A 57,671-nucleotide genomic window follows, 5' to 3' on the forward strand; every position below is an offset into this window, starting at 1 on the left:
GAGCGCGACACTCCTACGACCGCCGACAGCGGGCCGCACCGCCGTACAGTCGAAAGCCGGACCGGCCGAGCAGCCACCCCTGCCCGCGCTCGAGCACCGGACCTTCAACGACAGCGAACCTTCGAAACAACGACAGGAGACGACGTGGGGACCGTAACGATCGGCGTGTCGATCGCGGTCCCGGAGCCTCACGGCAGCCTGCTCCAGGAGCGGCGCGCGGGCTTCGGCGACCCCGCGGCTTCCGGCATCCCCACGCACGTCACGCTGCTGCCGCCGACGGAGGTCGACGACTCGGCGCTGCCCGCGATCGAGGCGCATCTCGTCGAGGTCGCGGGCACCGGGCGCCCCTTCCCGATGCGGCTGTCCGGCACGGGCACCTTCCGTCCCGTGTCGCCCGTCGTCTACATGCGTGTCGTCGAGGGCGCCGAGGCCTGCACCTGGCTGCAGAAGCAGGTCCGGGACGCCTCGGGGCCGGTCGCGCGCGAGCTCCAGTTCCCGTACCACCCGCACGTCACTGTGGCGCACGGCATCGACGACGAGTCGATGGACCGGGCCTACGAGGCGCTGTCCGGGTACGAGGCCGAGTGGCCCTGCACCGGGTTCGCGCTCTACGAACAGGGCGCGGACGGCGTCTGGCGCAAGCTGCGCGAGTTCACCTTCGGCAGCCCGGTGGTGCCCCCTCAGGCGGGCGCTCCGGAGCGGGACAGCACACTGCCGGCCCGTTAGAGCGATCCGCCGACAGGATCGTCCTGTGCGACCGGCAGCACGCTCCGCCGGTAGGACCCGTGGGTGGGGGCGTGATCGGCGTCCCACCTCACACCGGTCCCGGATCGTCAGATCGGCAGCCGCCGGAACACCGCTCGCGGTGCGTGCCGCAGCGCCGCCATCACCAGGCGCAGGGCGCCAGGCACCCACACCGTCTCCGACCGGCGTCGCAGCCCCGTCTCCACAGCCGTCGCGACCGCCTCCGGAGTGGTGGCCAGGGGCGCCTGCGGCAGGCCCGCGGTCATCCTCGTACGGACGAACCCGGGGCGTACGACCATCACGTGCACGCCCGTGCCGTGCAGCGCGTCGCCCAGGCCCTGCGCGAAGGCGTCCAGGCCCGCCTTGCTGGAGCCGTAGATGAAGTTGGAGCGCCGGGCGCGCTCGCCGGCGACCGAGGAGAGCACCACCAGGGAGCCGTGCCCCTGCGTCTGGAGGGCCCGCGCGCACACCAGACCGGCCGACACCGCGCCCGTGTAGTTGGTCTGCGCCACGCGTACCGCCGACAGGGGCTCGTTCTCGTCCCGTGCCTGGTCGCCGAGCACGCCGAACGCCAGCAGCACCATGTCGACGTCGCCCTCCGCGAAGACCTTGCCGAGCACGGTCTCGTGGGACTCGGAGTCGAGGGCGTCGAAGGCCACGGTACGGACGTCCGCGCCCATCCCGCGCAGCTGCTCGGCGGCTTGCTCCAGGGCGGGCGACGGGCGACCCGCGAGCCACACCGTGCGAGTGCGCCGGACGATCAGACGGCGCGCGGTGGCCAGCGCGATCTCGGACGTGCCGCCGAGGATCAGCAGGGACTGGGGGATACCGAAGGCGTCCTTCATGACAGCTCCTAGGGGCTGGGGCGAGCGAAGACTTGGGAGAGAGGAGAGCGGGGCCTGCGAGCGCGGAGATCGGAGACCGAGGGGACTGGAGACCGAGGGGACCGGGGACCGAGGGGACTGGAGACCGAGGGGACTAGAGACCGAGGGGACCGGGGACCGAGGGGACTGGAGACCGAGGGGACTGGAGACCGAGGGGACTGGAGACCGAGGGGACCGGGGACCGAGAGGACTGGAGACCGAGGGGACCGGGGACCGAGGGGACCGGGGACCGAGGGGACTAGAGACCGAGGCGGCGGGACAGGTCCGAGGTGAAGACGCCTCGGGGGTCCAACTCCCGCCGCAGGGACTGGAATTCACCGAGCCGCGGATACATCTCGGCCAGCAGCTCGGGCCGCAGGCGTGCGTCCTTGGCCAGGTACACCCGCCCGTCGGCCGCGGCCACCTCCTCGTCCAGCTCGTCGAGGAAGGTGCCGAGCCCCGGCAGGTTCGCGGGGATGTCCAGGGCGAGGGTCCAGCCCGGCATCGGGAAGGACAGCCAGCCCGGATCGCCCTCTCCGAAGCGCTTCAGGACGGCGAGGAAGGACGGGCACCGGCGTACGGAGATGCGCTGCACGATCCGGCGCAGGGCCTCCTCCTGTCCGTATCCGACGACGAACTGGTACTGCACGAAGCCGCCCCGCCCGTAGACGCGGTTCCAGTGCGGCACCCCGTCGAGAGGGTGGAAGAACGTCGAGATCTTCTGCAGTTCACCGGCGCGCGCGCGTGGCGCCTTCCGGTACCAGAGCTCATTGAAGAGGCCCACCGTCGTGCGCCCCAGGAGTCCCTCCGGCAGGAAGGCGGGCGCGGAGGGGAACTGCCCGGGCCGGAACGCCAGGGGGTGTCTGCGCGCGCGTGCGGGCAGGGCGTCCAGCGGTGCGTGATCGCCGCGGGTCAGCACCGAGCGCCCCATCGACGTCCCGCGCGCGAGCAGGTCGATCCAGGCCACCGAGTACCGGTAGCGGTGGTCCGTGGCGGTGAGGCGGGCCATCAAGTCGTCGAGGTCCGCCGCGCGTTCCGTGTCGACGGACATCAGCGAGGTCGCGACGGGCTGGAGCCGGACGGTCGCCGTGAGGATCACGCCGGTCAGTCCCATGCCGCCCGCCGTGGCGTCGAAGAGGGGCGTGCCCCGGCCGACCGTACGGATCCCGCCGTCCGCGGTCAGCAGCTCGAAGGAGAGGACGTGCCGGGCGAACGAGCCGGACACATGGTGGTTCTTGCCGTGGATGTCCGCGCCGATCGCGCCGCCGACGGTCACATAGCGGGTCCCGGGCGTGACCGGCACGAACCAGCCGAGGGGGAGCAGGACTTCCATGAGCCGGTGCAGGGAAACCCCCGCGTCGCACAGGACGGTGCCGCCGTCCACGTCGATCGCGTGGATCCGGTCCAGGCCGGTCATGTCGAGCACGGCTCCGCCCGCGTTCTGCGCGGCGTCCCCGTAGGCCCGTCCGAGGCCCCGGGGGATGCCTCCGCGCGTTCCCCACCCCCGGACGGCGGCCGCCGCCTCCTCGTAGGTGCACGGGTGGACCAGACGGGCGGTGGTCGGGGCGGTGCGGCCCCAACCCGTGACGGACACGGTGTCGGCAGGCATGACCGTGACCGTAGCGTCGGTAAGGGTGCATAACACCTCAATCTCCCCAGCCCCCATGGCTCCTCACCGAAATGGGTGATTAATGGGATGTCGTCCTAGATTGCCGTAATTCTGCGGCCGCTCCCTAGAAGAGTGAGATCACATGGACGACCTTGACGACCACGACTACATGGACCGCCGACTCGACGGCACGGACCGCGGGTTCGACGGCATGGATCGCCGACTGCTGTCGGCAGTCCATGAGTGCGGTGGGGATCCGCGCGTTGCGGCTGTCGCGCGTGCCCTGTCCTGGAGCGGAGAGCACGGCGCGCTGTGGCTCGCGGCGGGGCTGGCCGGGGCGGCCGTCGACCGTGAACGGCGGGGCGCCTGGTTGCGCGCGACAGCGCTCACCGCCACCGCGCACCTCGCCAGCATGGGGGTGAAGCGCATCGTGCGCCGCCCGCGCCCCGCGCACGTGGTGCCGTTGGTGCGCACAGCCGGACGGCACTCCTTCCCGAGCTCCCACGCCACGTCCGCGGCGGCCGCGGCGGTCGCCTACGGCGCCCTCGGCGCGCACGTGGTTCCCCCACTCGCCGCCGCGATGTGCGTCTCGCGGATGGTCGTCGGTGTCCACTACCCCTCGGACGTCGCCGCGGGCGCCGCCCTGGGGGCCCTGACGGCCCGTCTGGGCGCCCGCTGGGTCGGGGTCGGTCATGACTGAGCGCACGGCGCTCCTGGAGCGCACACCGGCCGCTGCGGCATCCGCGACGAGCCCCACCGGCATCGTCCGGGGCCTGCTCAGGACCACCCGCCCCCGTCAGTGGGTGAAGAACCTGCTGGTGGTGGCCGCGCCGGCCGCCGCGGGCCAGCTCTTCTCCCGGCAAGCGATGATCCAACTCGCGCTTGTCTTCGCGCTGTTCACGGCCTGTGCCGCCGCCGTGTACCTGATCAACGACGCACGGGACGCCGCCGCCGACCGCGCCCACCCGGTCAAGCGTCACCGCCCGGTCGCCGCGGGACAAGTCCCCGTCCCGGCCGCGTACGCCGTCGGGTGCACGCTCGCGCTCCTCGCGACGAGCGCCGCCGCCTGGCTCTGTTCCCCGGCCGTCGCCGCACTGCTGACGGCGTACATCGGCATGCAACTGGCGTACTGCGTCAGCCTGAAGCACGTCCTGGTGGTGGACCTCGTCGTCGTCACGACAGGGTTCCTCATGCGCGCGATGATCGGCGGTCTCGCCCTCGGCATCCCGCTCTCGCGCTGGTTTCTGATCACCACCGGCTTCGGGGCGCTGTTCATGGTGTCGGCGAAGCGTTACTCCGAGGCCGTGCAGATGGCCGGGAAAGCGGGCGCCACGCGCGCGTTGCTCACCGAATACACCACCGGCTACCTGCGCTTCGTCTGGCAGCTGGCCGCAGGAGTCTCCGTCCTCGGCTACTGCCTGTGGGCCCTGGAGGAGGGTGGCGTGCCCAGCGCCGGCCTGCTGCCCTGGCGGCAGTTGTCCATGGTCGCCTTCATCCTGGCCATCCTGCGGTACGCCGTCTTCGCCGACCGGGGCACGGCGGGTGAGCCCGAGGACGTCGTCCTGCACGATCGCGCGCTCGCGCTGATCGGGCTGGTGTGGCTGGCGATGTACGGCCTCGCCGTGGCGAACTGGTGAGCGTCGCCCAGGAGCCGGTCGCCGAGGGGCCGACCGCGGGGGAGCCGGTGTCAGGGAAACCGGTCGCCGAGGGGCCGACCGCGGGGGAGCCGGTGTCAGGGAAACCGGTCGCCCAAGGGTCGGTCCCGCCGAAACCGGCTCCCCCGGAGTCGGTCGTCCCCGAACCGGCTGCTCGCGAGCCCGTCCCCCGGAGGCGACTCGCGCGGGAACTCCTCGGCTTCGCCACCGCGGGAATCCTCGCCTACGTCGCTGACCTCGGCCTCTTCGTCTGGCTGCGGGGCCCCGTGGGCCTCGACCCGCTGACCGCCAAGGCACTGAGCTTCGTCGCGGGTTGCTCGGTGGCGTACGCGGGCAACGCGCTCGGCACCTACCGGCACACGACCGTGCGGGGCCCGCGCCAGTACGTGATCTTCTTCGCGGTGAACGTCGCGGGCGCCCTCGTCCAGCTGCTGTCCATCGCCGTCAGCCACTACGGCCTCGGATTCACCTCACAGCGCGCGGACACCGTCTCGGGCGCCGGAATCGGCATGGCGCTCGCCACTGTTCTGCGTTTCTGGGGTACCCGGACATTGGTTTTCCAGGGCGTTCGAGGTGCGCGAGGCGAGGGCAGAGTCGGATCATGGACTGGCTGAAGAAGCTTCCCGGCGTGGGGCCCTTGCTCACCCGCCTGATGGCCACGCACGCGTGGCGGTCGTACGAGCGCCTCGACCGGGTGAAGTGGACGCGGCTCGCCGCGGCGATGACCTTCATCAGTTTCGTGGCGCTCTTCCCGCTGCTGACCGTCGCCGCCGCGATCGCCGCCGCCACGCTCAGCACCAGCCAGCAGAAGGACCTCCAGGACAAGCTCGCCGAGCAGGTTCCCGGTATCTCCGACCAGCTGGACATCGAAGGCCTCGTCCAGAACGCCGGCACGATCGGCCTCATCGCGGGCGCCGTCCTGCTGTTCACCGGCATCGGCTGGGTCGGCTCGATGCGGGACTGCCTGCGCGCGGTCTGGGAGCTGCCCGACAGCGAGGGGAACCCCTTCCTGCGCAAGCTCAAGGACGGCGGCGTGCTCGTCGGGCTCGGCGGCGCCGTGCTCGTCACCGTCGCCGCCTCCACCGTGGCGTCCACGACGGTGGGGTGGACGGCCCGGCAGCTCGACATCGACGAGCACGGCTGGGGGAGCGTGCTGCTGCAGGTCGCCGCGTTCACCGTCGCCGTGCTCGCCGACTTCCTGCTCCTGCTGTACGTCCTCACGCTGCTGCCCGGCGTCCAGCCGCCGCGGCGTCGGCTGATCGTCGCCGCGCTGATCGGAGCCGCCGGGTTCGAGCTGCTCAAGCTGCTGCTCAGCGGCTATATGAGGGGTGTCGCGTCGAAGAGCATGTACGGCGCGTTCGGGGTGCCGATCGCGCTGCTGCTGTGGATCAACTTCACCGCGAAACTGCTGCTGTTCTGCGCCGCCTGGACGGCGACGCAGAGCGATGAGTCCCCGCAGGACCCGGGGGAGCCGGCGGACCGGGCGGACCCGGAGGAGCCGGCGGCCCCGGCGGTCAGCGGCGACGGCGCATCAGATCCGGCAGCGGCCAGCGGCGGTTGACGAGGAAGACACCCGCCACGAGCAGGACGAGGAAGCCGCCCGTGATGGCCAGCGCGACGCCGACGCCGCTCGAACCGCCCTTCGCGGCGGAGGAGGCCGCCACCGGCTTCGTGGACGCGTTGTCCGAGTCGCCCGCACTGGTGCCGGAGGCGCTCGCGCCCGGCTGCGCGGTGGTGTCGAGGCCCCTCGGCGGCACCAGCTCACCCACCGGCTGGACCTTGCCCGTGGCCTGGAAGCCCCAGTCGAAGAGCCGCGCGGTCTCCTTGTAGACCTCGTTGTGCTCGTTCTTCTCCGGGTTCATGACCGTGACGAGCAGCACCTTGCCGTCGCGCTCGGCGACACCGGTGAAGGTGGCGCCCGCGTTGGTGGTGTTGCCGTTCTTCACGCCGGCGATGCCCTGGTACGTGGAGATGTCGCCGTCGCCGGTCAGGAGACGGTTGGTGTTCTGGATCTCGAAGGATTCGCGGGTCGTTTTGCCCTTTTCGTTCTTTGTGGTCTCGCCGGGGAACTTGGCCCGCACCGTCGAGCAGTACTCCCGGAAGTCCTTCTTCTGGAGCCCGGAGCGCGCGAACAGCGTCAGGTCGTACGCCGACGACACCTGGCCCTTCGCGTCGTAGCCGTCCGGGCTGATGACATGAGTATCGAGGGCCTGGAGCTCCTCGGCGTGCGCCTGCATGTCCTTGACCGTCTGGTCGATGCCCTGATTCATCTGGGACAGCACGTGCACGGCGTCGTTGCCGGAGCGCAGGAAGACGCCGAGCCACAGGTCGTGGACCGTATAGGTCTCGTCCTCCTTTATCCCGACCATGCTCGAGCCCGAGCCGATGCCCGCCAGGTCGGAGGTGACCACCTTGTGCTTCATCGTCTTCGGGAACTTCGGCAGCACCGTGTCGGCGAACAGCATCTTCAGGGTGCTCGCCGGGGGCAGCCGCCAGTGCGCGTTGTGGGCGGCCAGGATGTCGCCGGACTCGGCGTCGGCGACGATCCAGGAGCGCGCGGTGAGGTCCTTGGGCAGGACGGGGGCGCCTGTGCCGAGATTCACCTGCGTGCCGGACTGGCCCAGCCGTTCGCCGCCGACGGTGGACATGTTCGCCGGGGGAGTGGCCGACGGGGTCGTCGTCGGACTCGCTGTCGGGCTCTCGTCCGCGAACGCGGGCGCGGCGAGCGAAAGGGACAACAGGGTGGCGGAAGTGACCAACAAGGATCGCTTGGCGGTCTTATTCGTGACGGGCACGGTCGAGAAAGTACAGGGCGTGGGGCGGGAAGTCCCATCGCTCTCCCCACCCCGGCGCAGGGTCCCGGCCGACGACGGTGATACTGGACCCATGAAGCTCAGCCGCCCCGTCTCCTGGTTCCTGCTCGCCTTCGGGGTATGGAGCTGGGTCATCTGGATCACTTTCGTCAAGAACCTGTGGAAGGACGGCAGCGGGCTCGCGTTCAACGACGCGGGGGATCCGACGGCGTACTTCTGGGTGCACCTGACGCTCGCCGTCCTCTCCTTTGTCTTGGGGACGGTCGTCGGCGTGATCGGGTTGCGCGGGGTGCGCGCTTTGCGCCAGACGACATAACGCGGATACGGCAACCGGGGGATACGGCGTCATGGTCATCGTCTTCGTACTGGTGGGCGTGGTCGCGCTGGCCGTGCTCGGCGCCCTGCACTGGTACGCGTGGCGGCGCCTGGTGCGCGACACCACGTCCGGACCGGGGGTGGCCCGTCGGGTGGGCGCGGCCGTTTTCGTCGCCGGGCCCCTCCTGATGTTCGGCGCCGTCGCGAGTGAGCGGGCCGGGGCGCCGTTCTGGCTTCAGCGGGTGCTGGCCTGGCCCGGGTTCCTGTGGATGGCGCTGGTGATCTATCTGGTGCTCGCGCTGGTGGTGGGGGAGTTCGTACGGCCGCTGGTGCGGCGAGTTGTCGAGCGGCGGGCGGTCGTCTCGTCCGCGCGCACCGACTCGTCCGCGCGCACCGACTCGTCCGAACGAGCCTCTTCGTCCGAGCACGCCGACTCGTCTGTGCCTGCCGTCGCGTCCGACCGCGCGCCTGCCCCGTCTGGCTCCGCCGTCTCGTCCGACTCCGCCGTCTCGTCTGCGTCTGGCGATGCCTCTACGGCTGCCGTCTCGTCCGCGCCTGCCGTCTCATCCGCGCCTGCCATCGAGGGCGAGTCGGGGCCGCGCCGGAGCGTCGCGTCCCTTTCGGTCGGATCGACGGGCGCGGGTCGTCCCCCACTGAGCGTCGATGCTCCCTCACGGCGGCTCTTCGTCTCCCGGGTGGTGGGTGGGGCTGCCGCGGCTGCCGCTGTGGGGACGGTCGGGTACGGGACGTACGGCGTTCTGCGGGGGCCCAGGGTGAAGCGGGTCACGGTGCCGCTGGCCAAGCTGCCGCGGTCCGCTCATGGGTTTCGGATCGCTGTCGTCAGTGACATTCATCTGGGGCCGGTGCTCGGGCGCGGCTTCGCGCAGACGGTCGTCGACACCATCAATGCGACCCAGCCCGATCTCATCGCCGTCGTCGGCGACCTGGTCGACGGCAGTGTGAAGGACCTTGGTCCGGCGGCTGCGCCTCTGGCCCGGTTGAGGGCACGTCATGGGAGCTTCTTCGTCACGGGCAATCATGAGTACTTCTCCGGGGCCGGGCAGTGGGTCCGGGAAGTGCGGGAGCTGGGGATCCATCCTCTGGAGAACGCGCGTACCGAGTTGGCCGGATTCGATCTCGCGGGCGTGAACGACGTGCAGGGGGAGAGCGAGGGGCAGGGGCCCGACTTCGGCAAGGCGCTCGGGGACCGGGACACATCGCGGGCGTGTGTGCTGCTCGCGCATCAGCCGGTGCAGATTCATGAGGCCGTGCGGCACGGGGTCGATCTTCAGCTGTCCGGGCACACGCATGGCGGGCAGTTGTGGCCGGGGAATTTCATCGCCGACGCCGCCAATCCGACGCTCGCCGGGCTGGAGCGGTACGGGGACACGCAGTTGTACGTGTCCCGGGGTGCGGGGGCCTGGGGGCCGCCGACCCGGGTGGGTGCTCCCTCGGACATCACGGTCGTTGAGCTGGCCTCTCGGGAAGCCTGAGAGTTCGCTGTGAAACAGGCCTGAAATGATCGTTTGAGTCGCTCTGGTAAGACCCGCAACCTCGTCCTCGACGTCCGCGCGAACGCGCCGCTGCGCGACCGGCGGGTGCGGCAGGCCATCGCCGGGTGTGGAGCCGGGGCGCTACGGGAAGACGGTGTGGGCGCTGGTGGCCGCGTCCACGTGACGCACGGCCTGGGCCACGTGACTCACGGCCTGGGCGTGGAGCCGTACACCGTCAGGAAGCGGTCGCGGAACGCGCTCATCTTCCAGACCGGCGCGTCGTGCTGGGGCTGCAGGCCGTCCGTCCAGCCCCAGTCGGCGATCTTGTCGAGCACCTTCGGGTCCTTGGCGACGATCGAGACGGGCACGTCGCGGCTGGCGTTGTTGCCGCTGACCCGGGCGATGGGCTGGTGGTCGCCGAGGAAGACGAGCACGGTGTCCTTGTTGCCGTATTTCACCAGGTAGTCGATGAGGCTGGTCACCGAGTACTGGATGGACTTGCCGTACTCCTGCCTGGACTTGGTCGAGTCGGTGATGATGTCCGCGGGCTTCTTGCCGGCCTTCTGGATGGCGTCGTAGATCGACCCGTCGCCGACCTGGTCCTGGGGGACCGTCTTGGGGATCGGTGCCCAGGGCTGGTGGCTGGAGGTCAGAATGATCGTCGACATCAGCGGCTTGTCGTGCTTCTTGCCGTGCACCAGTCGCTCGAACGCGGTCAGCGCGTACTGGTCGGGCATGGTCGACCAGCTGAACTTCGGTCCCTTGTATCCGAGGTCGCGGGAGTCGTAGAGCTTGTCGATGTCGTAGAACTTCTGTTCCGGCCAGGCCTTCTGGACGCCCGGCATGACACCGACCGTGTCCCAGGCACCCGTCTTCTTGAAGGCGCCGGGGAGGGTCAGGTGGCTGCCCGCGGTGACGGTGCGGTAGCGCTGCTGGTTGTTGATCCACAGGCCGGACAGGAACGTGGAGTGGCCCAGCCAGCTGCTTCCGCCGTACGTCGCCGAGGTGAGCCAGCCGCTCTTCGCCGCGAACCCGGCCTTGGTCAGCTTCTCGTTCTCGGCGGTGAGCGTCGCGTCGACGCCCGGCGCCATGACCGGGTCCTCGATCGCGCTGCGGCCGTAACTCTCGATGAACGTGATCATCATGTCCTTGCCGCGCAGCCCGGTCAGCAGCTGATCCGGCGGGGTGTTGGCGAAGGCGTCCTTCTTGGCGATCTTCGCGAACGCCGCCTCGTCCCGGATCGTGTTCCGCACCCGCTCCGCACGGTCCTGGACGACCAGCGTGGTGTGTTCGGAGGCGATCGGCACGCCGGTGAACTGCACGCCGAGCGCCGCACAGGTGACCCAGACGATGGCCATCACCAGTGTCGTACGGGTCGCCGTCTCGGTGTGCCGGGCCAGCAGGTTGCCCAGCCGCACGACCGACAGTGTCATGAGGCAGAGCACGGCGAGCACGATCAGTACGACCACGACGACGATGCCGAGGGCGCCCTTCTTGCCCATCGTGTCCTGGAGGTACGCCTGTGCGTCGCTGAACAGCGTCCAGTCGAGGACGACGTTGAATCCTCGCCCGAGGTATTCGTTGAAGCCGATGTCGAGGAAGTTCAGGACGGTCAGCGCGCCGAGGCTCAGCCCGGCGAGCGCCGCCACGGCGATCCGCGGCTTGCGCGGCAGGACGATCAGTACGGCCGCGCCGAAGATCGCCTCCACCGGGATACGGACGAACTCGGCGGGCCGGAAGTCGTCGATCTTGCTCGGCATGAGCAGCGCGAACAGCACGAGCGCGGCGGCCAGGCCGGTGGTGGTCCACGCCAGGGTGCGGGCCGCGACGGGGTACTTCTCACGCCAGCCGCGCCAGCGCAGCCGGCCGCGGGCAGGGGTGGCGGCGGGGACGGGAGTGGCGCCGGGGGCGGCTTCGTCCGGGGCTTCAGAGGTGTCCGACGCGGGGGCTGGGGCTTCCGCGTCGCCGGGGGTGGTTTCCGGCGCTGCTTCCGGCGCGGCTTCGGTGCCGCCGGAAGTTGCGTCGAGCGGGGTCTTGGTGTCCCTGGAGGTCGTTTCGACCGGGGTTTCGGTGTCACCGGGGGTGGCTTCGACCGGGGTTCGGGCGACACCAGGAGTGGCTGCGGCCGGGGCTTCAGGCTCACCGGAAGTGGCCTCGGGCGCGGCTTCACGGTCACGCGAGGTGGCCTCGACCGTGGTCTCACCGTCACCCGGAGCGGGCTCCGCGGGCGGCTCCGGCACAGGCCTCGCCTCCGGGGACTCCTCGTCCGTGTTCGGCAGCTGTCGAGAGCTCGTGTTGAACGACAACCCGGCGGTCCTTCCGTGCGTAGCCCGGTGGTGGCGCGGCGGACCAGGCTGGGGACGTCGGGGCCGCCTTCATCTGTACCTGAATCTGTGTACGGCGCCGTGGCGGCCCGTGTTCAATCATCCAGGTCAGCTTCTCCCCAAGTCGGTTCCAGCAGGTCACCGCGCCGGGGGAGTCACCGTCGCCGCGTCAAAAGCCTGGCGGCGCCGTGCCGAAAGCCTGGCGGCACCGCGCAGGGAGTGCAACCGTCATCGCGCCGGAAGCGAGAGCGTCACCGCGCCGTAAGCCTGAGCGCCCCCGCACCGAGGGGGCGACCCGCAGCGCACCGGAAAGCGCGGGCGTCACCGCACCGGAAAGCGCGGGCGTCACCGTGCCGGGAGCGTCACGGTCACCGTGCCGGGAGTGTCACCGTCACCGCCAACCCCTCGCCCGGTGCCGTCCGTACCGCCACCTCGCCCCCGTGCGCCGCCACCACGCCGTGCACGATCGCCATGCCGAGCCCGCTGCCCGCGCCACCGCCCGCCCTGAAGAACCGGTCGAAGATGCGCGCCGCGTCCTCCTCCCGGAGCCCCGGACCCTCGTCCGTGACACACAGCCGTACGACACCGTCCGCGCGCTCGAGACCGAGCCGCACCGGCGCTTCGGCGGGGGTGTGGGTGCGTACGTTGCCCACGAGGTTGCCGAGTACCTGGCGCAGCCCCGACTCGTCGGCCTTCACCAGCAGCGTGCCGTCGGCGCCCACGCTCACCGGGCGACCCGGCTGCTGGGCCCGCAGATCCTCGGCCGCGTCCCGCACCAGGCGGCTCAAGTCGACGTTCTTGAAGCGGAGTTCGGGCCGTTGGTCCAGGCGGGCCAGGATGAGCAGCTCGTCGACGAGCCGGCCCATGCGGTCGGCCTCCGCGTTCATCCGGTCCCAGGCCCTCTTGCGCTCGGCCGGATCGGTCAGCATCCCCTTCTCGTACAGCTGGAGATAGCCACGTATCGCCGACAGCGGTGTGCGCAGCTCGTGCGAGGCGTCGCCGACGAACCGGCGCAGCTGGGCGGCGCTGCGCTCGCGCGTCCGGTACGCCGACTCGACCTGGTGGAGCATCGAGTTGAGGGCGAGCCGAAGCTGCTCGACCTCCTGGGTCGGATGGTGGCTGGAGGGCACGCGCCGGGTCAGATCCCCCTCGGCGATCGCCGACGAGGTCTCCACCATGTCCTCCAGCGGCCGCATCCGGCGCCGCACGCTGAACATTGTCAGGCAGCCGAGCAGCGCCAACAGCAGTGTCCCGATGGTGACATCGAGCTTGAGCGCCTTCGCGATGCCCTTGTGCAGCGCGTCGGTCGAGGTGGCGAGCAGCAGGTATGTGCCGTCGGCGAGCCGTGCCCCGGTCGCCCGGTAGGCGGCGCCGTGCACCGTGACGTCGTGCGGGTCGCTGTCGGCGGCGAGGGCGCGCGGGTCGTGCACGGCGGCGGCCAGAGCGTGCTGGGTGCCGGTCGGCTTGAAGCCGGCTATGGCAACGGCCGTCCCGTTTCTGTCGACCGCCGTGAAGATCGAGTCCGGTTTCGGTGACCCGTCCGTGGGGGACAGCATGCGGTCGCGTACGAATGCCAGCGCACTCAGCGAGTCGATCTGCCGCATGGTGAGCTGCGAACTGCTGAGCGACTCCCGCGTCTTGGCGAGCTCGGCGTCGACCTGGTCGATCAGGTAGTGCCGCATGCCCATCAGGCTCACGGCGGTCGCCACGACGATGCCCAGGGCCAGCAGCCCCACGTTCGCGAGCGTCAGCTGGCCGCGGAGAGAATGGATACCGTGCCGGCAGAGCGGGCGCCGGGGCCTCACGCGCGCCGGGATCTCCCAGCGCGCCGGAATCCAGTCGCGCGCCGGGCTCTTCATGCGAGGCAGGCTCTTCATGCGAGCCCGTATCCGACGCCCCGTCGCGTCTGGATCACCGGCGGCCCCAGTGGTTCGAGCTTGCGCCGCAGATAGCTGATGTACGTCTCCACGACGGTTGACTCGGCCGAGTGCTCGTACTGCCACACGTGGCGCAGGAGTTGCTCCTTGGGCACGATCCGCCCGCCGTTGCGGACCAGGAAGCGCAACAGCGCGTACTCGGTCGGCGTGAGCTCCACCGTACGGCCCGCGCGATGGACGCTGTACGTCGTCTCGTCCAGTTCCAGGTCGCCGTACCGCAGGGGCGGGCGCTGCGGCAGGACGTCGTCGGGGCGCGTGCGGCGCAGTACGGCGGTGATCCGGGCGACGACCTCGTCGATGTTGAACGGCTTGGTGATGTAGTCGTCGCCGAAGCCGAGCGCGCCCACGATCTCGGCGGGCGCGTCCCGTGCGGTGAGGAAGACGATGGCCAGGTCCGGCTGCCGTACCCGCAGTTCACGGCCGAGCGCCCGGCCGTCGCCGTCCGGCAGCATCACGTCGAGCAGCGCCGCGTCGGGTCGGGTGCGCTCCGCGAGCGTGAGCGCCTGGCGGACCGTGCCCGCCGTCATCACCTCGAAACGGTGATAGCGCAGGGCGATGGCCAGGACGTCCGCGATGCTCGGCTCGTCCTCTACGACGAGCACGGTGGCTCCCTCGTGACCGGTCATGTCCCCAGTATCCGCACCGGCACCGACAGCGCGGGGCGTCCGCTCCTTGGAGTTCCTTGAGAGTCATGGCGAGTCCGTGTCCACGCGCGCGTGCCCCCGGAAATCCTGTTGTCCAGGACCTGGGGGACCAACCGACCGACTAAGGAGCGTTGAGCGTGGCGACATTGGCACGGTGGTGCTATCGGCACCGGCTGGTGGTCCTGTTGCTGTGGGTGGCGGCATTGTTCGGACTGGGCTTCGCGGCGTCCACCGCGGGCACGGATTACGCGAATGTCTTCTCCCTTCCGAATACGGACTCCAAGCGCGCGTACGACCTGATGGAGAAGGCGTTCCCGGACAGCGCGGGCGACACCGACACAGTGGTGTGGAAGGTCGACGAGGGGACGGTCAGGGACCAGTCCGTACGGTCCCGGATCCAGCCCGCGCTCGACGAGATCGGGAAGATGAAGGGCGTCGGTGACGTCGCCGGCCCGTACTCGGGCGAGCGAGGCGCGGCGCAGATCAGCGAGAACGGCAAGATCGCGTACGCCCAGATCACCTTCGCGGAGCAGGCGAACGCCGTACCCAAGGAACTGGTGCAGGACGTCGTCGACACCGCACAGAACGCCGAACGCGGCGGTCTGCACGTCGAACTGGGCGGTCAGGCGATCCAGCGGGTGCAGGAACCGCCCACCGGACTCGCCGAAATGGTCGGCATCGTGGCCGCGGCCGTCGTCCTGTTCCTCGCCTTCGGCTCGCTGTTCGCGATGCTGCTGCCGATCGCCATCGCCCTCTTCGGGGTCGGCACCGGCCTGTTCTCCACCCAGCTGCTCAGCCACGCCACCGACATCCCCGACCTGGCCCCGCTGCTCGCCACCCTCATCGGGCTCGGCGTGGGCATCGACTACGCGCTCTTCATCGTGACCCGGCACCGGCGCGGCATCCTGCGCGGCATGAAACCGGAGGATTCGGCGGTCACCGCCCTCAACACCTCCGGCCGTGCGGTGCTGTTCGCGGGCGGCACGGTGTGCATCGCGCTCGCCGGGATGCTGGTGACGAACCTGCGGTTCCTGGACGGTGTGGTCATCGGCACCTCGCTCACCGTCGTCTTCAGCGTGCTCGCGGCGGTCACCCTGCTGCCGGCGCTGCTCGGCGTGCTCGGCACCCGGGTGCTCAGCCGCCGCCAGCGGCGCAAGCTGGAGGCTGGGGGCACCGCCCGGTCGAGCGAAGCCGAGAGTGGGGAAGGGCCCGAGCCGGAGCGGGCGAGCGGTGCAGCGGCGCGCTGGTCCGCGAACGTCCAGCGGCGCCCTCGTACGATCGCCACCCTGGCCGTGGTGGTCATGGCCGTCCTCGCGCTGCCCGTGCTGTCACTGCGCCTGGGCGCCACCGACCAGGGCAACGACGATGCCTCGACGACGACCAGGAAGGCGTACGACCTGCTCGCCGAGGGATTCGGGCCCGGTTTCAACGGCCCCTTGCAGGTGGTCGTGTCGAGCGGCGACACGGGCGCCCTGGTGAAGGACATCGGCGACACCGCCGGAGTCGCCCGGGTCGCCGCGCTGCCGCCCGCACAGGGCGTGACGGTGATCCAGGTCGTGCCCACGACCTCACCGCAGTCGGAGAAGACCGACCAGCTCATCGACACGCTACGGGACCGGGTGATCCCCGACACGGGGGCTCAGGCCCACGTCGGTGGCGTGACGGCCGTCTCCAAGGACTTCGCCTCCATCACCGGTGACCGGCTGCCCCTCTTCATCGCCACGATCATCGGTCTCGGCTTCCTGCTCCTGCTGGTCGCCTTCCGCTCCCTCGTGGTGCCGCTGACGGCCGCGCTGATGAACCTGATCGCCGCGGCTGCCTCCTTCGGCGTCCTCACCGCGATCTTCCAGTGGGGCTGGGGCCTCGACCTGCTCGGCCTCGGCAAGGAGGGACCGATCAACGCCTTCCTGCCCGTCATCATGCTGTCCCTTCTCTTCGGCCTCTCCATGGACTACCAGGTGTTCCTGGTGAGCCGGATGCACGAGGAATGGGTGCACACGAAGGACAACGCGCGCGCGGTGCGGGTCGGGCTGGCCGAGACGAGCCGCGTCATCAACAGCGCGGCGCTCATCATGGTCTGCGTCTTCCTGGCCTTCGTCCTGAGCGGCGACTCGGGGGCCGCGATGGCGGGCGTGGGCCTCGCGGCGGCCGTCGCCCTCGACGCCTTCATTCTCCGTACGGCCCTGGTGCCGGCCGCGATGCATCTGCTCGGCAAGGCCAACTGGTGGCTGCCGGCAGGGCTGGAGAAGCGGCTGCCGCATCTGGCGGTGGAGCCGGCGGAGGAGTCTCTGGAGGAGCCTTCCGCGGAGGGCGGAGCCTCGGTGGTCCACGGTTTCATCCGCACGGCCGACGGCGACCCGGTCGACGGTGCGGTGGTGACCCTCCTGTCGAAGGGCGGGCGCCAACTGGACCGTGTCATCTCGCTGGCGGACGGCTCGTACATCGTGTCGGTGCCCGCGTCGGGTACGTACCTCCTGGCGGCAACGGCCGCGTCGTACGGGGCCCGCGCACGGCACGTGGTCGTGGACGACGGGCCGCTGGTGTACGACGTGGAGTTGGCGGAGGGGGAGGTCGACGCGGTGAACTGACGCGCTCACCGTCGCTCGTCGTCCACTGAGGCTCGGCGCTCACCGAGTCTCCCAGGGGGCCCGTTTCCTGAACGGGCCCCTACGACGAGCCCTTCTTGGCCGGATCGGGCAGGACCTTGGTCATCCCCGGCAGGAAGTCCGTGAACAGCTCGTGCACCTCGTGGACGAGGGGCCGCAGAACGCGGAAGCGGGCCAGCACCACGCCTCGCGCGGTCAGCCGGGCCCCGCGCTCGGCGAGCCGGTAGCTGCGCTCGCGCCCCTCGGTCCGGTCGAACACCCAGTACAGGACGAGCCCCATCTGGGAGAGCCACATCAATTCGGGCAACGCGTCCCGGAGTTCCTCCGGCACCTTGGTCTTCGCCCCGGCCAGCACCTCCCGGTGGACGCTGATGGCCTCCACGCGCGCGTGCTCCGACTCGGGGGAGAAGGGGCTGAGCGGGCTGTCCGGGTCGGCGGCGTTCTTGAAGAACTGCACCGCGAACTCGTGGTACGGGGTGGCGATGTCCAGCCACGCCTTCAGCACCCCGCCGAGCCGGGCCTCCAGATCCGTCTCGCGGTCCAGCACCTCTCGCACCGCCACCTGGTGCTCGGTGGCGATCCGGTCGTAGAAGCCCTGGATCAGGTGCTCCTTGCCGGCGAAGTAGTAGTACGCGTTGCCGACGGAGACCCCGGCCTCCTTGGCGATGGCCCGCATGGTCGTCTTGTCGTACCCCCGCTCCTGGAACAGCCGCATCGCCGTCTCCAGGATCAAGGCACGGGTCTGCTCGCTCTTGGCGGGCGTCTTTCCGGGACCTTGTTCGGGGGCCTCGTCGGAGCCGGAGCTGTCCTGACCGGGGCTGTCTGTTGGTGCTGGCACGGGGACGAGCCTAACGAGTGGAACCGGTGGAGCAGTTGCCGCTGTCGCAGGGGGGAGCTTCGTACGTCCATCCCGCGCTCGGGTCGTAACGCCACCCATCTCCCCACTGGTAGGAGCCGCCACCCCACTGGTCGGTGGCGTGGGCCTGCCGCCACTTGGCGGCGGCGAGCGTCGCGCCCTTCGCGAGACGGGCACCCGCCGGGGTGCTCAGCCGATGGGCGAGTGGCCGGTGCTCGCGCAACGCCCACAGGGTGACGACCCAGGCGGCGGCGCCCTGGTAGACCTGCCCGCCGTCCCCCACGACGGTGATCTCGCCGAGGGTGGCCCGGTGATCGAGCCCCGGGAAGCGGCGCCGGGCCTCGTCGGATCCGGCCGGCACGAGCCGGAGCGGCACCAACTGCCGCTGCTTGCCCAGCCAGTCGCTCAGGAAGGTGCACAGCGAGCACTGCGCGTCGTACAGAACGGTGAGCCCGAGAACCGGGACGCGGTCGGCGTCCCGGTCCCGTGCGGCCGCGAAGCCGGGCATCGAGGTCACGCCCCGGCCGTCGGCGCGATCCAGTCCGTCGGCGCGAGGGGCGGCACCTGCTCCCGCTCCATCACTCCCCGCCGCCGGATCTTGTTGAGCACGTACACGTTCCCCAGGTGCATGACCCCGAGTACGAGCAGCACCACCCCGAGCTTGGTCGACAGGGCCTCGAAGATCCCGCGGGCGTTTTCGATCTCGGTGTCCTGGTTCAGATAGAGCGCGACGAAGCCCAGGTTGACGAGGTAGAAGCCCACCACCAGCAGGTGGTTGACGGCGTCGGCGAGCTTCTCGTTGCCGTGCAGCACATCGGCCAGGAAGATCCGCCCGTTGTGGCTCAGCGTGCGCGCCACCCAGATGGTCAGCGCGATGCTGACCACGAGATAGATGACGTACGCGACGACTGTGAGGTCCATGTCCCCACCCCTTCTTGAACGCGTTCAAAACGCTGTCGAGAAAGAATGTAGACCTGTTTTTGAACATGTTCAAGTCGAGGCTGCGGTCACCGCTGACGGCCGAGTTCGGGCCGCTTGCAGTAGTCCGTGAGGCCGATGACGTTGCCCCAGGGGTCGGCGATCTCGACGGTCCATCCGGTGGCCACCGGGAAGGGGGCGTCGAGCGGCTGAATGCCGACCGACGCGAGGGCGACCGCCGCGGCCCGGGCGTCCCGCACCTCCAGCCACACCCGCGGCGAGGCCCATACCGGCGGCCGGTGCCTCAACTCCCCGTCCAGTTGCAAGAGCACGCCGGGCGTCTCCTTGCCCACACTCAGCAGCGCGATCCCGGCCTCGTCGAGCCGAAACGCGACCGGGAACCCGGCCCGCTCGTAGAACGCCAGGGCCTCGCCGAGGTCCCCGACGGGCAGCAGAACGTTGTCGAATCCGAGCAGCTCGTATGACACGTCATCTGACATGCCATCAGATTAGGTGCGTCCCGGGATGGGGCGAGGCGGGACTGACCGCAGGCCGAACACGTGATCACCCGTTGAGGTGAAGCGCCTGCGTCTGCTGGAGAGCAGCTTTCTGGAGCAGGCCCCGGACCATCTCGACGGCATGCGGGAATTGACGATCAAACCGGACGCCAAGAACCGGCCTGAGCCGGATGTGCCGGTCTTCCGGGTGGGGGCGAACACAGGCCCCGACCAGACCTGGTACGAGCCCGAGGGCATCGTCCTGGGCGCCGGTTCACAGCCATCCGCGGCGTGCCGCCTGCCAGGCGAGTTGCATACGGGTCGTCGCGCCGGCGTGCTCCATCATGCTCTGGATACGGCGCTGGACGGTCCGTCGGCTCAGCCCCATCTGTGAGGCGATCGCTTTGTCGGCGACTCCCGCCACCAGCAGGGACAGCAGCTTGTGGTCGGTGGGGGAGAGGGAGTTGGCCCCACCGATGCCGTCGGTGCCCGAGACCGCGCCGGCGTCGTCGACGTGCAGGGGGACGGCGTCCTCCCAGTAGCGCTCGAACAGGGCGATCAGGGCGGCGAGCAGATTGCTGTCCCTGACCAGCGCGGTGGTGGGCTCCTCCGGGCTGCCGTGGGGTCCGCCGGCCACGAGGGGGAAAATGGCGACGGAACGGTCGGCGATCGCCAGGCGCAGCGGCAAGTGCGGTACGGCGCGGGCGACCTCGCCCGCCCGGACGCCCGCAACGACGTTGTCCACGGCACCCTCGTCGTCGAAGAACGCCTTCTCGTACAGCACCCGGTACCGGACGCCCCGGGTCAGTGCCTGGAACTCCTCGGCGTTGCTGCCCGACGGCATGGCCACGTATTGGGCCTTGCAGAACCACAGCATCTCGTCCTGTGTGCTGGTCTGGATCTGCCGGAGGTGCTGGCGCAGGGCTTCGGCCCCGGTGATGACCTCCAGCAACTGGCCGGCGTCGTGCCGGCGCATCGTCTCCCGGTAGGACTCGACCAGCCGAGTGGCCTCGACCCGGGCCAGGTCCAGTGCGTCGGCGCTGCGCCTCAGCCGGGGCAGCAGCGCCACGTCCGGGGGAACCGCCCGGAACACCCGGGGGGTCGCGTCTGTATGGCTGGCGAGGCCCTTGGACGTCAGTGACGTCAGGATCCGCTCGGCCTCCAGCTCCGTCAGACCGGCCCGTTCGACGAGGTCCGCCGTCGTCGCGCGGCCGGACGCCACGAGCAGCCCATAGACGGACTCCTCCTCGGGAGAGACTCCCGCGGCCTCCAGCATCACGAATGTCCCTCCTCGACCCCTGGATTCAATGATTGAACTTGACGGTTGAATACCGTACTACACCAGGGGGAGGAGCCGGGGGGCGTACGGCGAGCCGTACGCCCCCCGGCGGGGCGCTACGGGTGCAGAGCGTAGGCGCGCTGCACGGTCTGCCGGACCGAGTTGCCGGCCGCGTCACGAGCCGTGACGCGGAGGGTCACCCAGGAGTCGGGTCGGCTCCGCGACGGTCCGTCGATCCCGGCGCGGAAGGCGTTGTGACCGCGGTCGGTCACCTCCGCCCGGTGCCAGGTGCGACCGTCGTCGTAGGAGGCCTCGACGCGGACCGTCACCCCGCGTGGAACGGACAGCCCGTCCTGGAGGCGGACCCGGACACCGATGGTGTGTGCACGCCCGGCGCGTATCGCGTTGCGCGCGTCGACCGGTACGTCGTAGTCGAGCTGAAGCAGCGACAACGGCGTGGCGGTGTCCGTTCGGCCCGAGGGGAAGGACCAGGAGGTGCTGGTGGCGACGCCCGACTTCCAGTCCTGCGTATTCCGCGAGGTCGTCAGATCCAGCCGGTACTGGGCCCGGTCGGCGGGAACCTCCACGTCCGACCAGGCGCCGTCCATCTCCTCGATCTTCTGGCCGTCGCGATACAGGACGGCGCCCGTGGCGTCACCGGCGGGGACCACGGCGGACGTGCCGACACCGCCGCCGCCGTCGCCGGGCACGGCCCGCGACCAGTGCCCGGCCTGCGAGTCCGTGAACTCCGGGATGCGCAGTCGCAGCACGTTGCCGTCGCGCACCGTCGCGGTGGCGGTGCCGGCCGGAATCGACGGCCGTACGACAGCGCCCTGCCAGGTCTCGTGCGGCTGCGCACCGGGTCGGTAGGTCCGCGGGTTGTCGCGCATGCCGACGGTGAGCGGCATGTCGACGTCGAACGTCGTGGTGTGGTGCACCAGGTGCTGCCACATGGTGTCACCGGCACTGACGTACTCGGTCCGGGCGAAACCGGTCGGCACGAACCGGGTGTACTGGAGCCAGGCCGTGTCCTGGTACGGCCGCCAGCCGAAGCGCTGCTCGCTCGCCCAGCCGGTGCCACCGTTGTCGGCGTACGTGCTCGGGACGACCGCGCTGTTGCGGTCGGACACGGTGTGCACGACATGCCGGGGGATCTGCTGTGCGGACACCTGCATCACGTCGTACAGGTACGGGCTGCGGGCGGTGCCGGAGAACTTCACCGTGGTGGTGCGGCCGGCGAGGCGTGCCAGCAGTTCGGCTCCGGCCTGGGCGCCGATCCTCACGGTCGGCACGGCCCAGCGCTCACCCTGCGGGCTCCAGCGGGTCCATGCGATGTCGCCGAAGTGGACGAGCATGACGGCGCGCACGCCTGCCGCGGCCGCCCGTGCGGCGAGGTCCTTCTCGTCGGCGCCGGTCGGGTCGTTGACGACCGCGAGCCGGCCGCGGGCGTGCCGGAAGTCGGGGGCGGCGGCATCACCGGCGTCGACCGCGGTCAGGGTGGCCCCGCGGTCCCCGAAGAGCGGTGAGTCGGGCATGTAGTAGGCGTTGAGATCCAGGTCGGCGCCGGGCACCCGGGTTTGCAGGAGCGGGGCCACGAGCTGCCAGCGCGAGGCGAACTCGAAGGATCCCTCGGTGACCTTGGCCGTGGGACTCACCAACAGACGCTTGGCGACGTCGAAGTACATGGTGCCCTGGAGCAGGCTGTGGCCGTCGAGCTTCCGGTACATCTGGTAGTTGAGGACACCGCGCTGTTCCGCGGGCCGGGGCGTGCGGATGTCCACCGGGACCGTCTTGCGGGCGTCGAGGGTGACGGTCGTGTCCTTGGTGACCTTCACCTCGGGCAGCACCACCTCGCGCAGTTCCTGCCCGTCGCCGACCGTGTCCAGCCAGCTGGTGTTCACCTGGTAGACGCCCTCCTCGACCTCGGCGACGGCCGGTTCGGTGCTCGTGTAGCCCACGAACCCGTCGGCTCCCCAGATGGTCGGCAGGGCCGGGACCGGATTGCCGTCCTTGTCGATCGTCTTCACCGTGATCCGGTGGGTCGGCCCGTGCACCACGAGGCTGAGCGTGGTGTGCACACTGGTCTTCCCGTCCACCGACGCGGCCGTCACATAGCCGTAGAACTTGCCCCTCCCGGCACGGGCCGGGTCGACGGTCACCGGGACCTCCGCCGTCGCTCCGGCCGGGACGCGCACCGACCCGGAGCCGAGGCGCACCGTGCCGTCGGCGGGCGTCTTGCCGCCCGCGGTGGCCAGCTTGACGGTGAGCGCGAGGGTGAGGTCCTGGTCGGAGGTGTTCGTGTACCGCAGCTTCGACGTGCCGTCGGTATCTGCACCGGCACCGGTCGAGAACGGGCCGAGGGCGAGGGTGCCGGTGGCGGTGACCGTCCCCAGGGCCGCGGCGCGCACGTCGATCCGGCCGCCACCCTGCTCGGTGACCTCCTGACCCGGAACCGTACGTGCCGTGCTGACCAGTGCGTCCTTCAACTGCGCGGCGGACCAGTCGGGGTGGCGCTGGGCGAGCAGAGCGGCGGCACCCGCCACATGCGGGGTCGCCATGGACGTGCCGGAGGCGGCGACGTAGTGCTCGTCCACCGGATCGCCCATCGTGGTCCCGGCCGCGCGGGCCGCCACGATACCGACACCGGGTGCCGTCACATCGGGCTTGACCGCATCGTCGCCGAGGCGTGGTCCGCGGCTGGAGAACGGGGCGAGCGAGTCGTCCCGGTCGACGGCTCCGACCGTGAGCGCGGCGTCCGCCGCCCCCGGCGAGCCGACCGTGCTCGCACCCTGCTGCCCGCTGTTGCCCGCCGCCACGACGAACAGGGTGCCGGTGGTCCGGCTCAGGTCGTTCAGCGCCTCGCTCATGGGATCGGTGCCGTCGGAGGGTTCCTCGGAACCCAGGCTCATGTTGACCACCTTGGCTCCCTGCGAGGCCGCCCACTCCATGCCGGCGATCACCTGCGAGGCGCTGCCGTAGCCGTCGTCGCCGAGGACCTTGCCGACGAGCAGCTCCGCGGCGGGTGCGACTCCCTTGCGGCTGCCGCCGGACGCGGCGCCGCTGCCACCGACGATGGAGGAGACGTGGGTTCCGTGCCCGAAGACGTCCCCGGTACCGGAACTGTTGGAGAAGTCCCTGGCCTCGGCGACCCGCCCGGCCAGGTCGGGGTGGGTCTGGTCCACGCCGGTGTCCAGAACGGCGACCTTCACCCCGTCGCCCCGGTATCCGGCCTGCCACACGTCCGGGGCACCGATCTGTGCCGTGCTGCGGTCGAGGGACGCGCCTACCCGGCCGTCCAGCCACACCCGCGGGGTGGCGGCGACCTCGGTCGCCCTCAACTGCCCGTCGGAGGGGACCAGTTCCTTCCAGAACCGGCCGAGGTCGGTGTCGGACACGCGCATCGCCCGTGCGTCGATGCTGGCGAGCCTGCGGACGGGGGACTCCTTCGCCGCCAGAGCGGTGAGGTCCTTGACGGCAGCTGCCGCCACCCCGTCCGCCCGGCCCACGATGAGCGGCAGCGCATCGGTGTGGTCCTCGTCGTACTTCTGCGCGACGAGCGCCGTCACGTCGAACAACTGCCGGTCGAGGCGGCCGGACGCGACCAGGGCTCCGGCGTCGGACGGAAGCACCGTCAGATGCCCGTCCTGCTCTTGGGTCCGGAAGAGGACACCCCGTCGCCCGTCGCCAGGGGTGACGGAGGCGATCTGCCGGCCGTTCGCGGCCCTGGTGACCGTCACGCTGTCACCGGTGATCAGTCGCACCGTCGCCGTGGCGTCGGCCGCAGTGCTCGCAACGGCGCCTCCACGCGGGCCACTTGCGCCCGCGGACACAGGCGCCACCGCTCCGGCAGCCAGCGCCAAGCCTGTCGATATCGCCGCCACTAGGCGGATCCGTCTCATCAGTCCTGTGCCTTCCCTCGGCCCGCAGTGTGGTGTGCATGCGCTGGAAAGAATCAGCTGGAGGCGGACGAGGTGTCACTCGATTCCGGTGGCACAGGTGGGACATGTCGCAACGGTGACACCGCTCGGTGCCAGGAGGCCGGGAGGCGTCCACGGCAACCTCAGGCCGGCTCCGGCCGGGATTTCGCGAGCCGTACCACGGAACGCCCTGCTCGGCCATGAGGAACGTCGGCCGCCGCCACCGTGGCCCGGCCGATGCCGACGTGCACCGGAACAACACGGTGTGAATGCCGCCGGGCGGGGCCGCCGATCGCAGCCCCGCCCGGTTCGTGCTCCTCGGCGACGTCAGCGCAGGCCGAACGCCCGGTTGATCGTCTGGGAGACAGCGTTGCCGGCGTTGTCCCGGGCGGTCACCCGGAGGGTGGCGAAGTCCGCCGACTTCGGGGCGCGCAGGCTCGTCCGCCATCCGTCGCCGGCGCGGGTCAGGTCGCCCCGGAGCCAGGTCTTGCCGTCGTCGTACGAGACCTCGAAGGAGGGCTTGGCGATGGCTGCGGTGGTACCCGGCAGGTGCGAGGCGGTCACCGTCAGGTCGGCATGTCGATCGGCCCGGCCGGCCTTGTCGGTGTCGACGCCGTAGTCGAGTTGGATCAGCGGGAGGGACTGCGTCGACTCGGTCCCGGTGGCCGTGGAGGTGAAGTCCCACTCGGTCAGCGTGTGTGTCGAGTACGGGTTGGCCCAGGCACCTCGGTCGTTGTCGAGGACCAGCCGGTAGGGCAGCCGCTCCGCGGGGAGCGCGGGAACCTGCAGCCACTCGGCGTTGCCCCAGTCGAGCTGTTGGTCGCCCTGGTACAGCGACATCCAGTCCTTGACGTCGAAGTTGGCCCCGGCTTCACCCACATGGCCGGCGCCGGAGTCACCCCAGCCGGGCGCGGTGATGTACATCGTGTCGAGGTAGCGCACCGGCTGGTAGCCCATCGGGCCCATCCGGGGCCGCTGGATCGGCCCGAACCAGCTGACCTTGCCGGTCTTCCGTGCCGGGTAGCGGAGGACGCCGATCGAGTGCTGCCCGGTCTCGCCCTGGATGAAGGCGTCGTCCAGCCAGGTGGCGGCGGAGGTGACCCAGTCGGTCCGCTCACCCTGGGCGGGAGTGGTGAGCTGGTTGCCGACGGCCCAGCCGCGCCAGACGTCGGGGCGGAACTCCATCGCCTTGCCCTGCCGGTAGTTGCGGAACGAGACGTCCACCCTGCCCAGGTCCTTCGGCTCCTCCCGCCAGGTGGGATCCGCCGGGACGGCGCCGGACCAGTGATGCACCACGTCGTAGACGTAGTCGGTGGTGGGGCGCGAGGTGACCTTCAGCTTGACCGCTCCGTGCCGGAGCGCTCCGATCAGGTCGGCGCCCTGGTCGGTGTTGAGGGTTGCCACCGTCAGCGGGGCCGGGCTCTCCGGGCTCCAGGGAGTCTCGTCCCAGGGCTCCAGCCGGCCGTCGCCGTCGTTGACGACCACGAGCACCTGCGCGCCCGCGGCCGTGGCGGCCTCCGCCTGTGCCTTGATCCCGGCCGGGTCGCTGCCCCGGACCACGACGGCCTTGCCGCGCACGTTCTGCCGCGCGAACTCCTCGGCCGTGCCCTCGCCGGCGTAGACCGCCGTGAGCGTCCGGGTGCCGGCCGGCAGCGGCTCGGCCGCGCGCTTGACCAGCGGGTCGGCGTAGGTCTTCGAGGTCGTGCCCAGGGTCAGCGCCGGCTGCTCCAGGCGGAAGCGGGCGCCGAACTCGAACTCGCCGTCGGTGACCTTCTTGCCGGTCGGGAGCGCCCAGATGCTGTCGTAGGACGGGTTGGGCAGCATGGACGACTCGACCAGGCTGTCGGTGAACGACCGGTGGACGTCCAGGCGCGGTGCGACAGGGGTGGTCTGCTTCGGTACACGTGCCAGGATCTGCCGGGTCTTGCGGCCGTCCAGGGTGACGGTACGGTCCTGGTCCAGCTGCACGTCGTTGAAGGCGAGCAGTGCCATGCCCCGCGAGTGCGGCCCGTTGGCACCCCGCACGTCGGCGGTGAGCCAGCCACTGTAGCTGCCGACGGGCAGCCGTATCGTGCCGGTGCCGGACTCGTCGAGGTCGATCACCGTGAAGAGGTGCTCGGCGGTGAGGAGGACCCTGCCCGCCAGCGGATTGCCCGACCGGTCCTTCGCCACGACAGTCAGGTTCTGGCGCTGCCCCTCGCGGGCGCCGCCGATGAGGGTGCGGGCCCGTACCGTGCCGGCCTCGTCGGTCCCGGTGATCATGGCGCTGATCGGGTGGTCGGCCGTCAGCCGCTCCAGTTGCGTGGTCAGGTCGACCGAGGCGGTGCCGTGTGCGGGGACGGTGATCCGGTCGTCGGAGAGAGTGAACAGCCCTGCCGGGACGGTGCCGTCGACCGCCAGGCCGAGGCTGACCGGGGCGTCGCCGACATTGGTGTACGTCACCTTCCGGACATCGGTCTCGCCCGGCTTCGGTGGCCAGGTGTGGAAACCGGAGTAGGCGCTCGCGGTCGCGAAGACCGAGGCGTGCACCGCCGCCAGCGCGTCGAGCCGACCGGCGCCCGCCTGGTACGGCGTGTACGACGGAGTCGCCTTGGTACTGCTGACCAGCGCCTCCTTCAGCTGCGAACCCGTCCAGTCGGGGTGCTCGGAGGCGAGCAGCGCTGCGGCGCCGGCGACGTGCGGCGTCGCCATCGACGTGCCGCTCATCGTGGTGTAGTAGGCGGACCCCCGCTTGTAGTGCGAGCGCGCCGCGACGATGTCGACGCCGGGTGCGGTGAGTTCGGGCTTCAGCCCGGCATCGCCGTCACGCGGGCCCTGGCTGGAGAAGTCGGCCAGCTGGTCCGCGGAGTCGACGGCGCCGACGGTCAGCGCTGCGTCCGCGGCACCGGGGCTGCTGATGGCGTGCGGGCCGCCGTTGCCGGCCGCGACGACGAACAGCGCGCCGGTCTCCCGGCTGAGCGTGTCGACGGTCTGGCTCATCGGGTCGGTGGCGTCGCCGCCACCGCCCAGGCTCATGCTGATGATCCTGGCCCGCTGGTCCCGGGCGGCCCACTCCATGCCCGCGATGATCCAGGACTCCTGGCCCCTGCCCTCGGAGTCCAGCACCTTGCCGATGGCCAGCCGGGCACCGGAGGCGACGCCCCGCTCCTTGCCGTCCGAGGCGTCGCCGGTGCCGGCGATGGTCGAGGCGACGTGGGTGCCGTGACCGTTGTAGTCGGCGGTGTCCTCCTCGTAGGGGACGAAACTGGTGCTGGCGTCGACCTGGCCGGTCAGGTCCGGGTGTTCGGCGTCCACGCCGCTGTCGAGCACCGCGACCTTCACGCCCTTGCCGGAGTTCCCCTCCGCCCAGACCTGCTGCGCGCCGATCTGAGCGGTCGAGTCGGCCAGGTCGGCCTTCACCTTGCCGTCGAGCCAGACCTTGGCGATGCCTCCGGCGAAGGCCGGTTTCGCCGTCCGGGCCGCCGTGCCGGGACCGCCGGTGAGCGCGGACCAGAACGCCGGGGCCTGCTTACGGTTCTGTGCGAGGGCGGCACCCTGGATGCCGGCCAGCCGGCGGACGACGCTCGAACCGGCCACCTTCGGCAGGGTCCGGGACCTGGTGGCGGCGTCGGTGTAGCTCACGATGAGCGGCAACCGGGAGGCGTGAGCGTCGTCGTAGCCGTCGGCTATCAGCCGGGTCACGTTGAACAGCTGCTTGTCCAGCTTCCCGGCACCGACGTACGGCAGGACGGCGTCGGGATACACGTACGTCGCCCCGTCGATGACGGCACGGTGGAAGCCCGCAGTGGCTCCGTTCGCGGCTTCGAAGGACCGGACGACCGTGCCGTCGGCGGCGGTGCCGATCGTGACCTTGTCACCGGTGATCAGGGTGACGGTGTGTGTGCCGCTGTTGCCGGGTGACCGCTGTGCGGATCCGGCAGGCACGGGGGTGACCGGGTTCGCGGACGCAGCGGCGGTGGCCGGTACGACTCCGAGCACCAGGGCGGCGACCGCGCCGAGCGCGATCAACCTGGGTCTGGGAACGGGTATGTCGGGCAAGGAGGGCCTCCGGGGAAACCAGGAACGGGAGTTGACCTGGATCATGGAGGCGTCCTCGGCCTCCGGCAATGGATTCCCTCTGGCGCGGCTGCGTCATGGCACAACTGCGCTACCGCCGGGGCGGAGGCGGGACATGGCACTCGCGGCGTGCGTGCACAAGGATCAGTGCGGCACTTCTGGCGCGTCGAGCAGGACGACGACAAGGCCCCGGGACTCCGGCTTCCGCGCCGGGGTGACGCGGTGACCGATTGTCAGTGCCGGCTCGTACTGTCGTGGCATGGGAATGGTGACGTTCGTCGACGAGACGACCAGTGGGGACCGGGGCGCGGGCTGGGGGATCGAGATCGCCGAGGAGCGGCTCGCGTTGCGTGAGTTGATCCGGCGTCGGGTCTTCCAGGAGGTCGCCGAGTACAACGCGCGTACGCCGGGGGTGTTCCAGGGACTCGTGCAGCCCGAGGACACCGAGCGCGTACTGAACGGGTACGCATTGCGGACGCCGCGGCGGATAGATCCGGAGGTCCAGACCGAGCTGGCACTCAAGGCCTTCGCGGGGAATGGGTTCTTGGTGCTCGTGGGGGACCGTCAGGTGACGGACCTCGATGAGGAGATCGAGCTGGCGCTCGGCACCGAGGTCACCTTCCTGAAGCTCGTCGCGCTGGTGGGTGGCTGATGAACACGACCCCGAAATCACACACGCAGAAGGTCCGGAACCATGTCGCCGCGGGTGACATGGGGAAGCTCGCCGACCAAGTATTGAAGACCGCCGTCGCCAACCGTGGCTACTGGGGCGGCGGTTGGGTCGAGATCCTCGACACGCTGCGCGGCATGCCCACGGAGGAGCGCACGCGCCTGGCGGGCGCCCTCGCCGAGCGGTTCCACTCGGTCGGTGAGGACTCCGACGCCCGACGCAACGCGCTGACCCTGCTCGGCATCATCTCCCGCGATCTCCCCGACGACGTGCTCTCGGTGGAGCGGCTCAAGGAACTCGAGGGTCTCGGTCGCCGGCACTCCTTCTGGTACGCTGCGCGGCTCGACGTCCTGGCGGAGGCCGAGCTGACCGCCGGCCGTCCCCTCGCCCCCGCCGTGGTCGCCGTCTTCCGCCGCACCGCCATGGACGCCTACCGCGCCGACCCCCTCGCCGAGCTGGTGAAGAAGCTCACCGACCCCGTCCTCAACGTCGGCGAGGAGTGGGCCGAGCGCGCCATGGAGCAGATCACCGAGCCCGACGACCCGTGGCACGCCCTGCTCGCCCACGTCCTCACGGCCACCGCCTCCAAGCCCACCGCCAAGTGGGACAAGCAGGCCCGCGCTCTCATCGACACCCTCGGCGCCGACCGTGTCCGCGGGACCGTGCTCCCCTGGCTCGCCCTCGTCGGCCGTCCCCGGACCTTCCCGCTGGAGCGCCAGACGTACGAGCCGGACATCAACAACGCCTACGACCCCTACAACGCCAACGCCCTGCGCGGCCTCGCCTGGCTGCTCTCCCTCCTGCCGCCCCACCCCGACACGGCCCGAGCCCTTGGCGCACTCGTCGAAACCTCCCTCAAGAAGGTCGCCGGACTCGGCCCACGCAACCCCAAGGTGGCCAACGCCGGTGTGATCGCGCTCTCCCGCATCGACAGCGAGTCCGCTCTCGCCGAACTGGCCCGGCTGGCCACCCGGGTGACGTACAAGAACACGGCGAAGCTGCTCGACGGCGCGCTGGAGGCGCGGGCCACCGCGCTGGGACTCAGCCGCGAGGAGATCGAGGAGCTGGCCGTTCCCGCGTACGGTCTCACCGAGGTCGGCCGGGCCGCACACCGATACGGGGAGATCACCGCTCTGATCGACGTCCAGGGCCCCCGCGCGGTGATCGGCTGGCGCACCGCCGCCGGCAAGGCCGTCAAGAGCGTGCCCACCGCCGTGAAGCGGGACCACGCCGACGAGCTCAAGGAGCTGAAGGCGGCGGTCAAGGACATCGACAAGATGTTGTCGGCGCAGACGGAGCGGCTCGACCGGCAGTTCCTCGCCCGGCGCACCTGGGCATACGGCGCCTGGCGCGAGCGCTACCTCGACCACCCGCTGGTGGGCACCCTCGCCCGCCGCCTGCTCTGGGCCGTCGACGGCACGCCCGTCGGCTTCGCGGACGGCGAGCTGCGCACTCTCACCGACGAGCCCGTGACCGGAGGCTCCGAAGTCGCACTCTGGCACCCCGTCGGCCGCGAGCCCGCCGAGGTCGTCGCCTGGCGGGACTGGCTGGAGCGGCACGCGATCACCCAGCCCTTCAAGCAGGCCCACCGCGAGGTGTACCTGCTCACGGACGCCGAGCGCACCACGGGCACGTACTCGAACCGTTTCGCGGCGCACATCCTGCGCCAGCACCAGTTCAACTCCCTGGCGGCGATCAGGGGGTGGCGCAACAAGCTCCGCCTCTGCGTCGATGACGAGGCCCCACCGGCCACCCGCGAGCTGCCCCAGTGGGGCCTGCGTGCCGAGTACTGGATCGAGGGCGACGGCGAGGAGTACGGCGAGGACACCACCGAGTCCGGCAGCTACCTGCGGCTGCGCACCGACCAGGTCCGCTTCTATCCGATCGACGCCCCGGAGAACTCGGCGCACTGCTGCGGCGGCGAGTACCGCATGTGGCTGCGCGACGGCGAGGGTCCGGTCGAGCCTCTGCCCCTCACCGACATCCCGCCCCTCGTCCTCTCCGAAGTCCTGCGCGACGTCGACCTCTTCGTGGGCGTCGCGAGCGTCGGCAACGACCCCACCTGGCAGGACGGCGGCCCCGGCGGCCGCTTCCAGGAGTACTGGAGGTCGTACGGCTTCGGCGAACTGAACCAGAGCGCGGAGACCCGCCGCGTTCTGCTGGAGCGCTTGATCCCGCGCCTGGCGATAGCCGACCGCTGCACCCTCGAAGCCCGCTTCCTCCACGTCAAGGGCGACCGCCACACGTACAAGATCCACCTGGGCTCGGGCAACATCCTGATGAGCCCTAACGACCAGTACCTGTGCATCGTCCCGAAGGCGAGCGACACAGCCTCGGGGACGGGCTATCTGCCCTTCGAGGGCGACCGGACGCTGGCGGTGATCCTGAGCAAGGCGATGATGCTGGCGGACGACCTGAGGATCACGGATCCTACGATCCTGAGCCAGTTGTGACCCACGGGGTTTCGTGGGCTGCCCGCCGACGGACCTGTCGTGAAGGTTTCCACTCCAGGGCGCGCACAGCATGTACGCGACGAGGGCCCCGCTCCCGGGAGTTCCGGCAGCGGGGCCCTCGTGAGGGACCGTCAGGTCAGAAGCGGCGCGTGATCAGCGCCCGCTTCACCTCCTGGATCGCCTTCGTGACCTCGATGCCGCGCGGGCAGGCGTCCGTGCAGTTGAAGGTCGTGCGGCAGCGCCACACGCCGTCCTTGTCGTTGAGGATCTCGAGGCGCTGCTCGCCCGCTTCGTCACGCGAATCGAAGATGAAGCGGTGGGCGTTGACGATGGCGGCCGGGCCGAAGTACTGGCCGTCGTTCCAGAAGACCGGGCACGAGGACGTGCAGGCCGCGCAGAGGATGCACTTCGTCGTGTCGTCGAAGCGCTCGCGGTCCTCGGCCGACTGGAGGCGTTCCCGCGTGGGCTCGTTCGTGTCCTTCGTGATGAGGAAGGGCATCACGTCGCGGTACGCCTGGAAGAACGGCTCCATGTCGACGACCAGGTCCTTGAGGACCGTCAGGCCCTTGATGGGCTCGACCGTGATCGGCTTCTCGGGGCTGAGGTCCTTGATCAGCGTCTTGCAGGCCAGACGGTTCTTGCCGTTGATCCGCATGGCGTCCGAGCCGCAGATGCCGTGCGCGCAGGAGCGGCGGAAGGTCAGGGTGCCGTCCTGGTCCCACTTGATCTTGTGGAGGGCGTCGAGGACACGCTCCTTGGGGTCGATCTCCAGCTGGAAGTCTTCCCAGGCCGCCTCCGCCGAGACTTCGGAGTTGAAGCGGCGGATGCGGAAGGTGACCGTGATGTAGGGGGAGTCGGCGAAACCGGGCTCCGGCTGGCCGGCCGCCTCCGCCTTGTCCATAACAGGGGTAGCCATCAGTACTTACGCTCCATCGGCTGGTAGCGGGTCTGGACGACCGGCTTGTAGTCGAGACGGATGGACTCGGTGCCGTCGTCGCCGACCTCGCGGTACGCCATGGTGTGGCGCATGAAGTTGACGTCGTCCCGGTTCGGGTAGTCCTCGCGGTAGTGACCGCCGCGCGACTCCTTGCGGGCCAGCGCGGAGACGGCCATGACCTCGGCCAGGTCGAGCAGGTTGCCCAGCTCGATGGCCTCCAGCAGGTCGGTGTTGAACCGCTTGCCCTTGTCCTGGATCGAGACGTTCCTGTAGCGCTCGCGGAGTTCCGCGATCTTCTCCACGGCCGTCTTGATCGTCTGCTCGGTGCGGAACACCATCACGTTGGCGTCCATGCACTCCTGCAGTTCCCGACGGATGTCGGCGACCCGCTCGGTGCCCGTGGAGCTGCGCAGCCGCTCGACCTGCGACACGACCTGGGAGGCCGGGTCCTCGGGCAGCTCGACGTACTCGGCCTTCGCCGAGTACTCGGCGGCCGCGATGCCCGCACGACGTCCGAAGACGTTGATGTCCAGGAGGGAGTTCGTGCCCAGGCGGTTGGCGCCGTGGACCGACACGCAGGCGACCTCACCGGCGGCGTACAGGCCCGGGACGACGGTGGTGTTGTCCGACAGGACCTCACCCTCGACGTTCGTCGGGATGCCGCCCATCGCGTAGTGCGCGGTGGGCTGGATCGGGATCGGGTCCGTGTAGGGCTCGATGCCGAGGTAGGTGCGCGCGAACTCCGTGATGTCGGGCAGCTTGGCGTCCAGCTGCTCCGGCGGGAGGTGCGTGAGGTCGAGGTAGACGTGGTCGCCCTCGGGACCGCAGCCCCGGCCCTCGCGGATCTCCGTGTAGATGGAGCGCGAGACGACGTCACGGGACGCGAGGTCCTTCATGACCGGCGCGTACTTCTCCATGAAGCGCTCGCCGTCCTTGTTGCGGAGGATGCCGCCCTCACCACGGGCGCCCTCCGTCAGCAGGATGCCCATGCGCCAGATGCCGGTCGGGTGGAACTGGAAGAACTCCATGTCCTCCAGCGGCAGCCCGCGACGGTAGACCGCCGCCTGGCCGTCACCCGTCAGCGTGTGCGCGTTGGACGTCACCTTGAAGAACTTGCCGGTGCCGCCGGACGCGTAGATCACGGCCTTCGCCTGGAAGACGTGGATCTCGCCGGTCGCGAGCTCGTAGGCGACGACGCCCGCCGAGCGCTTGACGCCGTCGACCTCGGTGATCAGCTGGTCGAGGACGTAGAACTCGTTGAAGAACTCCACACCCTCCTTGACGCAGTTCTGGTACAGCGTCTGGAGGATCATGTGGCCGGTGCGGTCCGCGGCGTAGCAGGACCGGCGGACCGGGGCCTCGCCGTGGTTGCGGGAGTGACCGCCGAAGCGGCGCTGGTCGATCGTCCCGTCGGGCGTCCGGTTGAAGGGCAGGCCCATCTTCTCCAGGTCGAGGACCGAGTCGATGGCCTCCTTCGCGAGGATCTCGGCGGCGTCCTGGTCGACCAGGTAGTCACCGCCCTTGACGGTGTCGAAGGTGTGCCACTCCCAGTTGTCCTCCTCCACGTTGGCCAGCGCGGCGGCCATGCCGCCCTGCGCGGCGCCCGTGTGGGAGCGGGTGGGGTAGAGCTTCGTCAGCACGGCGGTGCGGCTGCGCTTCGTCGCCTCGATGGCGGCGCGCATGCCGGCGCCACCGGCGCCGACGATGACGGTGTCGTACTTGTGGATCTTCATGAGTGGTTGCCTCAGCCCCGTGCCTAGCGGATGTTCGGGTCGAAGGTGAAGATCACCAGCGTGCCCAGCAGAATCGTGAACACCGTGGCGGTGTACAGCAGGCCCTTCAGCCACAGGCGCGTGTCGGCGCGCTCCGCGTAGTCGTTGATGACGGTACGCAGGCCGTTGGCGCCGTGCAGCATGGCGAGCCACAGCATGGCCAGGTCCCAGACCTGCCACCAGGGGTTCGCCCAGCGGCCGGCCACGAAGGCGAAGCCGATCTTGGAGACGCCGCCGTCGAGGACGAGCTGGATGAGCAGGTGCCCGATGACCAGGACGACCAGGACGATGCCGGACAGGCGCATGAACAGCCAGCCGTACATCTCGAAGTTGCCGCGGGTCGACTTCGGGGTCTTCTTGGTGCGCTTGCGCGGGGCCTCGATGAGGGGCGCCGGGTTGTCGACGCTGTACGCCGAGAACGCGTCCGCGCCCTCGACGGGGCCGATGCCGGAAGCGGCGGTTTCAGTGGTGGACATCTGCGTCAGCTCCCGAAGACTTCGCGGAATGCGTGACCGAGGACGGGGTACAGGGCCCCGGCCATCAGCACGACCCAGATACCGACGACGGACCAGAGCATCTGCTTCTGGTAGCGCGGGCCCTTCGACCAGAAGTCGACGGCGATGACTCGCAGGCCGTTGAGCGCGTGGAAGAGGATGGCGGCGACGAGGCCGTACTCCAGCAGCGCGACGATCGGCGTCTTGTACGTGGACACGACCCTGTCGTAGTCCTCGGGGGAGACACGGACGAGAGCGGTGTCCAGCACGTGTACGAACAGGAAGAAGAAGATGAGGACGCCGGTGACTCGGTGAGCCACCCAGGACCACATTCCTTCCCGGCCGCGGTACAGCGTTCCAGCCGGCACGGAAGAACCCTCCGGGAGCGGGGATTGGGGCCTGCCGGCTTCTGTGTCGGTCGGCCCGGCCGGGTACGGTCCACCGGCCCTGGCCATCGTAGCGACGTGTTGTCGGAACGCTTACAGCGGCCCTGTCTATGTGATCAAACTGGCAATCAATCAGGCACGTTCGGGCTATTAACGGGTGAGGTGGGTGAGCTGGGGGCTGTCTGTCGGGTGCGGGTTGTTCGTGGTAGCTCCCGTCCGCGTGGCGGAGCCGCACAGGGCGCAGCAGCCCTGTACCCCTAAAAGGGGCGCTCGGGTACAGATGGCCCGATAGAGTGCCGTACCAGGCGGCTCAGACGGCCCTTCGCCAGGCGGCGCAGCTCGTCCGCCGTGATGACCCGTTCCTCCTCCGGATCGTTTGTCAACCGTGATCGGATGGCGGCGAGTACCTGGTCGAGGGCCTCCTCGGGGGTCGCGTCGTCCAGACAGATCACGAACACATGTCCGAAGCGACTCTCGTACGCGGCCTGCGCGGCGCTCAGTGCGGTGTGGGCGGCGGAGTATGTGCCGTCCGGGAGCAGCGTGAGCGACTCGCCGGCCAGCGCCTCGGCGATGTCGGCGGGCGTCAGGTCGTACGCCGCCTCGTCGGCCGCGGCGAGCAGCGCGTCCAGGTTCGGGTAGGGCCGGTGGTCGGCCAGGCGGTGGGCCCAGCGCAGGCTGCGGCAGCAGGTCAGGAGGGCGTGCTCGACCGCGTCGACGGGCGCGGAGTTGAACCGCTCCAGGCGGGCCGGGGACGGCGCCGCGCTCTTCTGCTCGGGGAGGGCGACCTGGCCGGGGAGGCGTGGGGGACGGTGCGAAGGCAGCGTGGGTCCTCGGCGGTGGGATGGAAGTGGGGCGACATTGGATCCGGAGATCCGGCGCTCCGGAGATCCGCATCCCATGACGCCCGTGGACGTCACGTGTGTGTCGGCAGGGGAAGAAGTGAGATTTGTTCCGCTCACGCTATCGAGAAGTGTCAGCAGCTGTCCGATGGATGCCTGAAATTTCACCCGTACGGGAGAGTTTCGAAACACGGGGTGGACTGCGGCCGCTGGGGAGTGGGTGGGGGCTTAGGTTCACTTAAGAGGTGTACGACGTCTACGACGGGGAGTGGACCTTGGCGGCCGAAGCGAAGGGCGTGATGCGGTGAGCACGGGCAGGCGGCGGGCGCCGGCGCGGAGCAGGAAGCGGCCGACGCTGATCGCGGCGGGCGTGGTGGCGGCCGGTGCCGTCGCGGCGACCGTCGCGCTGTGGCCCTCCGGCAGCGACGGTGTGCCCACCGGGGCGAGCGTGCCGTCGGCCGCCGGGTCCGCGGCTTCGCCCACGACCCCGGCCAGGGCCACGCCCTCTCCCTCGCCGACCCGGACGTACCCGCTGTCCCGGACTCCGCGCACCATCCCGGCCGTACGCGAGCACACGCCGGCCCGCGGCCCCGGCTGGCGCCCCGCCACCGGGGCCCGCGTCGTAGTGGGCGACGCCGGGCTCGCCGACGAGGGAAAGCTGCTCGCGGGGGAGCTCAAGCTGACGTACGCGGGGAAGTCGGGTGCCAGGGACGGCGATGTCGAGCTGGGTCTGGACAAGGGGTCCGCGGGCCCGGAGTCGTACACCCTGACCGTCAAGGACCGGCGGGTCACCATCACCGCCCCCACCGACACCGGCGTCTTCTACGGCACGCGCACTCTCAAGCAGGAGGTGCACGGCGGCGGTACGGCGTCCGAGGGTGTCGTACGCGACCGGCCCGCGAAGCCGCAGCGCGGGTTCATGCTCGACATCGCGCGCAAGCACTTCACGGCGGCCTGGATCGAGGACCGGGTCCGGGAGCTGGGCGACCTGAAGTTCAACCAGCTCGGGCTGCACTTCTCCGACGACCAGGGCTTCCGCATCCAGTCGGACACGCACCCCGAGATCGTGTCGAAGGAGCACCTCAGCAAGAAGGAGGTGCGCAGCATCATCGACCTGGCGGCGAGTCGGCACATCACCGTCGTCCCCGAGATCGACTCACCCGGCCATCTGGGCGCCGTCCTCGACGCGCATCCCGACCTTCAGCTGCGCAACATCAACGGGGTCCCCACGCGGGGTGCCGTCGACATCTCCAAGCCCGCCGCGGCGGCCCTGATCGACGAACTGCTGAATGAGTACGCGGGTCTCTTCCCCGGCGCGTACTGGCATATCGGCGGCGACGAGTACCAGGCGCTGACCGTGTCGAACCCGGCGGCGTCGTACCCGCAGTTGGCCGCCGCTGCCACGAAGGCGTACGGCCCCGGGGCGAGCGTCGCCGACCTGGCGACCGGTTGGCTGAACGACCGGGCCCGCGTCGTGCTCGGGCACAACCGGACCCCGCGGGCCTGGAACGACGGGTTCTTCCGCGGAGGCACGGTCCAGGTGAACGGTGACGTGCAGGTGGCGTACTGGACCGGCAAGGAGATCGGGGCGCGGCCGCCGCTCGAATACCTGAGCGCGGGGCGCAAGCTCATCAACTACAACGACGAGTTCCTCTATTACGTGCTCGGCCAGCCGCAGACCTTCGTCTACCCGACCGGGCAGCGCATCTACGAGCAGTGGACCCCGCTCGTGGTGCGGGGCACGACGGCGGTGCCCGCCAAGTACGACGGGCAGATCCTCGGCGGCGTCTTCGCGGTGTGGTGCGATCGCTCGGCCGCGCAGACCCAGGACCAGGTGGCGGCGGGAATCAGGATGCCGCTGCGCGCGATGGTTCAGAAACTGTGGGATCCGCGCACACCGACGCTGTCCTGGGCCGACTTCAAGGCGCTGGCGGACCGTCTGGGCTGACTTCGGGAGGTCGGCGGACCGTCCGGGCGCGGCGCGCTCGGCGCCGCGCCCGCGTCCAAGAGGCCCGGCGGACCGTCCGGGCTCGCGCGGTTGGACGTACGGCGCGGGCGGTTGGACGTACAGGCGCGGGCGGTTGGACGTACGGGCGCGGTGAACCGTATCTTCCGCGTATTCGTGTGCCGGGCGTGCCCCTGGGGAGGGGGGCGCCCGGCTTCCTGTGCCGGCACGGCTGGACGCGCCGGTGAATTCGGGGGGAACCCATGATCTGCCAGCGCTGTCAGCAGTTCGCCGCGTCGACGCCCGAGGGACTGTGCTCCCTTTGCGTCAACGCGCCCGCGCCCGCGCCCGCGCCCACTCCGGCGGGCACCATGACGCCCCCGCACGGCCCCGCGTGGCTGCGCTCACCGGTCGGCCTCGGCAAGGCCGCCGCCGTGCTGCTCGGGGTGGTCGTCGCCACCGACCTCTTCGCGGTCTGGGCCGACATCACGATGTACGACGTGACGGGCTCCCTCGCGGACGGCGAGGTCGGCGATGCCGTCCAGCGGCGGGCCGACCACGCGGACTCGCTCTACTCGGCGGCCGGGATCGCGCAGTCGACCGCCCTGCTCGCGACCATCGTCGTCTACCTCATCTGGTTCCACCGGGTGCGGATCAACGCGGAGGTGTTCAACCCGTTCGGGCACAGCAAGGGGCGCGGCTGGACGGGCTGGGGCTGGTTCGTGCCGGTCGTGAACCTGTGGTTCCCGCGCCGGATCATGCTCGACATCTGGGACGCGAGCAGCCCCTTGGGCCGCGCCCGGCACGGGCTGGTCGACGCCTGGTGGACGCTGTGGGTCATCGCGCTGCTCGCCAACCGGGCCGGGTTCATGGCATACCGCAAGGCCGAGACGGCCGGGGAGATTCAGCACGCCACCGGCCAGGTGATGCTCGCGGATGTCATCCACATCGCGGCCGCGGTGCTCGCGATCCTCGTGGTGCTGCGGCTGACCCGTATGCAGAACGAGAAGGCGCACCAGGGGCCGGTTCCCGTCGGCGTCTGAGGCGGTCGGGGCACGACCCGGACCCGACCGGGACGGGCGTGGAGCCGACCGGGACGGGCGTGGACCCGACGTGGATCCCACGGGGGACCCGACACGGATCCGACCGGGGCCCGACGGGGACTCGACCGAATCGTCCGTTTCGCTGGCCAACTCCCGTTTCCTGTGGTGTATTCGGCCCGAGCTGAACTGCCAGCCGAACCGAGAGCCGACGAGACACCGGGGGGAACCGGCATGGGCTACTGGGGCTACTACGTCGTGGGGAGAAGCGAGCGCCCGCTCGCGGAGCTGGAGGCGCTCGCGGGGGCGCGGGGCATGGTGCTGCGGACCGCGGCGCCCGACGGCTGGCAGGTGTGGGAGTACCCGAGCGGCGACGGCGACATCGGGAACATGAAGGCGCTCGCCCGGGAGAGCGGCGCGCCCGCGCTCTTCGGGTACGTCATGGACAGTGACTGCGTGGCCGTCGAGGCGGCCGCGCCGGACAGCGGCGTGTGGACGGCGTGTCTGGCACGGGAGGCGATGGCCGGCTACGTCGGCGGCGAGGACGAACTCGGCGTCGACGACTACTTCCTGGAGCCGGCCGACGCCGCCGCCCGGGCCGTCTCCTGGGCCGCCGAAGCCGGGCATACCATCCCCGCCGAGCCCCTCGTCGAGGTGCTGACCGCGGACCCCGGCCCCTTGGCCGAAAACCTCTTCTTCCGGTTCCTCGACCGGCTCGGTGTGGTGCCGCTGTGACACTCCTGGTCCGTCGCACGCAGTAAGGGGAGGTGCGGGCTCCGTTAGAAAACAGGCGCCCTGTCGAGGGATTCGAGGGAGGCGCGATGAGCCTGGTGGAACTGATCGCTCAGGCCGACGAGCGAGGTCTGGCGGCGAGCGGTCTGGCTTGTTTGGATCGGTGCGTGCCTCTGCTGGGCGGTGATGACGACATCCTGCGGCCCTTGTGGGCGAGCCTGGCGGAACCGGACGCGTGGGGCGCGTGGAGCGAATCCGTGGAGCAGGCGCGCGCCAAGCTGGACGCGGACGCCCCCGAGCCGGCCGTCACCGACGAGGACGAGGCCGCCGTACTCGTCCGCCGGATGCTCGGCGCCGTCCCCACGGAGCCGTCGGCGACCGAACTGCGCTCCTGGGCCGACGCCTGTTCCGTGGCGGCCCTGCAGATCCACCGGCTGCTCGACGCCGCCGACGACGCCGAGTCCTGTGTGACGGCCCGCCGCGAGGGCCGCACGGACGGCATGTCGCCCCTCGTCGCCGCCGAACTGCGCCGCCAGGTCACCATCCTGGAACTGCTCGCGGGCCGTGGCACGGGCGGACTCCGGCCGGCGCTGGACGTGTCGACCGAGGGGCGGCGGGTGCTGCGGGCGGTGGTGTCGCGCCGGGCGCGGGGAAGGGCGTGACGCGGCCTGCCGCGCCTGCGCGTAAACGTTTTTCCCTGCGAGATTCCTGTGACCGTCCTGCGGTGGTGATGGCGGTCCTGAGCCGGTGTCGCGAATACCGCCGGTACGGGTGACGAATTTCGCCCGCAGGGCGCTTTTCCCGATGTGAACGCAACTCAGGAAACCAGGCCCTCAGCTGCGGCGAAGCCGATGCGCTGGGCGGCGGACACGGTCGCGACGATGCGCGAGGGCGCCCGGCTGCGCCTCGACTACTCGGCACAGAGCCTGTGGCGCGTCGACCGGCTGATCGAGGAGATACGCCGGGACGGGGCGCCGTACGCCGCCGTGGAGACCGTGTTGCGCGGTTTCGGCGCGTACGCCGGTGAGGTCGTCGCCCGGCACACGGGCGCGGAGTGGTGGGAGACGGGCGGCGACCATTGGCTGCGCACCCCGGACGGGCGGCTGTGGGCCCCGATCGAGGAGGCCCGGCGCTGCTACGAGGGCGACGGTTCGCTGCGGCTGCTGTGCCGGGAGGCCACGCGGTAGCCGGGGGCCCGGCCGGAGCCCGGTGAGATTGCCCGCTCTTAAGGTACGCGGCCGTTCCCAAACGGCTGGCTCCGGAGTGAACATGGGGGCAATCGCCGGACTGGGGAGGCCTCATGGCCGACAACCGCCGTTGGTGGGCGCTGGTCGTCATCGCGCTCGCGCAGTTGATGGTCATCCTCGACATGACCATCGTGAACATCGCCCTGCCGTCCGCCCAGACCGACCTGCACATGTCGGACGGGAACCGGCAGTGGGTGATCACCGCGTACACGCTCGCCTTCGGCGGGCTGCTGCTGCTCGGCGGCCGGGTCGCCGACCTCGCCGGGCGCAAACTCACCTTCATGATCGGCCTGTTGGGCTTCGCGGCGGCATCCGCGCTGGGCGGTGCGGCGACGGGTTCCGGGATGCTCTTCGGGGCGCGCGCCCTGCAGGGCGTGTTCGCGGCGCTGCTCGCCCCCTCCGCGCTGTCGCTGCTCACCACGACGTTCACCGACCCCAAGGAGCGCGGCAAGGCCTTCGGCGTGTTCGGCGCGATCGTCGGTGCGGGCGCGGCGATCGGGTTGCTGGCCGGCGGCCTGCTGACGCAGTACCTGGACTGGCGTTGGTGCCTGTACGTCAATGTCCCCATCGCGTTCGTCGCGTTCGCCGGCGCGTGGGCGCTGCTCGACAGCGGCGGCCGGCACGAGGACGCCCGCCTCGACATGCCCGGCGCGCTGCTCGGATCCGCCGGGATGCTCTCGCTGGTGTACGGCTTCTCCGAGGCGGAGTCGCGGAGCTGGGGCGACGGGCTGGTCCTCGGGCTGCTCGCCGCCGGGGTCGTGCTGCTCGGCGTGTTCGCCCTCTGGCAGACCCGCGCGCGCGTGCCGCTGCTGCCGATGTCGGTGGTGAGGGACCGTCAGCGCGTCGGGGCGTTCCTGACCATCCTCTTCGTCACCATCGGGATGTTCGGGGTCTTCCTCTTCCTCACGTACTACTTCCAGCGCGTCCTCGGATACTCGCCGCTGAAGACCGGGCTCGCCTATCTCCCCATCACCGTCGGCATGGTCACCGGCTCCACGCAGGTCGCGGCCCGGCTGCTGAACCGGGTCCCGCCGCGCGCCCTGATCGTCCCCGGGCTGCTGCTGGCCGCGGGAGCGCTGGCGCTCATCGCGCAGGTCGGCGTGGAACCGGCGTACGCCTCCCATGTCCTGCCCGGCATGCTGATGCTCGGCCTCGGCATGGGCACCGCCATGATGACCTGCGTCTCGCTGGCCACGGGCAGTGTCGCCCCGCGCGACTCGGGCGCGGCCTCCGCCACCTTCAACACCGCCCAGCAGGTGGGCGGTTCGATCGGTACGGCACTGCTGAACACGATCGCCGCGAGCGTGACGACGCGGTACGCGACCGCGCATGCCGGGCCCGGTGTCGACCGCCGCGCCCTCGCCTCCCGCGCCGCCGTGCACGGGTTCAACGTCGCCACATGGTGGGCCATGGGTTCGCTGCTGCTGGCGGCGCTGATCGCCGCGGTCGTGGTGGACGCGCACCGGGTGCCGGTACCGGAGGGGCGGGCGGACCGGGTGCCGGAAAAGGTGGAGAGCACCGGGTGACACCGGTGACTCCCGGGAACGCGGCGCATGGCCGGGGGCGCCCGTGGTGCCCAAGAACGCGGAACGGCCGGGACCTTGTCCATGGGTACAAGGTCCCGGCCGGTGGCCCTCCCGCCGCGACAGTCCCGGGGGGAGTCGGAGCGGCGCGGTGAGAGGGCCGGAGGGGGCGGGCGCTTTCCGGCCGTGGCCGAAACCACCCACCCCCTCCAGCGCACTCGGCGCCGCGGCTGTCACACCTACGGCGTGAGCAGCTGCCCCAGGTGCGCCCCCGTCGGCGTACCGAGCTGGCTCTTGCTGTAGACCGTGGCCTGGGTCAGGCCGAGCCCCGTGCTGTTGCTGGGCACGTACAGCAGGATGCCGTCGCCGCCGTCCTCACCCTCGGTGCCGAGGGTCAGGTCGCTGCGCCCGTACCCGGACAGGTCGGTGAGTGCGACGGCCGAGCCCAGCTTGTCGTCGGTCTCGGTGGAGCCGGGCACGCCCGAGGTGTCCTGCGAGACGGCGATCGCGCCGGAGCCCGTGAGACCCGTCGAGGTGCCCTTCAGGAGGATCGCCGTGCCCGCGTTGGAGCGGTTGACGGCGTCCCGTGTGATGTCCGCGTTCGGGGCGCCCGCGAGGACGTCCGCGTAACCGTCGAGGTTGTAGTCGCCGACGGACACCGAGGTGCCGAGCGCGTCGCCCGACTCGTTGGTCCCCGGGACACCCGTGGTGTCCTGCTGGATCGTCGTCATCCCGGTGGTGGTGAAGCCGGTGCTGCTACCGGGGACCATGGTGACCTGGCCGCCGGAGACCGCGCCCGATTCGGAGGTGTACGGCTGGCCGATGACGAGGTCGTCGTAGCCGTTGCCGTTCACGTCGCCCGCCGCGATGGAGCGGCCGCCCTTGACGCTGAGCGTGGACACCTTCGTCAGGCCCGAAGCGCCGCCCTTGAACCAGGTGACCCGGCCGATGCCGCCCGCGTCACGGTAGTTCAGGGCCACGTCCGCGTAGCCGTCCCGGTTGAAGTCGCCGGTCGTGGCATCGGGGTACGCGATCGCGCTCGTCGACGTGGTGAGGGTGCCGGTCTGGGTGGCGCCGCCGGTCAGGCGGGCGTTCCAGTTGCCGCCCTTGCCGGTGCCCGCGGCGAACACGTCCGCCTTGCCGTCGGCGTTGAAGTCGCCGACCGTGACGGCGGAGCCGAGCTTGGCGCCGGCCGCGGTGACGCCCGAAGTGGCGTAGGAGAGACCGGTGTTGAGGGCGGGTCCGTACAGCACGGTGACCGAGCCGCGGTCGGCGTTGCCGCTCGTGTCGTCCTCGCCGGGCGCGCCGACCGCGAGGTCCGCGTAGCCGTCGCCGTTGATGTCGCCCCACGCGGTGGCGGCGCCCCAGTTGTCGCCCGCCTCGGAGGAGCCGGGGACACCCGGGCTGCTCTGGGTGAGCGTCACCTTCGACGTACCGACCGGACCGTTGAGGCCGCCGGGCACGAGGGTGACGCTGCCGACGCCGCCCGACACCTTGGGCGTACCGGCGACGAGGTCGCTGACGCCGTCGCGGTTGAAGTCGGCGGTCGGGATCGCGGAGTTCTTGCCGGCGCTCGCCGCGAACCGGCGGATCTCGGCGAGCTTCGGGTACAGGTTGGCGCCCGGGCAGGCCGTCGCGTTGGTGTCGCGGTGACCGAAGACCGTCGGCAGCGTGATCGACGTGCCCTTGTCGATCAGGTTGCCGTCCTGGCCCTTGGGGCTGCCGGACACCAGCGTGACCTTGGCGTTCGGGTCGACGCCGTACATGCCGAACTTCCAGGCGACGATCCGGGAGATGGCCTCCAGGCCCGCGCGGGTCGGCTTGGCGGTCTCGTAGTTGCCGATGTACGAGATGCCGACCGTGTTGGTGTTGAAGCCGATGTCGTGCGCGCCGATCACCGGCAGGTCCATGCCGCCGCTGCGGCCCTCGAAGATCTGACCGCACTTGTCGACGACGAAGTTGTAGCCGATGTCGAAGTAGCCGCGCGAGAAGTGCTCCTGCTGGATGGTGCGCAGCCGGGCCCGGGACTCGCCGCAGGACAGCTTGTTGTCACCGTCGACGCCGGTGTGGTGGACGACCGCGGCCTTGATCTCGGTGCCGTACTCGGGGGTGCCGTCGTAGTCGGTGGAGGCGCCCCACTCCGCCTGCGTGATGACCGGCGGCTTGACGACCGTAGAGGGGCGCGGTGCCGGGACGGTGTCGGAGGGGGAGGGGGTCGGGCTCGGCGGCTCCGTGGTGGGTGGTGCCGAATCGGTCGGCGACGCGGTGTCGGTCGGCGACGCGGTGTCGGTCGGCGACGCGGTGTCCGTCGGGACCGGCGGGTCGGTCGGGCTCGCCGGGTCGGTCGGGCTCGCGGAGTCGGTGGGTATCGACGGGTCCGTCGGCGCGGGAGTGGTCTCCTCCGCCGGGTAGGCGTACGCGGCGGGCTCCGTGCCACCCTTGCCGACCGGATCGGTGCCCGGGTCGAGCAGCCTGACGTCCATCCCGGATGGCTGGCCCTTCGCCTCGGTGCCGTCCGCGCCGACCACGCGCACCTCGACGCCGTTCGCGTCGCCGGTCCACGCGGAGGCGGTGCCGCCGCGGGTTCCGGCCCGCTTCGCCTCCGTACCGTCGGCCGAGAACGGGTCGTCGGGCAGCTTCATCCAGCCCGACCACTTGCCCGTCTCCAGCTCCCGGTAGCGGACCTCCGGCGTGCCCTTCGGCTTCGCGTCCGGGTCGCTCCAGGTCAGCAGGACGGCGCTGAACCGGTCGGTGCTCTGCTTGTCCAGGCCCTTGCGACCCGCGCCCTTGTCCTTGAGCTTGACGGTGTGCACGGCGGCCTTGCGGCCCTTGGCGCCCTGGTCCGGCTGGTCGGTCGGATTCGCGACAGCGTAGGTAACCGCTCCCGCCCCACCCAACACGACCGCACCGATGGTCAGCCACGCTCTCCGCTTCAGATTCAGTGGCTTGTACGCATGGGTCGTCCTGCGACTCAAATGTCCCACCCCTAGAGAACCTTCACAAATGGCCCACCCGCATCAGGGGTGGCTTCTTGTACAGCGCACGGGAATTGCCAAACATCACGGCGCTGGATGTGCCGTACATCACTCCCGGAACGGGGTGGCGTCGGTGCGTGCTTTGCGCGTGCTTGCTTTGCGCGTGCTCGCTTCGCCCGGCGCCGCCCGTTCCCGGCCGGTCATTTCGCCAGTACGCCGCCGATGCCCGCCGCGGCCGATGTACCGAGCGCGGTCGGCCCGTAGTAGGCGCCGCTCTCCGGGACGACCCCGTCCGGACCGCCGTTCAGCGTCAGGACGGTGCCGTCGCCCGCGTTCTCGCCGTCGGCGCCGAACACGAGGTCCGGGCGGCCGTCGCCCGTCAGGTCGGCCAGTGCGACCGCCGAGCCGAGCCGGTCGTCGGTCTCCGCGGCACCGGGCACCCCGGCGAGGTCGGTGTCGTAGACCGCGGCGCCGGTGGCCGTGACGCCGTCGAGGCCGCCGTGCAGCAGCAGGGCCGCGCCCGCGTCGGTGGCCGTGCCCACGTCCTCGCCGGGTGCACCGGCGAGGAGGTCCGCGTAGCCGTCGCCGTCCGTGTCGCCCACGGCGAGCGAGGCGCCCAGCCGGTCACCGGACTCGCCGCCGGGGATCTCGGCACGGCCGACGACAGGTGCCCCAGTGGTGGTGAGCCCGTCCGCCGAGCCATGGAACGTGGAGACCTCTCCACCGTCGCCCACATCGGGACGGCCCACGGCCAGGTCGGCGTACCCGTCCCCGTTCAGGTCCGCCGAGGCGAGCGCCCGCCCGCCGGCACCGTCGAGAACGGCCGGTGCGTCGGTGCGCAGCCCGGTCGCCGAGCCGCGCAGCACGACGAGAGGCGTGGCGCCGCCCGCGGTGCGGAAGGTGAGGGCGGCGTCCTCGTAGCCGTCCCGGTCGAAGTCGCCGGTCGCGATGTCCGTGTCGCTCAAGGCGCCACCGTCGGAGGCCAGTTGGACGGGTGCGGAGAAGGCGCGGTTCGCGCCGTCGATCGCCCAGGCGCGCGCCGCGCCCGGCGCCACGGCGAGGATGTCGTCGCCGCCGTCCCCGTCGAAGTCCCCGGTGGCGAGGGCCGCTCCGAAGCGGGCGGCGCTCGCCCGCACCCCGCTGGGCTCGTTGACCATTCCGGCCTGCCCGGCGAGGCCGTTCGCGGTGCCGCGCAGCAGGCTCAGCGCGCCCTCGTCGCTCGCGCCCGCGGTGACCTCCTCGCCGGGCGAGGCGACGACGAGATCCTGGTAGCCGTCGTGGTCGAAGTCGCCGTAGGCGGCGGCGGATCCGAAACCGTCGCCCGCCTCCGAGCCACCGGGCACGCCGTCCGACTCCTGCGTGATGACGGCCTTGTTCCCGGCGTACGACGCCGAGCGCGCACCCGGTACGACGGTGACCTGCCCGGCGGCGGCCAGCCCGTTCGCCGTGGCCTTCGGGACACCCGCGGCCAGGTCGGCGTGGCCGTCGCGATTCATGTCTCCCGTCGGGGCAGGGGAGTTGGCGGCGGTGGCGAGCGTACGGATGGCGGGCAGATCGCCGTAGAGGTTCTCGCCCGGGCACTCCGTCGGATAGCCGTCACGGTGCCCGGAGATCCGGTTCAGGGTCACCAACTGCCCTTGCGTGTACTTGCCGTTGTTGGCGCCGGCCGCCATCACCACGGTGCCGGACGGGTTGATCCCGTACAGCCCGAGCTTCCACGCGGCGAGCTTCGCGACGGAGTCGCGCACGGCCTGCGGCGCGGTCGCCGTGTTGTAGTCGCCGAGGACCGCCACGCCGCTGGTGTCGGTGTTGAAGCCATAGGTGTGCGCGCCGTAGACCGGCTTGTCGACGCCGCCCGCGCGGCCTTCGAAGACCGTGCCGCACTTGTCGACCAGGAAGTTGTAGCCGATGTCGTTCCAGCCGTTGCTCTGCACGTGGTAGACGAAGATGCCGCGGATGATCGACGCCGACTCGGCGCAGGTGTAGTCGTTGGTGCCCGCGGTGTGGTGCACGAACACGGCCTTCGTGTCGGTCGTGTAGGTCGGCGGGTCCACGACCATCGACTCGTCGGCGCCCCATCCGGAGCGCGGCACGATGTCCGGCTGACCGGCGGCGGTCGCCGCCCCGGCCGGGGCGGGTGCCGACTCCTTCGCCCCCGCGTCCGGGTCGACCAGGTCGACCCGGAGCCCGGCGGGCAGCTTCGCGCCGGTGATCCGCGCCTGCACACCGTCGGAGGGCCCGACCCACAGCGGCTGGGTGCCGCCCCGCAGACCGCCGTCGGCGTGCTCGGGCCCCGACTCCGGTGCGTGGACGTCGAGTTCGAGGTCGCGCCACGGAGACCAGCGCCCAGTCGTGGCACTGCGGGTGCGTATCTTCGCCGTCCCGCCGAGCGCGGCCCGCGCATCGGACCAGGTGACGCCGACCATGCGGAACGGTTCTGTCGTGCGTGCGGGCAGTACGCGGCGCGCCGGATCGGACCCGGCGGGGACGGCCACGGAGCGCAGGGCGCCCCAGGGAGCCGCGGTGTGTGCGGCGGTCGTCCCGGTGCGCTCGGACAGGGCGATCGCGCTGAGGACGACGGCGGCGGCGAGCGCGACGCGGGCCGCGCCCCGAGCCGCGGGCCCCATCAGCTGCCCTCCTGTCCGGCGGCGTCGGCGTCCGACGGCTCCGGCGCGGGCAGTTCGCCCTGGCACGTGGCGCGCCCGAACTTCCCGAAAGCGGTGGCGGTCTGGACGTGCTTGCCGCGAACGGCGAGTTGGCAGCTGGCCCGCCCGCCCTTCTCTCCGAGGGTGATGGTCACGAGGGGCGCCTTGCCGAGCGGCACGTTCACGGTCTTCTTCCACGGCAGCGTGACCCCGTTTGCCACCATGGCGTCCCCGGACTCGCTGCGCGCCTGGTACGTGATGTCGGCCGTGCCCTCGCCCTCGATCTCGTACGTCACCGCGGCGGTCGGTACGTGGTGCTGCTCCGGCTTCTCGGCGGTGTTGAGCACGCCGTAGACGACGACTCCGGCGGAGGCGGCGAGGAGGACGCCACCCACCACGATTCCACGGCGGTCCGCGCCCTTCGAGGAACCCTTCGAGGAGCTCTCAGGGGACTTTTCCCCCGACACTTCCGGCGAATTGTCCTCGGCGACTTCCGGGGTTTCGGCGACCCCCGGACTGTCGGCTACTTCCGGGGTTTCGGCGTCGTCCGGCTTCCGTGTCGATGGCATGGCGCTCCCGCTTTCGGATCGGCGCGCATTCCGGGAACGAATGCGGGCGGGTAAAGAACCGGGCGGTTATACCTCATGGGGAGCGGCCCGATCCAACGACGGGAAATATCCGGCGAATCGGCCGCCCGTTTCGCCGCAGATGAAGCGAGTTCCGTCCTCCTGGGCTCGACTGTCCAGCTTGTGACGTCTGTTGACATGCCCTCATCCAGCTGATTAGAACTCGGGCTTCCGCATAGGAGGTTCACAGGAAGGGCCGTTCCATCATGACCAGTCGGGATCCCCGACTGGCGGTTCGGCGTGCCCGCATTCGGTCACGCGCGTCACGCGCGCCAGGGGCGGAAATCGGGTGCGCCGTATGAGAAAGGGAATTGGACGTGAAAGTCCGATACGGGAGAGTGATCTCCTGCCTTGTGGTGTCCGCGGTCGTGAGTACCGCGCTACCGCAATTCGCCTACGCTGCCTCGTCCACGGACGATGACGGTGGCGGAAAGGGGATTGTCGATACCCTCGAGGGCTGGTTCGGCGGCGACGACGATCACCAGCTCGCCAAGCCGCCGTCCCACGACGAGCTGGACGTGGCCGACCGGCAGAAGCTGCCGAGGGGCAAGAATGCCCCGAAGGCCAGGAGAGTCAAGGAGCTGAAGAGCCGGCGCACCTCGACCGCGCGGTTCTGGCAGCTGTCCGACGGCCAGGTGCAGGCGGAACTGTCGGCGGTCCCGACGTCGTACCGCTCGGGCTCAGGCAAGAAGGCGACCTGGAAGCCGATCGACACGGCCGTCCACCGGACGGACGCCAAGGGCTTCGACTTCGCCAACACCACCAACGAGGGCCGGAGTTGGTTCGGCTCGGACGCGGACCACCTGATCCGCTTCCAGTCCCCGGACGGCCGTACGGTCACCCTCGGTCTGGAGGGCACGCACGGCGCGCTGAAGCCGGCCGTGAAGGGCTCGACGGTCACCTACAAGGACGCGGCGCACGGCGCGGACCTGGAGTACGGCGTCGGCCCCGGCCGGGTGAAGGAGAACATCACCCTCGCCGAACGGCCCACCGGTCCCCTGAAGTTCACCTTCACCCTCGACACCGACGGTCTGGTGCCGCGGGCGCGCAAGGACGGCTCGATCGCCCTGTACGGCGCGCTGCCGAACACCCCGGTGATGGTGATCCCGGCGCCGTTCATGACGGACGCGAAGAAGGCGGACAAGTCCGTCTTCGGCAAGACCTACAGCACGGCCGTACGGCAGAAGCTGACCCGGGACGGCAAGCAGTGGAAGCTGACGGTCGCGCCCGACGCGAAGTGGCTGGCGTCCAAGGACCGTCAGTACCCGGTGGTGATCGACCCGACGATCACGATCACGCCGTCGCCGTCGGACTCGCAGGACACGATGGTCCTGTCGGACCAGCCGACGACGAACTTCAACACCTCCTGGAAGCTGTCGGTGGGCCGTACGGCCACCGGCACGGCCCGCTCCCTGATCAAGTTCCCGCTGAGCGAGATCCCCTCGGGCACGAAGATCGACTCGGCCCGCCTGGAGATGTACTTCGACAACGCGCACGACGGCGGCGGCACCAAGGTGCCGGTGGAGGTGCACCGGGCGACCGGCACCTGGGACGAGACGTCGGCGACCTGGAGCGGCACCAGCTCGTACGTCGGTGAGCTGTCCGGCACCAGCTACACGGTGGACGACGGCGACCCGGGTACCACGGCGGCCACCGGCTCCTGGCCGGCGACGACGTCCTCGCTCGCGCAGTACGGCGTCGGCGGCGACTACCACTACAACAAGGACACGGTCGCCGGCGACACCTACACCTGGCAGCCGAACATCAAGGACGCGGGCACCTACCAGGTCGACGCGCACTATGTCGCCGCCACCGACCGCGCCACCAACGCCCCGTACACGGTGACGTCCAAGGCCGGCTCCACCACCTACACGGTGAACCAGCAGTCCGGCACCAACGGTGTCTGGGCCCCGCTGGCGAGCGGCGCGCAGATCGACTTCGCGGCGGGTACGGCCGGCAAGGTCGTCCTGGGCGACGGCCCGGCCTCCGCGACCACGGCGGTGATCGCGGACGCCGTCCGCTTCACCAACCCGGCGATGATCAACAAGGACATCGGCGAGTACAGCCAGTGGCACAAGTTCCCGGTGACCGACACCGTGCAGCAGTGGCTGGACGGCACCTCGACCAACAACGGGTTCATCCTGAAGGCCGCCGACGAGTCGACGGCCGGCCCGATCGGCGGTCCGCGCTACGAGGCCGGTGACGGCGACTACGGCGGCGAGACGTCGACGATCCCGCGGCTGACGGTGACGTACGGCAAGGTCGGCACCACCCTCAACTCCCCGACGGTCGTGCACTCCACGGGCCCGGAGCTGAGCTGGAAGGCCTACTCGAACACCACCGGTGACTCCGGCCTCGACCCGGTCGAGTACCAGCTGCACCGCTCCACGCAGCAGGCGTTCACGCCGTCCGCGGCGACCCTGGTCGCCCCGATCGACAAGTCGGCCACGGCGTACACGGACACCACCGCGACCCCGACGCCGGATTCCTCCTCGGTGGAGATCGGGCGGTCGTACTACTACCAGCTCGCGGTGAAGACGAAGGACGGCCAGCTCCTCGGCTCGCCCACCCGTATCGTCGGCGTGCCCAAGGCGGGCCGCACGATGCGTCTGGTTCAGGGCACCACGGCCGGCGTCACGGACACCACCCTGTCCTCCGCGACCCCGACCACCAACCTGGACACCATCGGCCGGGACGGTGTGGGCCAGAAGTGGCTGAGCGTGGGCAACAACACGCCCACGAACTCCACCGAGAAGACCCGCGCGGTGATGAAGTTCCCCACCACGGCGATCCCCACCACCGCCACGGTGCTGGAATCCCGCCTGTTCATGTGGGGCGCGGAGACCACCACCGGCACCAACGGCGCGATCTACGAACTCCACGGCCTGAACAAGGACTTCACCGAGACCCAGGCCACCTGGAACAACGCCGCGACCGGCACCGCCTGGACGGCGGCGGGCGGCGACTACTCGGGCACGGTCTCCGACACCGTGGCTTCGGTCTCCGACGTCGGCCGCCACTGGTGGGACGCGACCTCCCTCACCCAGGGCTGGACCCGCACCCCCACCTCCAACCACGGCGCCCTGATCAAGCTGAAGGACGAGACCTCCACCGGGCCGAAGGAACAGACCATGTTCCTGGCCTCGGAGGCCGCCGACCCCCAGATCGGCCCCCTACTGCGCGTGATCTACGTCGACTCCACGACGGACGACACGTACTACGCGCCGCAGACTCCGGCCCGCATGACCCCCAACTCCACCTACACGGTGGACTTCACGGTCACCAACACCACGTCGAGCGCGTGGGCGAGCGGTGAGCGGGTCCTGTCGTACACCTGGCAGCTCCCCGACGGCACGGACGCGACGACGGGCGGCAACCAGCTGTCCACGGCGATCCCTCCGCTGTCCCCGGGCCAGTCGACGACGATCCAGGCGCAGGTCAAGACGCCGATCAACTCGGACTCGGGCAGCAAGCGCACCCAGTACGTGCTGGGCTGGGACGTCAAGAAGGTCTCCGACGGCAGCTGGCTGTCCGCCGGAACCGGCGGCATCCCCGCGTTGAAGCAGAACGTGGCGGTCGAGGACCCCACCTCCAACACGCTCGGCCTGGAGAAGTTCTACTCGTACACGGGTAAGAACACGGGCGCCGGCTCGACGGTCATGAACAACCTCGCCTACGGCAACACCGTGTGGTCGTACAACGCGTTCACCAACCCGGGCCGGGGTCTGACGACGTTCGCGCGCCTCGCGTACAACTCGCAGGACACCGACAACACCACCGGTGGCGCGGGCGCGGGCTGGTCGGCACAGCTGGGCGGGCCCATCCGGCTCGGTGCGGCGCTGGACTTCCACCCCAACCCGGTTCAGAACGCCTCGGAGATCCGTCTGCCGGACGGGGATGGCACCACGCACGTCTTCACCAAGCAGCCGGACGGCAGCTGGAAGGCTCCGGCGGGTGTCCACTACCGGATCACCGCGAAGGCGGGTCTGGACTGCACGCCGACGAAGGACCCGGTGCCGGACGCGTGGACGCTGCTGCGTCCGGACGGCACGCGGTTCTTCTTCGGCTGCGACGGCTACCTGACGTCGGTGGTCGACAAGAACGGCAACACACAGACCTACACCTACGAGCAGCACAAGACCCAGGGCAAGGCGGCGAAGTTCCTCGCCTACGTCACCGACCCGGCGGGCCGGCAGTCCCTGACGCTCGACTACTACAAGAAGGGTGACGCGTCCTACAGCTACATCGACGGCACGGGCGCCAAGGTCACGGGCACGAGCCTGACCGACCCGGACATCTACGACCATGTGAAGTCCATCACGGACATCTCGGGCCGCAAGGTCTCCTTCTTCTACACGGTCGAGGGCCTGCTCGGTCAGTTCACCGACGGCGACGGATCGTCCCAGCCGAAGAACTTCAAGTTCACCTACGACGCCACCCAGGGCAACAAGAACGTCAAGCTGGTCAAGGCCACCGACCCGCGCGGCCACGCCACCAACCTGGCGTACTACGCGCCGCAGACCGGCGACGACCCGAAGTACCACTGGTGGACGAAGACGATCACCGACCGTCTGAACGGTGACACGAGCTTCGCGTACGTGGCGGACACGACGAACACGAAGTTCGTCGACACGACCGTCACCGACGCGGAGTCGCACGCCACGAAGTACGTGACGGACGACTTCGGCCGCCCGGTCCAGACGACCAACGCCAAGTCCCAGAGCACCAAGATGAGCTGGGACGCGGACAACAACGTCACCTACCTGGAGGAGGACAACGGGGCGAAGACCGCGTACTGCTACGACCAGAAGACGGGCTACCCGCTGTGGTCGCGCGACGCGGAGAACAACAAGTCGGGCGTCCCGCCGTCCTCGGACTGCGCCCCGGGAACGTACCCGGCCAACGCGTCCAAGTACGAGTACCAGACGCGTGCCGACGGCTTCTCGGCCGACCTGTTCCGCAAGACGTCGCCGGAGGGCCGCGCCTGGCAGTTCGGCTACGACTCGTTCGGCAACCTCAAGACGGTCACGGACCCGAAGGGTGTCGCTACTGCGACGGCGGGGGACTACACCACGTCGTACGAGTACAACTCCTACGGTCAGATGACCAAGGCGACTGACGCCAACGGCAACCCGACGACGTACAGCGGGTTCGGGCCCACCGGCTACCCGGCGACAATCACGGACGCCAAGACCAACTCGACGACGTTCGTGTACGACGAGCGCGGCCAGGTCACCCAGGTCACCGACGCCAACCAGAAACAGACCACGCAGACGTACGACACGTTCGGGCGCCCGCTGGTCAACACGGTGCCGAAGGACCAGGTGGCGGGCACCCTGATCACCACGCCCGCACCGGTATACGACGCCAACGACAACGTCACCACCTCGACGGCGCCGAACGGCGCCATGTCCACAGCACTGTACGACGACACGGACCAGGTCACGTCGGCGACGGCGCCGGCGAACAACCAGACCAGCCCGCGCACCTCGACGTACACCTACGACAAGGCCGGCAACCTGAAGACGACGACGGAGCCCAAGGGCACGGCGACGCCGACGGATTCGACCGACTTCGTCACGACGAACAGCTACGACGAGATCTACCAGCTCACCTCCGCGGTCAACGCGCAGGGCGACAGGGTCTCGTACGAGTATGACAACGTCGGCAACGTCGTCACGGTCATCGACCCGAAGAAGAACGCGACGGCGGACACGACCGACTACACGTCGAAGACGGCATACGACCTGGACCACCGGGTCACGCAGGTCACGGACGCGGTCGGCAAGACCACCAAGAAGGGCTACGACAAGGACTCGCTGGTTACGTCGGCCACTGACGCCGAGAACAACACGACCACGGTCACCTATGACGAGCGGGGCAAGCAGACCGAGGTCAAGGTGCCGCACGAGGGCACCACGACCCGCTCGACCAAGTACGAGTACGACCAGATCGGTAACACCACCAAGGTGCTCACCCCGCGGGCGACGGCGGCCGGTTCCACCGACGCCTTCACGGCCCGCACGGCGTACGACGAACTGAACCGCCCGGTCAAGCAGTACCAGCCGTACGACCCTGCGGATACCCGCTACAACAACCCCAACGTCTACACGGAGACGACGTACGACAAGGTCGGCCGGGTGGCGAAGACCTCGCTGCCGCCGTCGGACGGTGAGACGGTCCGCAACGACACCACCTACACCTACTTCGACAACGGCTGGGCCAAGTCGTCCACCGACCCGTGGGACATCGTCACCACCTACGACTACAACGTGTTGGGTCAGCAGACCAAGCGCACCCTGACCTCGGCGGGCGGCTCCTCGGACCGCACGATGACCTGGGACTACTACGCCGACGGCTCGCTGAAGTCCCGCGCGGACGACGGCGTCCCGGTCGGCAAGTCCGTGGTCCTGGTGGACAACTCCGACACCCAGAACACCTCGAAGACCGGCACCTGGACCAAGGGCGACACCACCGGCCAGCAGGGCTACAACCACGAGACCCACACGGCGGGCACGGGTACGGACGCGTTCACGTGGACGCTGAACATCCCCAAGGACGGCACGTACACGGCGTACGCGAAGTTCCCGCAGGTGACTGGTGCCGCGACGACGGCCAAGTACACGCTCACGCACGGTGCGACGACCGAGCCTTCGGTGACGAAGAACCAGAATGTCGCCACCGGTACGTGGGTCAGCCTCGGTTCCTACTCCCTGACGCAGGGCGAGGACTCCAGGCTGAAGCTGGACCAGAGCAGCGGCGGCATCGCGGTCGCGGACGGCGTGAAGCTCGTCCGTGACACGAGCAGCGACCCGGCGGACACGGAGAAGGCGAACTTCGCCTACTCCTACGACGTCAACGGCAACCTGACCAAGATCGACGACACGTCGTCGACCGCGAAGATCGACGCGTACACGGTCGCCTACACCGGCCTCAACCAGGTCCAGAAGGTCACCGAGGCGCTGTCGGGGACGGAGAAGAAGTCCACGTCGTACACGTACGACGCAAACGGCCTGTCGGACACGGTCTCGCACCCCGACCAGTTCTCCAAGTACACATACGACCTACGTGACTTGGTGAAGACGGTGTCGGTCGGCAAGACGCCCACGGACGCGTCACCGAAGGTGACGTCGTACACGTACACCGACCGCGGCCAGAAGCTGAAGGAGACCAAGGCCAACGGCAACACGGTCGACTACACGTACTACCTGGACGCGGCCGTCAAGACGACGACGGAGAAGAAGCCGGGCGGCACCCTCGTCTCCTCCCACACCTACGCCTACGACCCCAACGGCAACAAGTCGCAGGACGTCACGCAGAAGATGAACGCCGACAACCACGCGGCGTACCTGTCCTCGACAACGAACTACAGCTACGACCCGGCCAACCGGTTGAAGCAGTCGGTGAAAACGGGCAATGGCGCAGGGACGGAGACGTACGTCCACGACGACAACGCCAACGTCATCAGCCAGACGGTCAAGGGCACCACCAGCACCTACAACTACGACCGCAACCGGCTGCTCACCGCGTCGGCACCGGGCAGCACCGCGAACTACAACTACGACCCGTTCGGCCGCCAGGAGTCGGTCACCTCGGGCGGCCAGGTCATCGAGCGGAGCGTGTACGACGGCTTCGACCACGTCGTGGAGTCCCAGAAGAGGGACGACACGGGCGCGATGAAGTCGACGACCTACACCTTCGACCCGCTGGACCGCACCGCTTCTAAGACGGCGGACGGCAAGAAGACGGACTTCGAGTACCTGGGCCTCTCATCCGAGGTCCTGGACGAGAAGGTCGCTGGCACGCTGACCAAGTCGTACCAGTACAGCCCGTGGGGCCAGCGCCTGTCGCAGGTCAAGCACAACACGGACGGCACGACCGAGGACGGCTACTACGGCTACAACGGCCACACCGACGTCGAAACCCTCACGGACAACAGCGGCGACACCAAGGCGACGTACGGCTACACCGCGTACGGCAGCGACGACACGTCCGAGTTCACCGGCATCGACAAGCCGGACCCGGCCGATCCGACGAAGGAGGAGTACAACCCGTACCGCTACAACGCCAAGCGCTGGGACGCCCAGTCCGGCACGTACGACATGGGCTTCCGCGACTACAACCCCGGCCTGAACCGCTTCACCACCCGGGACATGTACAACGGGGCGCTAGCGGACATGGGCCTCGGGGCGGACCCGTACACCAACAACCGGTACGCATTCGGCGGGGGAAATCCGACCAGCTTCGTCGAGATCGACGGTCACACGAGCTGCGACATCACGGGTATGTGCGGGGGTACCTACCGCGAAACTGCGGTGATCCAGCACGAGCAGGCCGAGTCCACGGAATCCCTCCAGCAGCTGGCCAAGGCCACAGAGGCCGCGGAGAAGGGCATCTTTGCCCTTCAAGAGCCGAAGATTGGTGTCTTCGTTCCGCCGGGTGGGGCAGGTCTCAAGTCGGCTGAGAAGTGGGTTCTCCCACGGATTGTCAGCCTATTCGGCTCGAAGACGATCAACGTTAATTGGCGCGAGCTCTTCCCCACACCGGATGGCTTGACCGTCCCGCAGTGGGACGAGGCCGTGGACAACTGCCAGGACCAGTACGGTCTGCGCGAGACCCAGTGCCGCGACCTTCCGGTGTTCGTGGTCGACGGGAAGCGGACACCGAAGATCGCGATCAACGACAAGTCCGCGATCGATGCTGGACACCCCTTCCTTCTGACGGCGATGCGAAACTCTAAGGACGGGGACCTGAACAGGGAACTCGCCGGGTGCGGCAAATCCGCGTGGAATGGGCCGCAGAGCTGCGACGAGTATCCGTTCGCCTCGACATTCGAGGGAGGCATCGGCGCTCAGACGATG

At 70.0% G+C, this 57,671-nt stretch carries 38 protein-coding genes (1 of these 38 running past the window's edge); 17 read left to right on the forward strand and 21 right to left on the reverse strand.

What is annotated here, in order from left to right; all coding sequences use genetic code 11:
• The first annotated feature begins 144 nt into the window (after nucleotides 1–144).
• Nucleotides 145–726, forward strand: coding sequence for a 2'-5' RNA ligase family protein (locus IEY95_RS42290; RefSeq protein WP_189191592.1), 582 nt, complete (start codon nucleotides 145–147; stop codon nucleotides 724–726).
• A gap of 107 nt (nucleotides 727–833) precedes the next feature.
• Here IEY95_RS42290 and dprE2 read toward each other — a convergent pair whose 3' ends face one another.
• Together dprE2 and dprE1 are read right to left on the reverse strand one after the other, a co-directional pair.
• Nucleotides 834–1,589, reverse strand: coding sequence for a decaprenylphospho-beta-D-erythro-pentofuranosid-2-ulose 2-reductase (dprE2, locus tag IEY95_RS42295; RefSeq protein WP_189191593.1), 756 nt, complete (start codon nucleotides 1,587–1,589; stop codon nucleotides 834–836).
• Nucleotides 1,590–1,866: 277 nt separating this feature from the next.
• Nucleotides 1,867–3,216, reverse strand: a complete 1,350-nt coding sequence (gene dprE1, locus IEY95_RS42300; RefSeq protein WP_189191594.1) for a decaprenylphosphoryl-beta-D-ribose oxidase — start codon at nucleotides 3,214–3,216, stop codon at nucleotides 1,867–1,869.
• A gap of 142 nt (nucleotides 3,217–3,358) precedes the next feature.
• On the opposite strand from dprE1, the gene IEY95_RS42305 reads away from it, so the two are divergent.
• The 4 genes from IEY95_RS42305 (at nucleotide 3,359) to IEY95_RS42320 (ending at nucleotide 6,432) form a co-directional block, all read left to right on the forward strand.
• Complete coding sequence (locus IEY95_RS42305) at nucleotides 3,359–3,916, forward strand: phosphatase PAP2 family protein (protein WP_373294658.1); 558 nt, start codon at nucleotides 3,359–3,361, stop codon at nucleotides 3,914–3,916.
• Nucleotides 3,909–4,853, forward strand: a complete 945-nt coding sequence (locus IEY95_RS42310; protein WP_189191595.1) for a decaprenyl-phosphate phosphoribosyltransferase — start codon at nucleotides 3,909–3,911, stop codon at nucleotides 4,851–4,853. The genes IEY95_RS42305 and IEY95_RS42310 overlap by 8 nt, the downstream gene beginning before the upstream one ends.
• 233 nt (nucleotides 4,854–5,086) lie before the next feature.
• Nucleotides 5,087–5,485, forward strand: a complete 399-nt coding sequence (locus tag IEY95_RS42315) for a GtrA family protein (protein WP_229703744.1) — start codon at nucleotides 5,087–5,089, stop codon at nucleotides 5,483–5,485.
• A complete protein-coding gene (locus IEY95_RS42320; RefSeq protein WP_189191596.1) occupies nucleotides 5,473–6,432 on the forward strand; it encodes a YihY/virulence factor BrkB family protein in 960 nt (319 codons plus the stop codon). Before IEY95_RS42315 ends, IEY95_RS42320 begins: the two co-directional genes overlap by 13 nt.
• Here IEY95_RS42320 and IEY95_RS42325 read toward each other — a convergent pair.
• Nucleotides 6,386–7,666 carry a D-alanyl-D-alanine carboxypeptidase family protein gene (locus IEY95_RS42325; protein ID WP_373294659.1) on the reverse strand — a complete coding sequence of 427 codons (1,281 nt, stop codon included), beginning with the start codon at nucleotides 7,664–7,666 and terminating at the stop codon, nucleotides 6,386–6,388. The genes IEY95_RS42320 and IEY95_RS42325 overlap by 47 nt on opposite strands.
• A 91-nt stretch (nucleotides 7,667–7,757) precedes the next feature.
• On the opposite strand from IEY95_RS42325, the gene IEY95_RS42330 reads away from it, so the two are divergent.
• Together IEY95_RS42330 and IEY95_RS42335 are read left to right on the forward strand one after the other, a co-directional pair.
• Nucleotides 7,758–8,000 carry an SCO4848 family membrane protein gene (locus IEY95_RS42330; protein ID WP_189191598.1) on the forward strand — a complete coding sequence of 81 codons (243 nt, stop codon included), beginning with the start codon at nucleotides 7,758–7,760 and terminating at the stop codon, nucleotides 7,998–8,000.
• A gap of 31 nt (nucleotides 8,001–8,031) precedes the next feature.
• Entirely contained in the window at nucleotides 8,032–9,492 is a 1,461-nt protein-coding gene (locus IEY95_RS42335) for a metallophosphoesterase (RefSeq protein ID WP_189191599.1), read from the forward strand.
• 206 nt (nucleotides 9,493–9,698) lie between these two features.
• On the opposite strand, the gene IEY95_RS42340 is transcribed toward IEY95_RS42335, so the two are convergent.
• The 3 genes from IEY95_RS42340 to IEY95_RS42350 all read right to left on the reverse strand — a co-directional run bounded on the left by IEY95_RS42340 (nucleotide 9,699) and on the right by IEY95_RS42350 (nucleotide 14,379).
• Nucleotides 9,699–11,798, reverse strand: a complete 2,100-nt coding sequence (locus IEY95_RS42340) for a sulfatase-like hydrolase/transferase (protein ID WP_229703729.1) — start codon at nucleotides 11,796–11,798, stop codon at nucleotides 9,699–9,701.
• A 386-nt stretch (nucleotides 11,799–12,184) separates the two neighbouring features.
• Nucleotides 12,185–13,675: a sensor histidine kinase gene (locus IEY95_RS42345; RefSeq protein ID WP_189191600.1), complete on the reverse strand. Its 1,491-nt coding sequence runs from the start codon at nucleotides 13,673–13,675 to the stop codon at nucleotides 12,185–12,187.
• A 14-nt stretch (nucleotides 13,676–13,689) separates the two neighbouring features.
• Entirely contained in the window at nucleotides 13,690–14,379 is a 690-nt protein-coding gene (locus tag IEY95_RS42350) for a response regulator transcription factor (RefSeq protein WP_189191601.1), read from the reverse strand.
• 164 nt (nucleotides 14,380–14,543) lie between these two features.
• On the opposite strand from IEY95_RS42350, the gene IEY95_RS42355 reads away from it, so the two are divergent.
• Nucleotides 14,544–16,985 (forward strand): MMPL family transporter, encoded by a 2,442-nt coding sequence (locus IEY95_RS42355; protein WP_189191690.1) that lies wholly within the window; start codon nucleotides 14,544–14,546, stop codon nucleotides 16,983–16,985.
• A gap of 79 nt (nucleotides 16,986–17,064) precedes the next feature.
• On the opposite strand, the gene IEY95_RS42360 is transcribed toward IEY95_RS42355, so the two are convergent.
• The 7 genes from IEY95_RS42360 to IEY95_RS42390 all read right to left on the reverse strand — a co-directional run bounded on the left by IEY95_RS42360 (nucleotide 17,065) and on the right by IEY95_RS42390 (nucleotide 28,508).
• Nucleotides 17,065–17,736: a TetR/AcrR family transcriptional regulator gene (locus IEY95_RS42360; protein WP_229703745.1), complete on the reverse strand. Its 672-nt coding sequence runs from the start codon at nucleotides 17,734–17,736 to the stop codon at nucleotides 17,065–17,067.
• Between the two features lie 115 nt (nucleotides 17,737–17,851).
• Nucleotides 17,852–18,367 carry a thiol-disulfide oxidoreductase DCC family protein gene (locus IEY95_RS42365; RefSeq protein WP_189191691.1) on the reverse strand — a complete coding sequence of 172 codons (516 nt, stop codon included), beginning with the start codon at nucleotides 18,365–18,367 and terminating at the stop codon, nucleotides 17,852–17,854.
• 5 nt (nucleotides 18,368–18,372) lie between these two features.
• Nucleotides 18,373–18,780: a hypothetical protein gene (locus tag IEY95_RS42370; protein WP_189191603.1), complete on the reverse strand. Its 408-nt coding sequence runs from the start codon at nucleotides 18,778–18,780 to the stop codon at nucleotides 18,373–18,375.
• 86 nt (nucleotides 18,781–18,866) lie between these two features.
• On the reverse strand, nucleotides 18,867–19,277 hold the full coding sequence (locus IEY95_RS42375; RefSeq protein WP_189191604.1) for a VOC family protein: 411 nt from the start codon (nucleotides 19,275–19,277) through the stop codon (nucleotides 18,867–18,869).
• A gap of 271 nt (nucleotides 19,278–19,548) precedes the next feature.
• Nucleotides 19,549–20,553, reverse strand: a complete 1,005-nt coding sequence (locus IEY95_RS42380; protein WP_229703730.1) for a helix-turn-helix domain-containing protein — start codon at nucleotides 20,551–20,553, stop codon at nucleotides 19,549–19,551.
• A 116-nt stretch (nucleotides 20,554–20,669) separates the two neighbouring features.
• Nucleotides 20,670–24,452, reverse strand: coding sequence for a S8 family serine peptidase (locus tag IEY95_RS42385; RefSeq protein WP_189191605.1), 3,783 nt, complete (start codon nucleotides 24,450–24,452; stop codon nucleotides 20,670–20,672).
• 345 nt (nucleotides 24,453–24,797) lie between these two features.
• Nucleotides 24,798–28,508, reverse strand: a complete 3,711-nt coding sequence (locus IEY95_RS42390; RefSeq protein ID WP_189191606.1) for a S8 family serine peptidase — start codon at nucleotides 28,506–28,508, stop codon at nucleotides 24,798–24,800.
• 277 nt (nucleotides 28,509–28,785) lie between these two features.
• Here IEY95_RS42390 and IEY95_RS42395 point away from each other — a divergent pair, with 277 nt between their 5' ends.
• Together IEY95_RS42395 and IEY95_RS42400 are read left to right on the forward strand one after the other, a co-directional pair.
• Nucleotides 28,786–29,178 (forward strand): hypothetical protein, encoded by a 393-nt coding sequence (locus tag IEY95_RS42395; protein WP_189191607.1) that lies wholly within the window; start codon nucleotides 28,786–28,788, stop codon nucleotides 29,176–29,178.
• Complete coding sequence (locus tag IEY95_RS42400; RefSeq protein ID WP_189191608.1) at nucleotides 29,178–31,649, forward strand: DUF4132 domain-containing protein; 2,472 nt, start codon at nucleotides 29,178–29,180, stop codon at nucleotides 31,647–31,649. The genes IEY95_RS42395 and IEY95_RS42400 overlap by 1 nt, the downstream gene beginning before the upstream one ends.
• A 136-nt stretch (nucleotides 31,650–31,785) precedes the next feature.
• Here IEY95_RS42400 and IEY95_RS42405 read toward each other — a convergent pair whose 3' ends face one another.
• From IEY95_RS42405 to IEY95_RS42425, 5 genes are all read right to left on the reverse strand, one after another.
• On the reverse strand, nucleotides 31,786–32,565 hold the full coding sequence (locus tag IEY95_RS42405; protein ID WP_189191609.1) for a succinate dehydrogenase iron-sulfur subunit: 780 nt from the start codon (nucleotides 32,563–32,565) through the stop codon (nucleotides 31,786–31,788).
• Entirely contained in the window at nucleotides 32,565–34,319 is a 1,755-nt protein-coding gene (gene sdhA, locus IEY95_RS42410; RefSeq protein ID WP_189191610.1) for a succinate dehydrogenase flavoprotein subunit, read from the reverse strand. Before sdhA ends, IEY95_RS42405 begins: the two co-directional genes overlap by 1 nt.
• A 23-nt stretch (nucleotides 34,320–34,342) precedes the next feature.
• Nucleotides 34,343–34,834 carry a succinate dehydrogenase hydrophobic membrane anchor subunit gene (locus IEY95_RS42415; protein WP_189191611.1) on the reverse strand — a complete coding sequence of 164 codons (492 nt, stop codon included), beginning with the start codon at nucleotides 34,832–34,834 and terminating at the stop codon, nucleotides 34,343–34,345.
• 5 nt (nucleotides 34,835–34,839) lie between these two features.
• Nucleotides 34,840–35,220: a succinate dehydrogenase, cytochrome b556 subunit gene (sdhC, locus tag IEY95_RS42420; protein WP_148010139.1), complete on the reverse strand. Its 381-nt coding sequence runs from the start codon at nucleotides 35,218–35,220 to the stop codon at nucleotides 34,840–34,842.
• A 275-nt stretch (nucleotides 35,221–35,495) separates the two neighbouring features.
• Nucleotides 35,496–36,155, reverse strand: coding sequence for a 2-oxo-4-hydroxy-4-carboxy-5-ureidoimidazoline decarboxylase (locus IEY95_RS42425; protein WP_373294661.1), 660 nt, complete (start codon nucleotides 36,153–36,155; stop codon nucleotides 35,496–35,498).
• 226 nt (nucleotides 36,156–36,381) lie between these two features.
• Here IEY95_RS42425 and IEY95_RS42430 point away from each other — a divergent pair, with 226 nt between their 5' ends.
• From IEY95_RS42430 to IEY95_RS42455, 6 genes are all read left to right on the forward strand, one after another.
• Complete coding sequence (locus IEY95_RS42430; protein WP_229703731.1) at nucleotides 36,382–38,025, forward strand: beta-N-acetylhexosaminidase; 1,644 nt, start codon at nucleotides 36,382–36,384, stop codon at nucleotides 38,023–38,025.
• Nucleotides 38,026–38,285: 260 nt separating this feature from the next.
• Nucleotides 38,286–39,065: a DUF4328 domain-containing protein gene (locus IEY95_RS42435; RefSeq protein WP_189191612.1), complete on the forward strand. Its 780-nt coding sequence runs from the start codon at nucleotides 38,286–38,288 to the stop codon at nucleotides 39,063–39,065.
• Between the two features lie 231 nt (nucleotides 39,066–39,296).
• Complete coding sequence (locus tag IEY95_RS42440; protein WP_189191613.1) at nucleotides 39,297–39,797, forward strand: hypothetical protein; 501 nt, start codon at nucleotides 39,297–39,299, stop codon at nucleotides 39,795–39,797.
• An 86-nt stretch (nucleotides 39,798–39,883) separates the two neighbouring features.
• The gene (locus IEY95_RS42445) at nucleotides 39,884–40,456 is read left to right on the forward strand and encodes a hypothetical protein (protein ID WP_189191614.1); all 573 of its coding nucleotides are present in this window, start codon (nucleotides 39,884–39,886) and stop codon (nucleotides 40,454–40,456) included.
• Nucleotides 40,457–40,645: 189 nt separating this feature from the next.
• Nucleotides 40,646–40,981 carry a hypothetical protein gene (locus tag IEY95_RS42450; RefSeq protein WP_229703732.1) on the forward strand — a complete coding sequence of 112 codons (336 nt, stop codon included), beginning with the start codon at nucleotides 40,646–40,648 and terminating at the stop codon, nucleotides 40,979–40,981.
• A 113-nt stretch (nucleotides 40,982–41,094) separates the two neighbouring features.
• Nucleotides 41,095–42,567 carry an MFS transporter gene (locus tag IEY95_RS42455; RefSeq protein WP_189191616.1) on the forward strand — a complete coding sequence of 491 codons (1,473 nt, stop codon included), beginning with the start codon at nucleotides 41,095–41,097 and terminating at the stop codon, nucleotides 42,565–42,567.
• 236 nt (nucleotides 42,568–42,803) lie between these two features.
• Here IEY95_RS42455 and IEY95_RS42460 read toward each other — a convergent pair whose 3' ends face one another.
• From IEY95_RS42460 to IEY95_RS42470, 3 genes are all read right to left on the reverse strand, one after another.
• Complete coding sequence (locus IEY95_RS42460) at nucleotides 42,804–45,539, reverse strand: FG-GAP-like repeat-containing protein (protein WP_189191617.1); 2,736 nt, start codon at nucleotides 45,537–45,539, stop codon at nucleotides 42,804–42,806.
• A 200-nt stretch (nucleotides 45,540–45,739) separates the two neighbouring features.
• Nucleotides 45,740–48,166, reverse strand: coding sequence for an FG-GAP-like repeat-containing protein (locus tag IEY95_RS42465; protein WP_189191618.1), 2,427 nt, complete (start codon nucleotides 48,164–48,166; stop codon nucleotides 45,740–45,742).
• On the reverse strand, nucleotides 48,166–48,753 hold the full coding sequence (locus IEY95_RS42470) for a hypothetical protein (RefSeq protein WP_229703733.1): 588 nt from the start codon (nucleotides 48,751–48,753) through the stop codon (nucleotides 48,166–48,168). The genes IEY95_RS42465 and IEY95_RS42470 overlap by 1 nt, the downstream gene beginning before the upstream one ends.
• 425 nt (nucleotides 48,754–49,178) lie before the next feature.
• On the opposite strand from IEY95_RS42470, the gene IEY95_RS42475 reads away from it, so the two are divergent.
• Nucleotides 49,179–57,671 carry the 5' portion of a golvesin C-terminal-like domain-containing protein gene (locus tag IEY95_RS42475; protein ID WP_189191619.1) on the forward strand. 141 nt of this gene lie beyond the right edge of the window, so only the first 8,493 of its 8,634 coding nucleotides appear in the window; its start codon is at nucleotides 49,179–49,181; its stop codon lies beyond the right edge, outside the window.

This window comes from Streptomyces albiflavescens, from assembly GCF_014645835.1.
Lineage (GTDB): Bacteria > Actinomycetota > Actinomycetes > Streptomycetales > Streptomycetaceae > Streptomyces > Streptomyces albiflavescens.

Excerpts from the sequence above, each read along its gene's own strand:
- dprE1 (WP_189191594.1), bottom strand. The coding sequence starts at position 3,216 with ATGCCTGCCGACACCGTGTCCGTCACGGGTTGGGGCCGCACCGCCCCG.
- IEY95_RS42400 (WP_189191608.1), top strand. The coding sequence starts at position 29,178 with ATGAACACGACCCCGAAATCACACACGCAGAAGGTCCGGAACCATGTC.
- dprE2 (WP_189191593.1), bottom strand. The coding sequence starts at position 1,589 with ATGAAGGACGCCTTCGGTATCCCCCAGTCCCTGCTGATCCTCGGCGGC.
- IEY95_RS42395 (WP_189191607.1), top strand. The coding sequence starts at position 28,786 with ATGGGAATGGTGACGTTCGTCGACGAGACGACCAGTGGGGACCGGGGC.
- IEY95_RS42455 (WP_189191616.1), top strand. The coding sequence starts at position 41,095 with ATGGCCGACAACCGCCGTTGGTGGGCGCTGGTCGTCATCGCGCTCGCG.
- IEY95_RS42320 (WP_189191596.1), top strand. The coding sequence starts at position 5,473 with ATGGACTGGCTGAAGAAGCTTCCCGGCGTGGGGCCCTTGCTCACCCGC.
- IEY95_RS42445 (WP_189191614.1), top strand. The coding sequence starts at position 39,884 with ATGAGCCTGGTGGAACTGATCGCTCAGGCCGACGAGCGAGGTCTGGCG.
- IEY95_RS42305 (WP_373294658.1), top strand. The coding sequence starts at position 3,359 with ATGGACGACCTTGACGACCACGACTACATGGACCGCCGACTCGACGGC.
- IEY95_RS42375 (WP_189191604.1), bottom strand. The coding sequence starts at position 19,277 with ATGTCAGATGACGTGTCATACGAGCTGCTCGGATTCGACAACGTTCTG.
- IEY95_RS42470 (WP_229703733.1), bottom strand. The coding sequence starts at position 48,753 with ATGCCATCGACACGGAAGCCGGACGACGCCGAAACCCCGGAAGTAGCC.
- IEY95_RS42365 (WP_189191691.1), bottom strand. The coding sequence starts at position 18,367 with ATGCCCGGCTTCGCGGCCGCACGGGACCGGGACGCCGACCGCGTCCCG.
- IEY95_RS42465 (WP_189191618.1), bottom strand. The coding sequence starts at position 48,166 with ATGGGGCCCGCGGCTCGGGGCGCGGCCCGCGTCGCGCTCGCCGCCGCC.
- IEY95_RS42435 (WP_189191612.1), top strand. The coding sequence starts at position 38,286 with ATGATCTGCCAGCGCTGTCAGCAGTTCGCCGCGTCGACGCCCGAGGGA.
- IEY95_RS42440 (WP_189191613.1), top strand. The coding sequence starts at position 39,297 with ATGGGCTACTGGGGCTACTACGTCGTGGGGAGAAGCGAGCGCCCGCTC.
- IEY95_RS42450 (WP_229703732.1), top strand. The coding sequence starts at position 40,646 with ATGCGCTGGGCGGCGGACACGGTCGCGACGATGCGCGAGGGCGCCCGG.
- IEY95_RS42330 (WP_189191598.1), top strand. The coding sequence starts at position 7,758 with ATGAAGCTCAGCCGCCCCGTCTCCTGGTTCCTGCTCGCCTTCGGGGTA.
- IEY95_RS42385 (WP_189191605.1), bottom strand. The coding sequence starts at position 24,452 with ATGAGACGGATCCGCCTAGTGGCGGCGATATCGACAGGCTTGGCGCTG.
- IEY95_RS42335 (WP_189191599.1), top strand. The coding sequence starts at position 8,032 with ATGGTCATCGTCTTCGTACTGGTGGGCGTGGTCGCGCTGGCCGTGCTC.
- IEY95_RS42350 (WP_189191601.1), bottom strand. The coding sequence starts at position 14,379 with ATGACCGGTCACGAGGGAGCCACCGTGCTCGTCGTAGAGGACGAGCCG.
- IEY95_RS42405 (WP_189191609.1), bottom strand. The coding sequence starts at position 32,565 with ATGGCTACCCCTGTTATGGACAAGGCGGAGGCGGCCGGCCAGCCGGAG.
- IEY95_RS42345 (WP_189191600.1), bottom strand. The coding sequence starts at position 13,675 with ATGAAGAGCCCGGCGCGCGACTGGATTCCGGCGCGCTGGGAGATCCCG.
- IEY95_RS42310 (WP_189191595.1), top strand. The coding sequence starts at position 3,909 with ATGACTGAGCGCACGGCGCTCCTGGAGCGCACACCGGCCGCTGCGGCA.
- IEY95_RS42370 (WP_189191603.1), bottom strand. The coding sequence starts at position 18,780 with ATGGACCTCACAGTCGTCGCGTACGTCATCTATCTCGTGGTCAGCATC.
- IEY95_RS42415 (WP_189191611.1), bottom strand. The coding sequence starts at position 34,834 with ATGTCCACCACTGAAACCGCCGCTTCCGGCATCGGCCCCGTCGAGGGC.
- sdhA (WP_189191610.1), bottom strand. The coding sequence starts at position 34,319 with ATGAAGATCCACAAGTACGACACCGTCATCGTCGGCGCCGGTGGCGCC.